General features: G+C 66.2%; 59 protein-coding genes and 3 pseudogenes (2 of these 62 only partly in view). 18 read left to right on the forward strand and 44 right to left on the reverse strand.

Annotated features, from left to right (window positions below; genetic code table 11):
- Positions 1-1,504 carry the 3' portion of a 4-alpha-glucanotransferase gene (malQ, locus tag AC5Y3Z_RS10585; protein WP_473138761.1) on the forward strand. The gene continues 491 nt to the left of window position 1, outside the view, so the window shows 1,504 of its 1,995 coding nt (coding positions 492-1,995); its start codon lies beyond the left edge, outside the window; its stop codon occupies positions 1,502-1,504.
- Here malQ and AC5Y3Z_RS10590 read toward each other — a convergent pair.
- The 7 genes from AC5Y3Z_RS10590 to AC5Y3Z_RS10620 form a co-directional block, all read right to left on the reverse strand.
- Positions 1,495-2,250: a class I SAM-dependent methyltransferase gene (locus AC5Y3Z_RS10590; RefSeq protein ID WP_473138760.1), complete on the reverse strand. Its 756-nt coding sequence runs from the start codon at positions 2,248-2,250 to the stop codon at positions 1,495-1,497. The genes malQ and AC5Y3Z_RS10590 overlap by 10 nt on opposite strands.
- Entirely contained in the window at positions 2,247-3,224 is a 978-nt protein-coding gene (locus AC5Y3Z_RS10595) for a methylenetetrahydrofolate reductase (RefSeq protein WP_473138759.1), read from the reverse strand. Before AC5Y3Z_RS10595 ends, AC5Y3Z_RS10590 begins: the two co-directional genes overlap by 4 nt.
- Positions 3,225-3,303: 79 nt before the next feature.
- On the reverse strand, positions 3,304-4,287 hold the full coding sequence (locus AC5Y3Z_RS10600; protein WP_473138758.1) for a 2-hydroxyacid dehydrogenase: 984 nt from the start codon (positions 4,285-4,287) through the stop codon (positions 3,304-3,306).
- Positions 4,288-4,290: 3 nt separating this feature from the next.
- Positions 4,291-4,740, reverse strand: coding sequence for a YiiD C-terminal domain-containing protein (locus AC5Y3Z_RS10605; protein WP_463826370.1), 450 nt, complete (start codon positions 4,738-4,740; stop codon positions 4,291-4,293).
- A gap of 35 nt (positions 4,741-4,775) precedes the next feature.
- Positions 4,776-5,783, reverse strand: a complete 1,008-nt coding sequence (locus AC5Y3Z_RS10610) for a GGDEF domain-containing protein (protein WP_463826369.1) — start codon at positions 5,781-5,783, stop codon at positions 4,776-4,778.
- Between the two features lie 195 nt (positions 5,784-5,978).
- Positions 5,979-6,389: an ATP-binding protein gene (locus AC5Y3Z_RS10615; protein WP_463826439.1), complete on the reverse strand. Its 411-nt coding sequence runs from the start codon at positions 6,387-6,389 to the stop codon at positions 5,979-5,981.
- A 110-nt stretch (positions 6,390-6,499) separates the two neighbouring features.
- A complete protein-coding gene (locus tag AC5Y3Z_RS10620) occupies positions 6,500-7,969 on the reverse strand; it encodes an amidase (protein ID WP_473138757.1) in 1,470 nt (489 codons plus the stop codon).
- Positions 7,970-8,075: 106 nt separating this feature from the next.
- On the opposite strand from AC5Y3Z_RS10620, the gene AC5Y3Z_RS10625 reads away from it, so the two are divergent.
- Complete coding sequence (locus AC5Y3Z_RS10625) at positions 8,076-8,243, forward strand: hypothetical protein (RefSeq protein WP_463826367.1); 168 nt, start codon at positions 8,076-8,078, stop codon at positions 8,241-8,243.
- Between the two features lie 18 nt (positions 8,244-8,261).
- Here AC5Y3Z_RS10625 and AC5Y3Z_RS10630 read toward each other — a convergent pair whose 3' ends face one another.
- From AC5Y3Z_RS10630 to AC5Y3Z_RS10645, 4 genes and pseudogenes are all read right to left on the reverse strand, one after another.
- Positions 8,262-9,386 (reverse strand): acyl-CoA dehydrogenase family protein, encoded by a 1,125-nt coding sequence (locus AC5Y3Z_RS10630; RefSeq protein WP_473138756.1) that lies wholly within the window; start codon positions 9,384-9,386, stop codon positions 8,262-8,264.
- Entirely contained in the window at positions 9,387-10,619 is a 1,233-nt protein-coding gene (locus tag AC5Y3Z_RS10635) for an acyl-CoA dehydrogenase family protein (protein WP_463826365.1), read from the reverse strand.
- A gap of 50 nt (positions 10,620-10,669) precedes the next feature.
- Positions 10,670-10,789, reverse strand: a pseudogene (locus AC5Y3Z_RS10640) (SDR family NAD(P)-dependent oxidoreductase); the annotation flags it as partial.
- Positions 10,790-10,816: 27 nt separating this feature from the next.
- Positions 10,817-11,392: a TetR/AcrR family transcriptional regulator gene (locus AC5Y3Z_RS10645; RefSeq protein WP_473138755.1), complete on the reverse strand. Its 576-nt coding sequence runs from the start codon at positions 11,390-11,392 to the stop codon at positions 10,817-10,819.
- A gap of 90 nt (positions 11,393-11,482) precedes the next feature.
- Between AC5Y3Z_RS10645 and AC5Y3Z_RS10650 the strand changes: the two genes are divergently transcribed.
- The gene (locus tag AC5Y3Z_RS10650) at positions 11,483-12,097 is read left to right on the forward strand and encodes a hypothetical protein (protein ID WP_473138935.1); all 615 of its coding nucleotides are present in this window, start codon (positions 11,483-11,485) and stop codon (positions 12,095-12,097) included.
- A gap of 40 nt (positions 12,098-12,137) precedes the next feature.
- On the opposite strand, the gene AC5Y3Z_RS10655 is transcribed toward AC5Y3Z_RS10650, so the two are convergent.
- The 4 genes from AC5Y3Z_RS10655 to AC5Y3Z_RS10670 all read right to left on the reverse strand — a co-directional run bounded on the left by AC5Y3Z_RS10655 (position 12,138) and on the right by AC5Y3Z_RS10670 (position 15,267).
- Positions 12,138-13,358 (reverse strand): cytochrome P450, encoded by a 1,221-nt coding sequence (locus AC5Y3Z_RS10655; protein WP_473138754.1) that lies wholly within the window; start codon positions 13,356-13,358, stop codon positions 12,138-12,140.
- Positions 13,330-14,331, reverse strand: a complete 1,002-nt coding sequence (locus AC5Y3Z_RS10660) for a glycoside hydrolase family 6 protein (protein ID WP_473138934.1) — start codon at positions 14,329-14,331, stop codon at positions 13,330-13,332. The genes AC5Y3Z_RS10655 and AC5Y3Z_RS10660 overlap by 29 nt, the downstream gene beginning before the upstream one ends.
- Positions 14,332-14,440: 109 nt before the next feature.
- Entirely contained in the window at positions 14,441-14,926 is a 486-nt protein-coding gene (locus tag AC5Y3Z_RS10665) for an SRPBCC family protein (protein WP_473138753.1), read from the reverse strand.
- A gap of 2 nt (positions 14,927-14,928) precedes the next feature.
- Positions 14,929-15,267: an ArsR/SmtB family transcription factor gene (locus tag AC5Y3Z_RS10670; protein ID WP_463826361.1), complete on the reverse strand. Its 339-nt coding sequence runs from the start codon at positions 15,265-15,267 to the stop codon at positions 14,929-14,931.
- Between the two features lie 121 nt (positions 15,268-15,388).
- On the opposite strand from AC5Y3Z_RS10670, the gene AC5Y3Z_RS10675 reads away from it, so the two are divergent.
- The gene (locus AC5Y3Z_RS10675; RefSeq protein WP_473138752.1) at positions 15,389-16,522 is read left to right on the forward strand and encodes a glycosyltransferase; all 1,134 of its coding nucleotides are present in this window, start codon (positions 15,389-15,391) and stop codon (positions 16,520-16,522) included.
- Positions 16,523-16,583: 61 nt separating this feature from the next.
- Positions 16,584-17,504: an SDR family NAD(P)-dependent oxidoreductase gene (locus AC5Y3Z_RS10680; RefSeq protein ID WP_473138751.1), complete on the forward strand. Its 921-nt coding sequence runs from the start codon at positions 16,584-16,586 to the stop codon at positions 17,502-17,504.
- 25 nt (positions 17,505-17,529) lie between these two features.
- On the opposite strand, the gene AC5Y3Z_RS10685 is transcribed toward AC5Y3Z_RS10680, so the two are convergent.
- Positions 17,530-18,345, reverse strand: a complete 816-nt coding sequence (locus tag AC5Y3Z_RS10685) for an SDR family oxidoreductase (protein WP_463826358.1) — start codon at positions 18,343-18,345, stop codon at positions 17,530-17,532.
- 179 nt (positions 18,346-18,524) lie between these two features.
- Here AC5Y3Z_RS10685 and AC5Y3Z_RS10690 point away from each other — a divergent pair, with 179 nt between their 5' ends.
- Together AC5Y3Z_RS10690 and AC5Y3Z_RS10695 are read left to right on the forward strand one after the other, a co-directional pair.
- A complete protein-coding gene (locus AC5Y3Z_RS10690; RefSeq protein ID WP_473138750.1) occupies positions 18,525-19,325 on the forward strand; it encodes a DNA-formamidopyrimidine glycosylase family protein in 801 nt (266 codons plus the stop codon).
- A gap of 51 nt (positions 19,326-19,376) precedes the next feature.
- A complete protein-coding gene (locus AC5Y3Z_RS10695; RefSeq protein WP_473138749.1) occupies positions 19,377-20,402 on the forward strand; it encodes a fused (3R)-hydroxyacyl-ACP dehydratase subunits HadA/HadB in 1,026 nt (341 codons plus the stop codon).
- A gap of 2 nt (positions 20,403-20,404) precedes the next feature.
- On the opposite strand, the gene AC5Y3Z_RS10700 is transcribed toward AC5Y3Z_RS10695, so the two are convergent.
- From AC5Y3Z_RS10700 to yaaA, 3 genes are all read right to left on the reverse strand, one after another.
- The gene (locus AC5Y3Z_RS10700) at positions 20,405-21,049 is read right to left on the reverse strand and encodes an ATPase (protein ID WP_473138748.1); all 645 of its coding nucleotides are present in this window, start codon (positions 21,047-21,049) and stop codon (positions 20,405-20,407) included.
- A 12-nt stretch (positions 21,050-21,061) separates the two neighbouring features.
- Entirely contained in the window at positions 21,062-21,418 is a 357-nt protein-coding gene (locus AC5Y3Z_RS10705; protein WP_463826354.1) for a type II toxin-antitoxin system prevent-host-death family antitoxin, read from the reverse strand.
- Between the two features lie 92 nt (positions 21,419-21,510).
- Complete coding sequence (yaaA, locus tag AC5Y3Z_RS10710; protein ID WP_473138747.1) at positions 21,511-22,263, reverse strand: peroxide stress protein YaaA; 753 nt, start codon at positions 22,261-22,263, stop codon at positions 21,511-21,513.
- 91 nt (positions 22,264-22,354) lie between these two features.
- Between yaaA and rnhA the strand changes: the two genes are divergently transcribed.
- A complete protein-coding gene (gene rnhA / locus AC5Y3Z_RS10715) occupies positions 22,355-22,804 on the forward strand; it encodes a ribonuclease HI (protein ID WP_463826353.1) in 450 nt (149 codons plus the stop codon).
- 27 nt (positions 22,805-22,831) lie between these two features.
- On the opposite strand, the gene AC5Y3Z_RS10720 is transcribed toward rnhA, so the two are convergent.
- From AC5Y3Z_RS10720 to AC5Y3Z_RS10735, 4 genes are all read right to left on the reverse strand, one after another.
- The gene (locus tag AC5Y3Z_RS10720; protein ID WP_473138746.1) at positions 22,832-23,602 is read right to left on the reverse strand and encodes a MerR family transcriptional regulator; all 771 of its coding nucleotides are present in this window, start codon (positions 23,600-23,602) and stop codon (positions 22,832-22,834) included.
- A gap of 9 nt (positions 23,603-23,611) precedes the next feature.
- A complete protein-coding gene (locus AC5Y3Z_RS10725) occupies positions 23,612-25,093 on the reverse strand; it encodes a flavin-containing monooxygenase (protein ID WP_473138745.1) in 1,482 nt (493 codons plus the stop codon).
- A gap of 14 nt (positions 25,094-25,107) precedes the next feature.
- Positions 25,108-26,028 (reverse strand): ferritin-like domain-containing protein, encoded by a 921-nt coding sequence (locus AC5Y3Z_RS10730; RefSeq protein WP_463826350.1) that lies wholly within the window; start codon positions 26,026-26,028, stop codon positions 25,108-25,110.
- 153 nt (positions 26,029-26,181) lie between these two features.
- Positions 26,182-27,264: an alpha/beta hydrolase gene (locus AC5Y3Z_RS10735; protein ID WP_473138744.1), complete on the reverse strand. Its 1,083-nt coding sequence runs from the start codon at positions 27,262-27,264 to the stop codon at positions 26,182-26,184.
- Between the two features lie 125 nt (positions 27,265-27,389).
- Between AC5Y3Z_RS10735 and AC5Y3Z_RS10740 the strand changes: the two genes are divergently transcribed.
- Both AC5Y3Z_RS10740 and AC5Y3Z_RS10745 read left to right on the forward strand, forming a co-directional pair.
- Positions 27,390-28,025 carry a TetR/AcrR family transcriptional regulator gene (locus AC5Y3Z_RS10740; protein WP_463826348.1) on the forward strand — a complete coding sequence of 212 codons (636 nt, stop codon included), beginning with the start codon at positions 27,390-27,392 and terminating at the stop codon, positions 28,023-28,025.
- 50 nt (positions 28,026-28,075) lie between these two features.
- Positions 28,076-29,218: an acyl-CoA dehydrogenase family protein gene (locus tag AC5Y3Z_RS10745; protein WP_463826347.1), complete on the forward strand. Its 1,143-nt coding sequence runs from the start codon at positions 28,076-28,078 to the stop codon at positions 29,216-29,218.
- Between the two features lie 221 nt (positions 29,219-29,439).
- Here AC5Y3Z_RS10745 and AC5Y3Z_RS10750 read toward each other — a convergent pair whose 3' ends face one another.
- From AC5Y3Z_RS10750 to AC5Y3Z_RS10765, 4 genes are all read right to left on the reverse strand, one after another.
- Entirely contained in the window at positions 29,440-30,588 is a 1,149-nt protein-coding gene (locus AC5Y3Z_RS10750; RefSeq protein WP_473138743.1) for a PucR family transcriptional regulator, read from the reverse strand.
- 124 nt (positions 30,589-30,712) lie between these two features.
- Positions 30,713-32,101 carry a flavin monoamine oxidase family protein gene (locus AC5Y3Z_RS10755; protein WP_473138742.1) on the reverse strand — a complete coding sequence of 463 codons (1,389 nt, stop codon included), beginning with the start codon at positions 32,099-32,101 and terminating at the stop codon, positions 30,713-30,715.
- Positions 32,085-33,002: an alpha/beta fold hydrolase gene (locus tag AC5Y3Z_RS10760; RefSeq protein ID WP_473138741.1), complete on the reverse strand. Its 918-nt coding sequence runs from the start codon at positions 33,000-33,002 to the stop codon at positions 32,085-32,087. The genes AC5Y3Z_RS10755 and AC5Y3Z_RS10760 overlap by 17 nt, the downstream gene beginning before the upstream one ends.
- Positions 32,995-34,506, reverse strand: coding sequence for a flavin-containing monooxygenase (locus AC5Y3Z_RS10765; RefSeq protein ID WP_473138740.1), 1,512 nt, complete (start codon positions 34,504-34,506; stop codon positions 32,995-32,997). Before AC5Y3Z_RS10765 ends, AC5Y3Z_RS10760 begins: the two co-directional genes overlap by 8 nt.
- 251 nt (positions 34,507-34,757) lie before the next feature.
- Here AC5Y3Z_RS10765 and AC5Y3Z_RS10770 point away from each other — a divergent pair, with 251 nt between their 5' ends.
- Entirely contained in the window at positions 34,758-35,447 is a 690-nt protein-coding gene (locus tag AC5Y3Z_RS10770) for a transporter (RefSeq protein ID WP_473138739.1), read from the forward strand.
- 109 nt (positions 35,448-35,556) lie between these two features.
- Here AC5Y3Z_RS10770 and AC5Y3Z_RS10775 read toward each other — a convergent pair whose 3' ends face one another.
- The 17 genes and pseudogenes from AC5Y3Z_RS10775 to AC5Y3Z_RS10855 form a co-directional block, all read right to left on the reverse strand.
- Entirely contained in the window at positions 35,557-35,739 is a 183-nt protein-coding gene (locus tag AC5Y3Z_RS10775) for a hypothetical protein (RefSeq protein ID WP_473138950.1), read from the reverse strand.
- Between the two features lie 28 nt (positions 35,740-35,767).
- Positions 35,768-35,893, reverse strand: a pseudogene (locus AC5Y3Z_RS10780) (aminotransferase class III-fold pyridoxal phosphate-dependent enzyme); the annotation flags it as partial.
- 161 nt (positions 35,894-36,054) lie between these two features.
- A complete protein-coding gene (locus tag AC5Y3Z_RS10785) occupies positions 36,055-36,192 on the reverse strand; it encodes a hypothetical protein (RefSeq protein ID WP_473138738.1) in 138 nt (45 codons plus the stop codon).
- A gap of 83 nt (positions 36,193-36,275) precedes the next feature.
- Positions 36,276-36,563, reverse strand: a pseudogene (locus AC5Y3Z_RS10790) (zinc-binding dehydrogenase); the annotation flags it as partial.
- The gene (locus AC5Y3Z_RS10795) at positions 36,460-36,684 is read right to left on the reverse strand and encodes a hypothetical protein (protein ID WP_473138933.1); all 225 of its coding nucleotides are present in this window, start codon (positions 36,682-36,684) and stop codon (positions 36,460-36,462) included. The pseudogene AC5Y3Z_RS10790 and the gene AC5Y3Z_RS10795, both read right to left, overlap by 104 nt.
- Positions 36,588-36,815, reverse strand: coding sequence for a hypothetical protein (locus AC5Y3Z_RS10800; RefSeq protein ID WP_473138737.1), 228 nt, complete (start codon positions 36,813-36,815; stop codon positions 36,588-36,590). Before AC5Y3Z_RS10800 ends, AC5Y3Z_RS10795 begins: the two co-directional genes overlap by 97 nt.
- Positions 36,816-36,991: 176 nt before the next feature.
- Entirely contained in the window at positions 36,992-37,270 is a 279-nt protein-coding gene (locus AC5Y3Z_RS10805) for a phytanoyl-CoA dioxygenase family protein (RefSeq protein ID WP_499930096.1), read from the reverse strand.
- A complete protein-coding gene (locus AC5Y3Z_RS10810) occupies positions 37,267-37,665 on the reverse strand; it encodes a phytanoyl-CoA dioxygenase family protein (protein ID WP_473138736.1) in 399 nt (132 codons plus the stop codon). Before AC5Y3Z_RS10810 ends, AC5Y3Z_RS10805 begins: the two co-directional genes overlap by 4 nt.
- A gap of 468 nt (positions 37,666-38,133) precedes the next feature.
- On the reverse strand, positions 38,134-41,211 hold the full coding sequence (locus AC5Y3Z_RS10815) for a replicative DNA helicase (RefSeq protein WP_473138735.1): 3,078 nt from the start codon (positions 41,209-41,211) through the stop codon (positions 38,134-38,136).
- A gap of 497 nt (positions 41,212-41,708) precedes the next feature.
- Positions 41,709-42,167, reverse strand: coding sequence for a 50S ribosomal protein L9 (gene rplI / locus AC5Y3Z_RS10820; RefSeq protein ID WP_463826338.1), 459 nt, complete (start codon positions 42,165-42,167; stop codon positions 41,709-41,711).
- 29 nt (positions 42,168-42,196) lie between these two features.
- Positions 42,197-42,451, reverse strand: coding sequence for a 30S ribosomal protein S18 (gene rpsR / locus AC5Y3Z_RS10825; protein ID WP_463826337.1), 255 nt, complete (start codon positions 42,449-42,451; stop codon positions 42,197-42,199).
- Between the two features lie 41 nt (positions 42,452-42,492).
- The gene (locus AC5Y3Z_RS10830; RefSeq protein ID WP_463826336.1) at positions 42,493-43,008 is read right to left on the reverse strand and encodes a single-stranded DNA-binding protein; all 516 of its coding nucleotides are present in this window, start codon (positions 43,006-43,008) and stop codon (positions 42,493-42,495) included.
- A 71-nt stretch (positions 43,009-43,079) separates the two neighbouring features.
- The gene (rpsF, locus tag AC5Y3Z_RS10835) at positions 43,080-43,370 is read right to left on the reverse strand and encodes a 30S ribosomal protein S6 (RefSeq protein ID WP_067415006.1); all 291 of its coding nucleotides are present in this window, start codon (positions 43,368-43,370) and stop codon (positions 43,080-43,082) included.
- A gap of 112 nt (positions 43,371-43,482) precedes the next feature.
- Positions 43,483-44,121, reverse strand: a complete 639-nt coding sequence (locus AC5Y3Z_RS10840; RefSeq protein ID WP_473138734.1) for a DJ-1/PfpI family protein — start codon at positions 44,119-44,121, stop codon at positions 43,483-43,485.
- Positions 44,121-45,773, reverse strand: a complete 1,653-nt coding sequence (locus AC5Y3Z_RS10845; protein WP_473138733.1) for a glycosyltransferase family 87 protein — start codon at positions 45,771-45,773, stop codon at positions 44,121-44,123. Before AC5Y3Z_RS10845 ends, AC5Y3Z_RS10840 begins: the two co-directional genes overlap by 1 nt.
- Entirely contained in the window at positions 45,770-48,229 is a 2,460-nt protein-coding gene (locus AC5Y3Z_RS10850; RefSeq protein ID WP_473138732.1) for a transglycosylase domain-containing protein, read from the reverse strand. The genes AC5Y3Z_RS10845 and AC5Y3Z_RS10850 overlap by 4 nt, the downstream gene beginning before the upstream one ends.
- A complete protein-coding gene (locus AC5Y3Z_RS10855; RefSeq protein WP_463826332.1) occupies positions 48,222-48,653 on the reverse strand; it encodes a DUF5318 family protein in 432 nt (143 codons plus the stop codon). The genes AC5Y3Z_RS10850 and AC5Y3Z_RS10855 overlap by 8 nt, the downstream gene beginning before the upstream one ends.
- 110 nt (positions 48,654-48,763) lie before the next feature.
- Here AC5Y3Z_RS10855 and AC5Y3Z_RS10860 point away from each other — a divergent pair, with 110 nt between their 5' ends.
- From AC5Y3Z_RS10860 to AC5Y3Z_RS10890, 7 genes are all read left to right on the forward strand, one after another.
- Complete coding sequence (locus AC5Y3Z_RS10860; protein ID WP_473138731.1) at positions 48,764-49,618, forward strand: DUF1707 SHOCT-like domain-containing protein; 855 nt, start codon at positions 48,764-48,766, stop codon at positions 49,616-49,618.
- Between the two features lie 124 nt (positions 49,619-49,742).
- Positions 49,743-50,285 carry a PadR family transcriptional regulator gene (locus AC5Y3Z_RS10865; RefSeq protein ID WP_463826330.1) on the forward strand — a complete coding sequence of 181 codons (543 nt, stop codon included), beginning with the start codon at positions 49,743-49,745 and terminating at the stop codon, positions 50,283-50,285.
- A gap of 81 nt (positions 50,286-50,366) precedes the next feature.
- On the forward strand, positions 50,367-51,461 hold the full coding sequence (locus tag AC5Y3Z_RS10870) for an inositol-3-phosphate synthase (RefSeq protein WP_463826329.1): 1,095 nt from the start codon (positions 50,367-50,369) through the stop codon (positions 51,459-51,461).
- 48 nt (positions 51,462-51,509) lie between these two features.
- Positions 51,510-52,403 (forward strand): Rv0045c family esterase, encoded by an 894-nt coding sequence (locus AC5Y3Z_RS10875; RefSeq protein WP_473138730.1) that lies wholly within the window; start codon positions 51,510-51,512, stop codon positions 52,401-52,403.
- A gap of 17 nt (positions 52,404-52,420) precedes the next feature.
- A complete protein-coding gene (locus tag AC5Y3Z_RS10880) occupies positions 52,421-53,221 on the forward strand; it encodes an LLM class F420-dependent oxidoreductase (RefSeq protein WP_463826327.1) in 801 nt (266 codons plus the stop codon).
- A gap of 52 nt (positions 53,222-53,273) precedes the next feature.
- Entirely contained in the window at positions 53,274-55,085 is a 1,812-nt protein-coding gene (locus AC5Y3Z_RS10885; RefSeq protein WP_473138729.1) for an ABC transporter substrate-binding protein/permease, read from the forward strand.
- Positions 55,085-55,227, forward strand: the 5' portion of a protein-coding gene (locus AC5Y3Z_RS10890; protein ID WP_473138931.1) for an amino acid ABC transporter ATP-binding protein. Its footprint extends 586 nt past the window's final position; the window shows 143 of its 729 coding nt (coding positions 1-143); its start codon is at positions 55,085-55,087; the stop codon falls past the right edge of the window. Before AC5Y3Z_RS10885 ends, AC5Y3Z_RS10890 begins: the two co-directional genes overlap by 1 nt.

The following is a 55,227-nucleotide window of genomic DNA, read 5'->3' on the forward strand; positions in this document are numbered from 1 at the left end:
GGACCTGCGGGAGTTCCTCCGGTGGACCGCCACCGAACACGGTGCCGGCGCCGTGCTGCTCAACCCGCTGCACGCGCCGGGCCCGACACACCCGGTGCAGCCCTCCCCGTACACCCCGTCGAGCCGCCGGTTCGCCAACCCGCTGGCGCTGTGCATCGAGGATCTCGGCGCGTACCGACGCGCTGACCCGGACACCCGTGCGGAGGTGGACGCGCTGCGGGTGTCGGCGAGCATCCCGCGGATCGACCACGATCTGGTGTGGGCGGCCAAACGGGCTGCGCTGGAGTTGTTGTGGCGTTCCGAAGGACGGCCGGCTCCGCGCCAGGACACACCGCCGGGCCTGATCGACTGGGCCACCTACTGTGCGTTGGCCGAACGGCACGGCGGCCGGTGGAGCCGGTGGCCCGCGCCGCTGCGGGACGTTCGAAGCCAGGCGGTCAGCGCGACGCGCCGGGAGCTGGCGCCGCGGGTCGCCTTTCACACCTGGGTGCAGCAGCGATGTGCGGAGCAACTGACCGCGGTGCGGCAGTCGGCCCGCGAGGCGGGCATGGCGCTGGGTGTGCTGCACGACCTCGCGGTGGGCGTCGACCCCGAAGGCGCCGATGCGTGGGCGCTGGCCAATGTCCTGGCCACCGGGGTGAGCGTCGGCGCGCCACCGGACAATTTCACCCCCCGCGGCCAGGACTGGGGGTTGCCCCCGTGGCGACCCGACCGGCTGGCCGCTACCGGTTACCAACCGATGCGGGAGATGGTGCGCGCTGTGCTCGCCCATGCTGACGGGCTGCGGATCGACCACGTGGCCGGGCTGTGGCGACTGTGGTGGATCCCGCCCGGCGACAGCCCCGACCGCGGCACCTACGTGCATTACGACGCCGACGTGATGCTGGCCGTGCTGGCTCTGGAAGCGCACCGCGCCGGGGCCACCGTGGTGGGCGAGGACCTGGGCACCGTCGAACCCGAGGTCACCGAAGCGCTGGCCGCCAACGGGATGTTGGGCTGTGCGGTGTCCTGGTTCACCCGTGACCAGTCCGCGCCGGACGAGCCGTTGCTGCCGGCGGCGCGCTGGCCGACGCGGGCGGCCGCCACCATCTCCACGCACGACCTGCCGACAGCGGCCGGTTTCCTCAGCGCCGAGCATGTGCGGGCGCGCGCTGATCTGGGTCTGCTCGACGACGTCCCCGCCGAGCAGGCCAACGCCGCGAAGGAACGCGCCGAATGGTTGGCGCTGCTGCGTTCCGAAGGGCTGCTCGACGACGCGACCGAGCCGGACGAGAACGCGATCATCGTGGCGATGCACCGCTTCCTGGCCTCGACCCCGAGCCGGTTGAAGTTGATCTCGCCCTACGACGTCCTGGGCGAGACCCGCCAGCCCAACCTGCCGGGCACTGTCGATGAGTATCCGAACTGGCGGCTACCGCTGCCGCAGACCTTGGAGCAGTTGCGTGACGACGGACGGGTCGCCGAAACGACGGCCCTGTTCGGCGCGGGCCGCACTCAGGCGTGACGTAACACCAGCAACTCGCCGGTCAGGGTCCCGTCGCCGAGCAGCCGGCCAATTCTGGAACTCTGGCGTTCGGCCAGTTCCCAGGCCTCGGTGTGGCCGTAGCGTTCGGCGAGCGTGTCGGTGACGATGTCCACCTGCTCGTTCCACGTCTCCGGGATCGGCGGCAACTCTGCGGTCCCCAGCCGTTGCTGCACGCGTAGCGCGGACCGGTGCACCAGGTCGTCGAGCTCGTCGACAGTCGGAAAATGGTTGCCGGCAAGGTAATCCGGCGGCAGCGTGTCGTGAGCGAGGAAGACGAGCAACCCGACGCGGCCGGGTGGCCGGACGATGCGACGCAGTTCGGTGAGCAACCCCAGCTGATCGGACATGGTGCACAACACCCCCAGCGACCAGGCGGCGTCGAAACTGGCGTCCACTATCGGCAACTTGTCGCCGGCGGCACACAGCACCGGGTGGCTGAACAACAGCTTCGCCGCGCGGCACGCGCCCGCCTCCGGCTCGACCAGAACGGGCTGCACCGAGCGTGCTTGTGCCGCATAGGCGGCGGGGCCTCCGACGCCGGCTCCCGAGTCCAGCAACCGAGTACCCGAGGTCAGCCCCATCTGCTCGATCAGCCAGTCCAGGGCCGCCGGACTGCCACTACCCCGACATCCCGCCGGCACGTAGTGGTCCGGTCCCAAGTCGAGGGCCACTTGTGCCGTCCACTCCGCGATCGTGTCGAATTCGGCCTCCATCGCCTCGGTCACCGGACACCCTCCCGAATCCGCCGTCCAACTTCGGCCTTGATCTGCGCACCGACGCGGGCCCCGGACGATGACGCCAGCCCCGACACGTTCACGCCCTCGACACCCTCGATAGCCAGCAGCGCGTGCGCTTCGTCGACCGCCGCGGAAATGCCCGCGGCCACCGGGTCCGGCGCGTCCAGCACCTGTCTGGCCACAACCGGGTCGAGTTCGAGGCCGGGCAACCCCTCCAGGACGGCCGCCGACACACTGTCGGTGAACACCGCGACGGCGGCAATGACCGGGATCGACAACCCCGCTGCCCGCGCCGCCGCCATGAACTCGGCGATCATGTCCGGGGCGGGCACATGGTTGAGCACCGCCAGGCTGGCTCCGGCACGTTGCTTCTCGACCAGCCGTCGGGGCCGGGCGGCCACCGGCGGGGCCGTCGGCGTTTCCGGCACTGCCGCGACCATTCCGACCGAGGCGGCCAGGGCGACCAGGCGCGGCCCGTCGAGATCGAAGGTCTGGGTGACGTCCGGGCGCACGTCGTAACCGCGTCCGTCACCGGTTACGCAGAGCACGGTGTCGACACCGACGCTGCGCAGCCCCCGGAGTTCCTGCTCGAGAACCACGCGGTTGCGATCCCGGCAGGACAGGGTGATCAGCGGCACGACGCCGGCGTCGAGCAGCATCGCCCCCATCAACGTGGGGGGGAAATCCGGTTTGTTCTGGTGCTCGCCGACCAGGACGGCGTCACAGGCGGGTCCCAGGATCGCGGCCGTGGCGGCGATGTCGTCGCGATCGAACGGTGTAGCGCTGAAATCGGTCAGCACCAGCGGAACGCGCGCAGCAACTGCGCTGGGCGAGGGCCCAGCCCAGGGCACCACATCGTCGAACGCGCAGGCTCCGGCGCGCATCTCGCACTGGCCGTCCGGCCGCACGCCCCCGCAGGGCCCGAACGTCATCCGTTTCGGACATCCGGCGAACGTCGACATCGTCGGCCCTTTCGGCGGCAAGCAGTGATCGGTGAACGCAGGGGCGGATACCCCGTGACCCGCCGGGGCAAGCACCGCGTCAGCCGCGGGCGGGCGGTCTCAATTGCGGCGTCAGTACCGGCGTCACCAGTTCGCCGGTGTCCAGGAAGCTCTCGAGGTTACGGATCGCCAGCAGCGCCATGGCCGTGCGGGTGCGCGCCGTGGCGCTGCCAATGTGGGGAAACAACACCACGTTGTCCAGGTCGAGCAACGCGGCGGGCACGGTGGGCTCGTCGGTGAAAACATCCAACCCGGCTCCGGCCACACCGCCGACGGTGATCAGCTCCACCAACGCATCCTGGTCGACCACGCTGCCCCGGGCGATGTTGACCAGGTACCCCTCGGGACCGAGCGCCTCGAGGACGTTGCGGTCCACCAGCTTTCGCGTATTGCGGCCACCTGTCGTGGCAACGACCAGGACATCGACCGACCGGGCCAGTTCCACCGGCGACTCGGCATATCGATACGGCGACCCCTCGATCCGGTGCCGGTTGTGATAGGCGATCACGCAGTCGAATCCGCGCAACCGGGCCGCGATGGCCGCACCGATGCGGCCCAGCCCCAGGATGCCGACCTGCAGCCCGGTGACATCCCTGGCATAGGGGAACTGACGTCCGTCGGCCCACCGGCCCGCCCGCACGAACCGGTCGGCGGCGCCGAACCGGCGCAGTGACATCAAAATCAGTCCCACCGCCGTATCGGCGACCGTATCGGACAGCACATCAGGGGTGTTGCTGACGCCGACACCCAGCCGCTGCGCCGCGTCCAGATCGATGGAGTCCACCCCTGCGCCGTTGTTCACGATGGCCTGCAGGCGAGGCAACGCCGCCATGGTGTCTGCGTCCACGCCCGGGGGCCCGGAGGTCACCACGACGCGGAACTCGGGGCCGTGCTCGGCCAGGTATGTGGCGCGGTGCGGTCCCGCCGGCAACCTGGACAGCTGGTAACGGCAATCCAACTCGTCCTGGAAGGTCGGCTCCAGTCCGCCGATCTGCAGGACCTCGCCCAACTTGCGCACTGTCACCGATCAGCGGTGTGCGCGCAACTGATACAACCCGCGGGTGGTGGCAACCACCGTGCCGGCGGCGTCGGTGACGACCGCTTCCAGCGTGTAGTCGGCCTTGCCCTGCGCGGCAGCCTCGGCTTCCACCCGCGCGATGGTCTCATCGTCCATGGTTGCCTCGGCGCGGAGCTCGCTGGTAGCCCGACCGACGAAAGCGATGTCGACGTTTTTCACCAGCGGGTAGAACCTGCCGGCATCGAACGTCGCCAACGCGATGATGCCGCCCAGGATTTCGGCGACAGTGAACTGGACACCGGCGTAGACGACACCGAAATGGTTTCCGTTGCCCTCGGCCGGCACCGCGGCCGCGGCAAAGCCGCGCCGGGCCTCCAGCACGCGCACCCCCATCCGGGCGGCGATCGGGATGGTCGATTCCATTCCGGCGTTCATCATTTCGACGACGGTGTCAGCCATGCCGTCGATCGTCGCACATCCTGCGGCTGGGCCGATCAACACAGCTGATGATGATGACACCGGTTGCCGCCGAGGCGCTTGGCCTGATACATCGCGGCGTCCGAGGCAGAGATCAGCCGCTCGAGCAGCGCTTGGTGGTCGCCCGGAGCGGTGTGGTCCAACAGGGCACACGCCGTGCCGATGCTGGCGGTGACCCCGGCCGTCGATCCACCGATGGCCTTGCACAGCTGGGCGGCCAGCGTCTCGGCGTTGCACTGGGCCGCAGTTCCGGCGACCAGGAATTCCTCGCCGCCGCTGCGCGCCACCACCGCCTGGTCTTCGGCGGCGGCCAGCAACACCTGGGCAACCTGGACCAGCGCATTGTCACCGGCGGCGTGACCGCGCCGGTCGTTGAGGCTCTTGAAGTTATCGAGGTCGATCAGCAGCACCACCAGATGTTCATCGATGCCCCGACGGGCCAACATCATGCCCAGGGCGTTGTGCTGGAACGCACGGCGGTTGAGCAGGCCGGTCAGCGGGTCACGGTCGGCGCGCAGCAAGTCACCCGCCAGAGCGCGCACCAGGATGCCGATGGCCAGCGGCAACGCGATATTGACCTCCAGCACCAGCCACAGATCGACCCCGGCCAGAGAAGGATGCCCCGACCCGGCCAGCCGCGCCGCTTCGTATACCCCCACCCCCGCCGCGACCACGAAGTTGTACAACACGAACGCCGTGGTGTGGAAGAACGCGATGTAGGCACCGAACGTGGCGAAGGCAATGCAGCCGATCAGCGCCGGCAGCGGATTGGGGTGGGCGAGGCATGCCAGCGCGACCGCGGTATTGCAGGTCACCGCAAACGCGATCGACAGGATCCGGGTCGGCCAACGCCAGATCCACAACAGTGCCCCGGCCACCCCACCGATCACCGCGATCCAGGTCATGGCGACCGGCCCGGCTCCGCGCGGACCGTCCGGGCCCCATAACAGGGCGAACAGGCACAGCACCATCGACGACGCGATGAACGCCATCAGGGCGCGGGTCGCACCACTGAGTCCGCGCACCGCCAAGTAGCCGGATAACCAGTCGAACTGATCGCCGCGACGCCATCTGCTGGACGTCGCAGTCCCCGTTGAACCCTTAATCGCTTCCACCGAAATCGAAGTTGATCCGCGGCCCCCAACTGACGCCGCCGAAAAGATTACCGCGATTCCCGCGGCGATCGGGTGAGTACGAATCGGACGCTGCGGCGGTAGGGACTACGCGTCGTGGTGCGGACGGGCGAGGTAATCCAGGCACACCGTGGTGCCTTCGGGACGAATCTTGATGGTGCACTGCTCGGTCAGGGCGTGCATCAAGATGATGCCGCGCGACGCCCGAGCGTCGTTGCGTGGCCGCAGCGTGGGCTTGCGCCACGTGCCGTGGTCGCTGACGCAAATGCGCAGGGAGCGTGCGGCTCGGTCGTAACTGACCTGCAGTTTCATCGGACCCACCGCATCATGGGCGCGGTAGGCGTGCTCGACGCAGTTGGCCAGGGCTTCGTTCACGCTCAGCACGATGTCGTCGACTTCTGCCGGTTCGTCAACCAGGTCCTGCAACCATCTCTGCAAATCGCGGCGCAGCCTGCCTGCGGTGGTCGCATCGGCGGCACCGGCAGAACTCATTTCAATGACCTGGCGGGGATCCGCCGCTACCAATGAGTTCATAAGGGGGACATACCCGCTCGGTCGCGAGCCTGAAACCCCGCGGCGAGTATCGCGTCGGCCACAAAAAGGTGTCCTTACAGCGGGGCGATGCGATCACACCACGGGTTCGCCTGCTCCAGCTGGGCGGCCAGCCTGATCAGCAGCGACTCCCCGCCCAGCGGCGCCACGAACTGCACCCCCAGCGGCAGGCCGCCGGAAGTCCAGTGCAGCGGCAGCGAAATAGCCGGTCGGCCAGTGAGATTCGCCAGCTGGGTGTAGGGGACCCAGCCGAGATTCTTGTCCACCATGTCGTCGACGATGTTGGTGTATCGAAGCAGACGTGCGACACGGGTCTTGATCAGGCCGTCGGCGGCGTGCTGCAACGCGACGGGCAGGTCGAACTCCCCGATCGTCGGGGGTGGGGTCGCCAGCGTGGGCGTCAGCAACAGGTCGTACGACTCGAAGTAGGTGCTCAGCCGGCGGGTGTGCTGGTGGCGGCGTTCGATCGCGTCGACGTAATCGACGCTTTTGGTGGCCCGGCCGAGCGCGGCCATGATCAGGGTGTCGCGCTCGAACGAGGCATCGCCGGCACCGGTGTGGCGCTTGGCCTGGTCGACGTCCCAGGCCAGGTGGACGAACCAGGCCAGCAGGAAGTCGCGGGCCAGGGCGGCGTCGTCGTACGGCGCTGCGGACAGTTCGTCGACATGGTGTCCGAGGTCGGTGAGGCTACGCACGGTGGCCTCCACCGCCGCGAAGGCTTCCCGGTGCGGTTCGGGATTGATCGCCGACGGCACCCGCACCCCGATCCGTAGTGCGCCGGGGTCCTGTCCCACGGCAGACAAGTACGGCGAATCGGGTACCGCGGGCAGATACGGACCCGACGATTCGCCCCCGCAGATGACGTCCAGCATGGCCGCGGTGTCGCGCACCGTCCGGGACACGACGCCTTGCACGGCGGCGCCGTGCTGGGCCTCACCCGTCGCCGGGCCCATCGGCGTCAACCCGCGGCCCGGTTTCAGGCCCACCAAGCCACAGCAGGCGGCCGGGATTCGCGTCGACCCGCCGCCGTCGTTGGCGCCTGCGCAGGGCACGATGCCCGCTGCGACCGCGGCGGCCGACCCGCCCGAGGAACCGCCCGGCGTGTGATGCAGGTTCCACGGGTTTCGCGCCGGCCCCCACGCCTGCGATTCGGTGATCGCCTTCGCGCCGAACTCCGGCAGGTTGGTCTTGCCGAAGATGACCAACCCCGCGTCGATCCAGCGCTGGACGACGGTTGCGTGTTCGGCCGCCGGCGTCGACATCCAGGCGCGGGATCCCTGGGACGTCGGCAACCCGGCGTAGTCCTGCGCGATGTCCTTGATCAGGAACGGGACGCCGGCGAACGCGCCCCCGGCATCGTCGACGGGTTGCGCCGGCACATCCCGCACGATCGCGTTGATCCGCGGGTTGACCGCGGCGGCGCGCTCCCTGGCCAGGGTCAACAGCTCGGAAGCGGTCACCTGTTTGTCGGCGACGAGCTTCGCCAGGCCGGTGGCGTCATAGCTGCGGTACTCGTCGAAGTTCATGGTTCGACCGTAAATGTGGCGCCCGTCGCTACTTCCTGCGGGTTTCGCCGAGTCGGTTTCGGGCGATCCTGCCGGCAAGCATGTGCCGGCACCTAGGAGGTTTCGCGTGGATCAGCACCCCGACGACCACTCAGCACCGGTGCCGAAGGACGCCAGGGAGTCCACCGAAGAACAACGTGAAGTGGAAGAGCAACTGGAGCATGCGGGCGACGACCCCGACGCCCCGGGTGCGCAGCAGTCCGCGGATCAGCTCGCTGACGAGAGCAGGCGCTGACCGGACTCGCCGGCGGAACTACGCCTGCGTCAGCTCCGCATACCGGGCGATGTGTTGGTCGGTGGTGCCGAATTCGTACTGAATTGCGGTGAGCCGCTTGAAGTAGTGGCCGATCGCCAGCTCTTCGGTCATCCCCATGCCGCCGTGCAGCTGCACGGCCTGCTGGCCGATGAACCGCGCAGCGCGGCCGATGGTCGCCTTGGCCGCCGATACCGCACGGGCGCGGATCGCCTCGTCTTCGTCGAGTTTGAGGATCGCCAGGTATACCGCGGCGACGGATTGCTCGAGTTCCATGTGCATGTCGACCATGCGGTGTTGCAGCACCTGGAAACTGCCGATCGGCTGACCGAACTGCTGACGTTGCTTGGAATATTCGACGGTGTCCGCCAACACTTTTCGCATACAGCCGACCGCCTCGGCGCAGATTGCCGCCGCTCCTTCATCGCGCGCCCGGCTCAGCGATGACCACGCCTGGCCCGGTTCGCCGAGCAGCGCCTCCGGCCCCAGCCGCACCTTGTCGAACGCGATGTCGGCGGCGCGGCGGTCGTCGATGGTGCGATAGGGATGCACTTCGATACCGGACGCGTCGACCTCGGTGACAAACAGCGAGAGCCCGTTGGCGTTTGGCGTGCCGGCGGTGACCAGCAGGTGCGTGGCCAGCGGCGCTCCCACGACCATCAGTTTGCGGCCGCTCAACACCCAGCCGTCGCCGTCGGGTTCGGCCGTGGTCGACACGTCCTGCCATCGATCGCCGGACGCCGGTTCGGCGGCCGCCAACGCCACCACGGCCTTGCCGTCGGAGATCTTTTCCAGCAGCGCACGGGCCAGCGGTCCGCCGGCGCGGTGCAACAGCCCGCCGGCCACGACGACGGTGTCGACGTAAGGTTCGACGACCAGCGCCTGACCGAGTTGCTCGGCGATGATCATGAGTTCCACTGGGCCGCCGCCGATCCCGCCGACGTCTTCGGGCAGCGTCGCGCCCAGGATGCCCAACTCTGTGGCGAAGCCTCGCCAGATGTCCGGCTGCCAGCCGACGCCGGTCTTGGCCGCGGCGCGACTCTTGTCGAGGTCGTAACGGACGGAAAGGAACTTCGCCAGGCCGTCGCGCAGCAGCTCTTGTTCTTCGGTCAAATTGAAGTCCATCTATAACCCCAATGCCGCTTTGGCCAGAATATTTCGCTGGATTTCGTTGCTGCCGGCGTAAATTGAGCCGGCCCGGTCATTGAAGTAACGCAACGGCGCCACCGCCTGCCACGGCTCGCCCGAGGCGTATCCGTCGGCGGGCGCCGTGAATTCCGCGACCCGCCCCCCGGGTGCGGTCACGTGTGGCTGATAGGCCCGTCCCCACGGCCCGGCCGCCTCCAACGCGAGTTCGGTCAGGGTCTGGCTGAGTTCGGTACCCAGGATCTTCAGCATCGACGACGCCGCGCCCGGATTGCGCCCCTGCGCCACCGCGGCGAGTACCCGATATTCGAGAATCTCCAGGACCTCAGCGCGGATTCGGGCGTCGGCCAACTTCCGGGTGAAACCCGGATCGCCGGCCAGCGTTCCGCCACCCGGACCGGGTTGGCTCTTGGCCGCCGCGCCGATCTCCTCGGCCATCACTTGCAGGCCCGGCGCCACCGCGCCGCCACCCCGCTCGAATTCCAGCAGATACTTGGCCACCGTCCAGCCCTGGTCGATCTCGCCGAGGACGTTGGCCTTGGGCACCCGCACCTCGTCGAAGAACACCTGGTTCTGCACTTCTTCACCCGAGGTCATCACCAGCGGCCGGATCTCGATGCCCGGTGCGGTCATCTCGATCAGCACAAACGTGATGCCCTGCTGCTTCTTCTGCGCACGCGAAGTGCGCACCAGGGCGAACATCCAATTCGCCTCGCTGGCATGGGTGGTCCAGATCTTGCTGCCGGTGCACACCAGGTCGTCACCGTCGGGCACGGCCGCCATCGACAGCGCCGCCAGGTCCGACCCGGCCTCCGGCTCGGAGTACCCCTGGCAGAAGAACACCTCGCCGGTCAGGATCCGCGGGAGGAAATAGTCTTTCTGCGCGTCGGTGCCGTACCGGATGATCGCGTGCGCCACCATCCGGATGCCCATCGGCGACAGCGAGGGCGCACCGGCCAGCATCGATTCCCGGGTGAAGATGTAGTGCTGGGTCAGGCTCCAATCACAGCCGCCGTACTGCACCGGCCAGGCCGGCGCCGCCCAGCCGCGTTCGTGCAGGATCGCCTGCCAGGCCATGCTGGCCTCGTGATCGGCATAGACGCTGGTCATGAGCTGCCCGGCGCGTCGCAATTCGGGAGTGAGCTTCTCGTGGAGGAACTGCCGGACCTCGTCCTGGAAGTCCAGCTCGTCCTGTGACCACTGCAAATCCATCAGTACCGGCCTCGGCGTCGTGTCGGCGAATCGTCGGCGCGAGTCTAGCCTCAGCCGGCGCCCTTACCGTTGTCGACCCGGTAGACCGCACCGTGGATGACCGCGGCGTCGTCGCTGGCCAGGAAGGCGATCACGGAGGCGACGTCGCGGGGTCCCCGAGGATCTTTCGTCGTTCGCGGCTGCGGCAAACCGTTTCGTCAGACCTGTCGTGGCGTGACGAACGGAACCAGCACCTCGTCGACCAGTTGGACGATCAACTGCTCGTCGATGGGATCGCCGGTAACCAGCAGCCGGTGCCACAGCACGCTCTGCCCGAGTTCGCGGGCGATCTCGATCGGCACATCAGCGCGCACGTCGCCGCGAGCGATCCCTCGGGCCAGCAGCTCGGCCATTTCCTGCTTGCGCCAACCGATCACGTCGGTGCGGAATGTTTCGGCGAGTACAGGATCGTGAGCTGCGGCAGCGATCCCGGCCCGGATGACGTCCGCCTGCGGCCCGGTGAACAGCTGCGCCCAGCCGCGCAGGACCGCCAGCATGTCCTGCCGGTAGCTGCCGGTGTCCCGGTGCGGAATCGCGGTGACGGCGACGCGCATCAAGGTGTCGCGCACCAACGCACGGCTGTCGGGCCAGCGCCGGTAGAGCACCGGTTTACTCGTTCCTGCGGCAGTGGCGACGGCCTCCATGGTGACGCCGGCGGCTCCGTGCAAACCGATGAGACGCAGGACTGCGTCCCTGATTGCCGCGTCGAGTTCTGCACCGTGCCGTCGACGCATCACACTCCCTCAGAAAGAAACGGTTGCGTTTCTCAGCATGGCCTCGTACCGTAATTTGAGAAACGATACCGTATCTTGGAGGCCGTCATGCTGAGTCGCCCCGTCCGCTACCCGTTGCGCCCGGTCGACACAGCGACGGTGCGCTGCACCACCGCCGCACACCATCGCCGCCGCGTCACCATCGACCATCGAGTGCTGACCGGCATCACCCCGGCGATGCTGCTCGATTGGTTCACCCACCTGGACGGGACGATGCGCTACGCAGGCGAAGTCATCGACCGCTACCTCGCCTGGCACCCGATTGACCACATCCGCTGGGAATTGGCGAAGCCCGCACCGGGTGGCGGCGCCGGCGAAGGCGCTCGCTTCCGGATCGTCGAAGCCTTCGGCGCGCGGCCGGAATACAAAGTAGACGTGACCGATCGGGTGGAGAAGCTGGACGAGACAGGTATCCGCCTGGTCACGCGCATCGCCGGCGTCATCGTCATCCAACTGGAGCACACCTGGTCGGCCGGTTCTGACGGTGCACACTACGTCACGGTCCTCGACCTCGGAGCGCGCAACGCGTTGTTCGCGCCGGTCAACCGCATGCTGCACCGGCGTTTTCCCGACCATATGGTCCAGGCCTGGATCAGACACAACATCGAAGAGGTCGGGCAGCTGGAATACCTGCTGCCGCAACTGGACTCGGTGCCGGCGGGATAGCCGCAGCCGTGGACGACGTGCTGTCCTGCGGCGACGACCGTCACCGCCGGCGCGGCGTCGGCGCGAAAGTGACCGGCATCGATTCCAGCCCGCTGACGAAATTGGCCGGCCGCAGCGGAAGTTCGGCGCCGTCGGCCAGGGTCAGGTCCGGGAGCCGGCGCAACACCGTGCCCACCATGGTGGTCAATTCCAGCCGCGCCAGCTGGTTGCCCAGGCAGAAGTGGGTACCGAAGCCGAATGCCAGGTGGTTGTTCGGATTTCGGCGAATGTCGAAGTCGTCAGGGTCGGCGAACACCGTCTCGTCGAAGTTGGCCGACTCGAACATCAGCAGGATCTTCTCCCCGGCATACAACTGCGTTCCGTGAAACACGTTGTCAGCGGTGACCAGGCGGCACATGTTCTTCACCGGCGAGGTCCAGCGCAGCATTTCTTCGATCGCTGTTCCGAGCAGACCCGGATCGGCGCGCAGCGCGTCCCACTGCCGTGGCCGCGCCACGAGCGCCGCGACTCCACCAGACAGGGTGTGCCGGGTGGTCTCGTCGCCGCCGATGAGAATGAGCAGGGTCTCGGCGGCGATCTCGTCGTCGGACAGGCGGCGCCCGTCGATCTCAGCCTCCACCAGAACGCTGACCAGGTCGTCACCCGGATCGCGGCGCCGCCGCCCGATCAACTCGTGCATGTGCGCGTGGTACGCAGTCAGCGACGCCACGGAGCGCGCGAGCAACTCCGGTGTGGCCGTCGAACTCAGCGCGACGACCATGTCGTCAGACCACGCCAGGAACATGTCGCGCTCGTGCGGCAGCACGCCCAGCATGTCGCCGATCACCGCCATCGGCAGAGGCGCGGCGATATCGGTCACGAAGTCGCATCCGCCGGTTTCGCAGACCGCGTCGATCAGGGCGTCGCACAGCGACTGAATCGAATCTGTATGGGCGGCAACGCGTTTGCGGGTGAAGCCGGTGTTGACGAGTTTGCGGCGCAGCAGGTGCGCCGGGTCGTCCATGTCGATCATGTGCAGCAGCGGCGGCGTCGCCGGTCGGATACCACCGGCATTGGAGAACAGGCCCGGATCGCGTTCGGCCTCGAGCACCGCGCGGTAACTCGCGGCGGCCGCAAGGCCATTGCGGTCCCGAAAGACCGGGCGATGGGTACGCATCCAGCGGTAAACGGCGCGAGCTTCACCACTCGCGTAGAACCGCCCGTCGGTGAGGTCGACGTCGGGGGCGGCGTCCTTATTGACCGGCGTTTTGGCCCAGCTCAATTGCGTACGAGCTGACGAACCGTCCGGCCGACGGCCCGCCGTTGCACGATCCGTCGGACTCCCCGGGCCGTTTGATCCATAGATAGGCGTCGGCGTGCCCACCGGCGGTGGCCGTCGTGGGCGGGGTGCCCAACGCCCGCCCGCTGGGGTTGCACCAGCTGAGCGCAGAATCCGGTGCAGGTCCCGCACCATTGCGGCCGGTGTCGATCACGTAGTGCGCTCCGCCCGTCATCCCGGAAATCGCCTCGCCGTAGCCGGTCTCCTCATCGGTGGTGAAGAAGTTCGACACGTTCAGACTGAACCCGCGCGCGTGGCCGACGCCGGCGGCATTGAGCCGGTTGGCCATTTCCTCCGCGCTCACCCAGCGCGAGTGTCCACCGTCGACGTACACCGCGGCGTTCGGATCGCGGGTCAAGGTGTCGACGGCGTACCGCACCAGGCTGTAACGCTCCTGACGCTGGTCGCCGGACAAGCAATCGGCCATGGCAAGCGCGTCGGGTTCGACGATGATCGCCACCGGCGAGGCGCCGAGCCCAGCGGAGATCGAATCGATCCACCCGCTGTAGTCCGCGCCAGATCCGAAGCCGCCGGACGCGTAGCTGCCGCAGTCGCGATGCGGGATGGCATAGAGGGTGATGATCGGCATGCTGCCGGCCGCCTGCGCCGCGCCGACGTAGCTGGCGACCCGGCCACCGACCGAACCGGCGGGAAAAGCCTGGTCGAGCCAGTACGACTGCGGCGTGTTGGCGATCGCGGTGAGCTGCGCGCTGGGCGGATTGGCGCCGCGCGCGGCGTTCATCGCGGCCGACGACGGGTCGACATAGAAGGGTTGTCCGGCCAGCGGGTTGCCCGAATCGGTCAGACGTATCGCCGGGGTGGACGTGACCGGCGCGGTCAGGCCTGCGGCGACAACGGCCACGGCTGCCAGGAAAGGGACCATCCATCGTGCGGCTGCGCGCGCAGCTGAGATCATCACGAAAGCAAAATAGTGCCGAATCGTGATAATCGCCAGCCGATGCGGGCGCGGACGCAGCGATGAGACCGGCCCAGCGCCGCAGCGCAGTGGTGAAGCTACGCCGGATTCAGGAAGCGACGAGGTCGTCGATCTGATTGATCGCCTCCGTGCTGCCCTCGACCACGCCCATGTCCAGCACCTGCTGCAGCGCCGCAGCGGATTCGTAGGTGCTGACGAACGTGGCGCGGGTGTGGCCGTCGTGCTCGGCGAAGGTGTAGACGTTCTTGGAAACCGGCATTTCGGCGTTCGGCGTGAAGTCCTCGTCCGCGAAGCCGTCGTCGAAGGAGAAGCTCGTCGGCTCCTCGACGGCGGTGATCTGCCAGTACCCGGCGTACTTCTCCCCGTGCGGGCCGGTCATGTAGTACGTCATGCGACCGCCGGGCGACAGATCGTGGTCGACGAAGGTCGCCGGGTACTCCGGTGGCCCCCACACCTTCTCCAGCTGACGCGGGTCGGCGTAGACCTGCCAGATCCGCTGCACCGGCGCGGCAAAGTCGGCGGTGATGGTCAGCGTCAGATTGTCGAGGTCCTGCTGGACGTCGGTCACGGGCATGTTCAGTCCTCCTTCGGGTCCGATGAGATGAGTTCGTCGATGCTCGCCACCCGGTGACGCCACAGGGATTCCAGCTCCGCGAGCATCGATGCCACCGATCGCACCGCTGCCACGTCGCCACTGGCCAACTGCTCGCGACCGGTACGTCGCTTGGTGAGCAGGCCGGCTCGTTCCAGCACCGCGACGTGCTTTTGCACCGCCGCGAAACTCATCTCGTATTTCACTGCGAGCGCGGAAACCGAATGCTCGCCCGTCAACACCCGACGCATGATGTCGCGCCGGGTCCGGTCGGCGAGCGCATGGAACAGAGCGTCAGCCCGGTCCTCGAGATCCACGGTCACCGCACTAACATACAACCAATTGGTTGTATGTTGTCAAGAGGTCGCCGAGCCGCTGCAGGAAGTCGTTCAGCGCGGGTACAGACACACCGGTGTCCTGTCCGTCGATCCGTCAGGAGTTCTGGTGTGCGCAGCCCTGCGTATCGCACTGCTCGCGCACAATCACTTCCCGATCCGCGAGCCGTTTGCCGGTGGGCTGGAGGCGCACATCGGGCACCTGGCCGGTGCCCTGGCCCGGCACGGGCACCAGGTGACCCTGTTCGCGGCGGCGGGTTCGGCCCCCGAAGTGTCACACCCCGGCCTGTCGCTCATCGACCTGACGTGCAGTCCCGCTGCCGCACAACCGTTTCCGCGGCCCGGAGCGGTGAAGGAATCTCATCACCGCGCGTTTGTCACCCTGATGGCCGAGCTGATCCGGGACGGCGGCGCCCGGTTCGACGTGGTGCACAATCACACCCTGCATTACGTCCCGATCATGATGGCGCCTCGGCTGGCCACCCCGATGCTGACCACCCTCCACACCCCGCCGTTGCCCCTGCTGGAGGCCGCGGTCGGTGCGGTCCGCGGTATGGCCTACGCAACGGTCAGCCGCCGGGCCGCTGCCGCGTGGGCAGATGCCGGCGCCAGCCGAATAGCGGTGGTGCCGAACGGGATCGACGTCGAGCGTTGGCCGGCGGGTACCGGTGGGGCGTATCTGGTGTGGTCGGGCCGGCTGGTCCCGGAGAAGGGTCCGCAGCTCGCGATCGAGGCGGCGCGACGGGCGGGGTACCGGCTTGTGCTCGCCGGGCCCGTGGTGGATCGTGACTTCTTCCGGCGGCGGATCGCGCCGCACCTCGGCGACGGCGTCAGCTACGCGGGCCACCTCGACCAGCGACACCTGGCGGCACTGGTGGGAGGTGCCGCCGCGGCACTGGCGACGCCGCTATGGGACGAACCGTACGGCTTGGTGGTTGCCGAAGCCATGGCGTGCGGGACTCCGGTGGTGGCTTTCGCGCGCGGCGGCATCCCCGAGCTGCTGGACGAATCCTGCGGTCGCCTGGTGGCCGGCGGCGATGTGACGGCCATGGCGGCGGCCATTCCCGCGGCCGTTGCCCTGTCCCGCGCGACAGTACGCAGGATCGCCGTCGAGCGTCACGGTCTCGACGCGATGGTCGCCAAATACATTGCGCTGTACCGCAGTTTGATCCTCCGGCGAAGGCGACCGGCGCGCACCTCGGTGCCGCGTCACACAGTCAGCGGACTCGCACACGCCGAGTAGTCCGTTGCATTGCGGGTATACGCGCATGCGTTATCCAGTGCTCCGAGCCGAAGGATCTGAGATGAGCGATTCCACTTCTGTCAAAGGCACCACGGTGGTGATCACCGGTGCCTCCAGTGGTTTCGGCCGCGGTGTGGCGCTGGAACTCGCCCGTCAGGGCGCGAATGTCGTGCTGGCGGCGCGCCGTCAGCACGTCCTCGATGAACTGGCCGCTGAAATCGACCGGACGGGTGGCACCGCGCTGGTGGTGCCCACTGACGTGAGCGACGCCAACCAGATCGCCAACCTCGCCGCGGTGACGATGGAACGGTTCGGCAACATCGACGTCTGGATCAACAACGTCGGAGTGGGAGCGCTCGGACTGTTCTGGGACATTCCCATCGAGGATCACGCCCGTCTCGTGGACGTGAACCTCAAGGGACTGATCTACGGCGCCCACGCCGCGTTGCGGCACTTTCGCGCACAGGGCAAGGGCACGCTGATCAATATCGGCTCGGTCGACAGCGAAGTTCCCCTGGCCCTGCAAAACACCTACGCCGCGACCAAGGCGGCGGTGCTGAGCCTGGGACGTTCGCTGACCGAAGAACTGCGACTGGCCGGCGACACCGACATCAAGGTCGGCACCATCATGCCGTGGGCGGTCGACACACCGTGGTGGACCCATGCGGCGAACTACACCGGTCACGCGCCGCGGATGGCGGCGATGGACGACCCGCAGATCGTGGTGGACGCCATCGTCAAAGCCTGCACCGACCCCAAGGAACAGCAACCCGTCGGCGCAAAAGCGCACGCCGCCAACATCTCCCACAACCTCTTCCCGGGTCTCACCGAGCGGCTGTCCGCCAAGACGGCTCAGTCAGAAGCCGAGAAAGCGGCCCCCCTTCCGCCCACCACCGGATCCATCTACGAACCGATGGCCGAAGGCACCACGGTGGGCGGCGGCATCCGGGAGCGGATGCAGGCCGAGGACAACGACGATTGACTTCGCCCGGTGTCGCTGAGCCGCGTCAGTGCCCGGAGAACTCGTCCATCGAGTTGTATACACCGACCCGGCGCAAGTAGAAGTCGCGCAGCCGGATCGGCAACACCGCGGTGAGTACCTTGTTCATCTTCGACGTCCACGGCATGACGACGAACGGGTCACCGGCGAGCATCGCCGTCCACGTGCGCGCTACCACGTCCTCCTGCTCGAGCATCGGGGTGAACAGGATGCCCTTGGCACCGTCGAACATTCCGGTGTTGATGTAGGTCGGGCAGACCGTGGTGACCTTGACCTGGTCGAAGCCCGCCTGTTCCAGCTCCAGGCGCACGGAGTCGGAGAAGCCGATCGCCGCCCACTTGGAGGCGGAATACGCGGCCATCCGGGGGATGGCGTTGAGCCCGGCCGACGAGGCGATGTTGACGATGCGGCATTGCCCCGTGGACTCGATCATCGCGGGCAGGAATTCGCGGGTCACCAACATCGGGCCGATGGAGTTGACTTCCATGGTCAGCGTGAAGTCTTTCGGCTCGTTCTCCCAGAAGTAGCCGTTGCCGCGCACGATGCCGGCGTTGTTGAACAGCACGTCGATCCGGCCGACCTCGCTGCGGGTCCGCTCGGCGGCCTCGGCCACCTTCTCCTGCGAGGTGACGTCGACGGTTTCGTAATGAACCGTGCCGCCAGCTGCTTCCAACTCGGCTGCAGTGTCCTTGAGCGCGGCTTCGTTGGCATCCCACAGCACCACCGCGGAAGCACCTTCCTGCACGGCCTGGGTGGCAAACAGCTTGCCCAGGCCCATGGCGGCCCCCGTGACCAGGACGTTGGTTCCCTTGACCGATTCCATAGCTTTGCTCCTCCTGTGGGGGCGTCGACGATTCTCCGGCACATATACCCGTTCCATGACCAATACCGTCCAATCGCGTCCAGGGATAGAGCTCCGGCCAGATTCGCCGGCCTCGAACACGGGTAAGTCCCCGAAGTGGCTGTCGGGAACCTGGTCCGGAAGGGCCGTGTGTAGGCCGCATGCCTGAAGGCGACACCGTGTACGCCCTGGCCCGCCGCCTCGACGCAGCCCTGGTCGATCGCGTCCTGACCCACGGCGAACTACGCGTGCCGTCCCATGCCACGGCGGACCTGGTCGGGCGAACGGTGCAGGCGCACGTCACACACGGCAAGCACCTACTGACCCGGCTGTCCGGCGACCTCACCCTGCACACCCACCTGAAGATGTCCGGCTCGTGGACCATCTCCCTGGCCGGTCGCCGGCTGCCGTCGGCGGTGATGCCCGATGTCCGGGTGGTGCTGCGCACGGACGGCCCCGCGGCCTACGGCATCCGGCTGCCGGTGGTCGAACTGCTGCGCACCAGGGACGAGACGTGCGTGGTCGGTCACCTCGGCCCCGACCCGCTACGTGCGGACTGGGATCCCGCCGAGGCGACTCGGCGACTCACCGCTGATCCCGGTCGGCCCCTGGTCGCCGCGCTACTCGACCAGCGGTGTGTTGCCGGGTTCGGCAACCTGTGGGCCAACGAACTGTGCTTCCTGCGCGGGCACAACCCGTGGACGCCGATCGGGGCGGTCGACGTCCCCGCGTTGCTGGAGGTGGGTTCGCGCGCATTGCGCCATTCGGCGACCTTCCCCGGTGCGATGCAGGTGACGACCGGCCGCCGGGGTAAGGGTGGGCAGCACTGGGTGGCCGGACGCGCGGGCCGGCCGTGCCTGCGCTGCGGCACCGAGGTGCAGGTGGTCGCCGAGGTGCCCAACGACCCGGAACGGCGTCGGACCTGGTGGTGTCCGAACTGCCAACCAGGCCCGGCACGTTAGTGTGCTTTGGTCGGCTTCCGTGAACAAGCCGACAGAAAAGTTGGGCATTTCATGACGACAGCAGAGGCGTCGGCGATCGAGGCACGAGTCGGCCACTACTACCGGATGGACAACACCTACCTGGTCGGCCGCGAGAAAGTGCGCGAATACGCACGCGCGGTGCAGGACTACCACCCCGCGCACTGGGACGTGGCTGCCGCGGGCGCGCTGGGCTATTCAGACCTGGTGGCGCCGCTGACGTTCACCTCGGTCCCGGGTATGGCGTGCAATCGCCGCATGTTCGAAACCGTGGTCGTCGGCTACGACACGTACGTGCAGACCGAAGAAGTCTTCGAGCAGCATCGGCCAATTGTGGCCGGCGACGAACTGCACGTCGACGTCGAGCTGACGGCGGTGCGCAAAGTCGCCGGCAGGGAGCTGATCACGGTCACCAACACCTTCACCGACCAGTCCGGCGAGCGGGTGCACACCCTGCACACCACGGTGGTGGGGGTGACCACCGAAGAGGTCGATCCGGCCATCAAAGCCGCTGTGCAGAACGCCATGATGCACGACGTGAAAGTGCTGGTGAGCGAGGAATCCGACACCGACTACCGCAAGACCGTGCGTCCCGACGGCGAGTTCCGCATCGCCGACGGGGGCAACCGGATGCCCGGCACACCGTCCTTCGACGACGTGCAGGTGGGTGATGAGCTACCGCTGCACAACGCGCACCTGTCCCGCGGTGACGTGGTGAATTATTCCGGCGTCGCCGGCGACGCGAACCCGATCCACTGGGACGAGAACCTGGCCAGGCTCGCCGGGCTGCCCGACGTCATCGCCCACGGCATGCTCACCATGGGTCTGGGTGCCGGCTACGCCTCCGCGTGGACGGGCGACCCCGGTGCGGTGACCCGATTCGCGGTCCGGTTGTCGGCGCCCGCTATCGTCTCTGCGATCGAGGGCGCCGACATCGAATTCAGCGGTCGGATCAAATCGCTGGACCCGGCGACCCGGTCCGGTGTTGTCCTGGTCGGCGCCAAATCTGCAGGCAAGAAGATCTTCGGGTTGGCGACGCTCAACGTGCGGTTCCGCTGACCTCACCCATTTCGAAGGGCCGCGGCGACAACGGGTTTCGCCCAGCGAGGGGTCGCAGCCAGATCGGGTGGTCCCACGATGCGACCTCGGTCCACGTGCAGCACCAGCCGCAGAAGTGGGGTGTGGCCGGTTGCGGGATCAGCATCCGCCGAGTTGTCGTACACCCGCAGCTCGGTCAGTACCGGCAGCACGTGCACCAGATTGAGCAGGCTGTGCCGGTAGCGGCGGCGGATCGCAGCTTCCGGGATATCGTGACCGCCGGCTCGGACCCGGTGCCGCACCCGCTCGATGTGGGCTTCGGCGCTTTCCAGCCCCACGTAGAAGACCCGAACCTCGATTCCCTCAGCGGCGGCCCGGGAAATCAGAGCCGGCATGGTGTTGCCGCCGAGGGTGGTCTCGAAGGTGAAATCGAGTCGTTCAGTTATCGCCCGTTCCAACAGTTTTCGGCCCTGCTGCCACGCCGCGGCGTTCGACTCGGTTTGGTCCCAGCTCGGATTGGACCGCCGTAGCGCACGGGCCGCCTCATCGGGGTTGTAGTACTCACCCCCGGCGGCGCGGATCGCGGCACCGCCGATGCTGCTTTTGCCGGCGCCGTTGACGCCCGCCAGAACATACAGTCGCGGCGCGACAGGTGCTTTGCGAGCCACGGGCCGGCCGGGCTACCGCCGTTTCGCGGGCTTGGCCGCCGCCACCGCCGCGGTGCCGAGCTCTTCGGGGGTGGCGTTGAACGCCGCTGCCACACCCGCTTTGGCCTGCGGCGTCTGCATCGCCGCCAGCAGCTCGTCGAACTGGCCACCGAGCGCGTTCAGGTCCGGGGTGACCGAGTTGACCAATGCTTCGAACTCTGCGAACGCCACCAGCACCGCTCTGGGAGTGTTGTGTTTGGTGATCACGACCGCGCCGTCCACTGCGGCCTGTTCGAAGACCGAGCCGAACTCATTCTTGAGCCGGCTGGCAGCCACCGTCGGCACATCGACCAGCCGGCCCTCGCGGTTGCGGAACGTGACGGTGGACATTGCGCCTCCTCTGCCGAGTTTGTGACTCTTGACCCTGATTCTAACCGAATTGTCTATTTTGGCTAAAAAAGCTCATTCGTCGGCCACCGCGGTCATCGGTCCGGGGTGACGACGACGGTCAGGTCATTTCCGTTGCGCTCCACGCACATACCCGCCCGGCGGGCGACGGCAGCTACCGCGGCCGCGTTGTCGGGCTCGGCGCGGCTGGCGGCCAGCGCGCGCGCCAACCGGCCCTTGTGGGCCTTGTTGAAATGGGAGACGACGGTGCGGCGACCGTCAGGGTGCTCGTTCAGTACCTCCACGCGGACCGCAGTCGGTGTCCTGCCCAGCGCTGCATAGGATCCGGAACGCAGATCCACGATCAGGTGTTCGCCGGCCAGTTCGGCAAGCAGCGGCTCCAGCAGGGGCCGCCACCGGGCGGCCAGCGTGGGTTTCGCGGGCAGTTTCGACGTCGCCGAAAGCCGGTAGGTGGGCACCTGATCGTCGGCGCGAAGCAGCCCGAACAACGCCGAGCCGATGGCCAGCCGGGCATGCGCGCGCGCTGCTTGGGCGCCGTTGAGCGAGTCGATATCCAAGGCGTCGTACAGGACGCCGGTGTAGCGGCGGATGGCCGGCAGCGTCGGCGCCGTACGCAGGGTGGCGTTGTGCGCGATCGCGGCGTCCTGTCCAGATGAGATCGCCAGTGCCGCTCTGCATGCCGCTGGGTCGGATGCGAGGTCGACGAGTTCGCCGATCAGCGCAGAACGCAGCTGGTTGAGACCAGGATTGCTGAGTTGTTCGAGGTGCAGTGGGGTTGGGGTGCCACCGTCCCGTTTGGTTTCCGACGGCGGCAGCAGCACGATCACGGGAGCCGACTCTAGGCCGTCGACCGCGGCTCGCGCGACACGTCCCAGGTGCGTCAGCGGGACCCATCGGTCGAGGTGCGAAACTGATCCGATGGATCCCGTTGTCATCCACACCGACGGAGGTTGCCGCCCCAATCCCGGCCCCGGCGGTTGGGGAGCGGTGCTGCGGCAACGACAGCACGTCCGCGAGATGTGTGGCGGTGAGCCCGGTCCGACAAGCAATAACCGGATGGAGTTGACCGCGCCGATCATGGCGCTCGAAGCCCTGACCAGACCCGTGCTGGTGCACCTCTACACCGACAGCACCTACGTCCGCAACGGCATCACCAAGTGGGTGCTCGGCTGGGAGCGCAACGGCTGGCAGACCGCGGCAAAGCAGCCGGTGAAGAATGTCGACCTGTGGCGCCGGCTCCAGATCGCTTGTGCCAGACATCAAGTCGAATGGTTCTGGGTGAAGGGCCACTCCGGCGTCGCGGACAACGAATTGGCTGACGTGTTGGCGACCCGGGGGTTGCGGGAAGCGGTCGCGGCGTCGGCGTGACGCATTCCCCGGGCCGAGGCTCCCCGATTACCGGGCAGCCGTCGACACGTCCGGGGCGCTGGTTTGTACTGCCGCCTGGCGGTATTCGCGCATTTCGGCGCGCACTGCTTCATCGAGTGCCCGGTCCAGGCTGGCCTGGGCGGAACGTCGTGCCACCCGCCGCATGACATCGATAATGTCTGCGGCCCAGGCCAATTCGGCATCGTTGGTGGGATACCAGCCGCTGCCGCGTTGCCGGACGATTTCGGTGTGTCCGTGCCGTGCCAGCGCACGCGCCGCGTCGTCGAGTTTCTTGTCCACCGCCCCGGACGTCGTCAAGATGGCGGCCAGCGGCATACCGCGAGACATCAGGGTCGCAAAGTCGTTGATGATCCGGCGGTCCGGCACCAGGTAGCCGTCACCGGAAGGTTCGATCACCCCGCTGCTGCACAGCCGGCGAAGCGTCTTTGCGTCCAGGGGACCGAGCTTGTCCTGCAACTGCTCCAACGACATGACCCGCGACTCCGGGTGTGACCACGGCGAGGTCACCAACTCGCCCAGGTCCGCGAGGTCCAGCACCTCGACCAGCTCCTGACCGCTCTGCAGACCGGTCACGAATTTCAGGATGTGCTTGACGGTGAAGCCTTCTTTGAGCAGTCGGGTGACCGCCTGCAGCTGGCTGAGGTGCCGGTCGGTGTAGATCGACACCCGGCCGCGCCGCTGGGGACGAGCCAGCAGGCCGTTCTCCTGGTAGACCCGCACGTTGCGGGTGGTGGTACCCGCTTCGCGCGCAAGGTCGTCGATGCGGTACTCGGTCACCGGGGGAGCCTATCCGGTGAGAACCGGATCGGCGGTGTTCAGTGCTGCGGTGATCTTGTAATCCTGCAGATCCAGTGCCTTCAGTTGTTTCACGTACTGGGTGGCAAAGCCGGGATACATGGTGGCGTTGAAGCCGTCCTCGGTCAGGTACCAGCTCTGGCAGCCGGAGTTCCAGGTGGTGGCTTGCAGGCGCCGCTGGATGTCCTCGTTGTACCGGTCCTGCACCTCGGGCCGGACGTCGAGCGACTTCCAACCGAATTCCAGCAGCTTGAAAATCGCCGCGACGATGTAGTCGATCTGGGCCTCCATGTACACCAGCGCCGAGCTGTGGCCCGGTCCGGAGTTCGGCCCGAAGGTGAAAAACAGGTTGGGATAACCGGATACGGCAACGCTGCGATAGGCGTATGCACCTTTGCTCCACTCCGAGGCCAGTTCCCTGCCCTCGATCCCGGTGACCGGGATCGGCGATCCGGTCGTGGACACGTCGAAGCCGGTAGCGAACACGATGGCGTCGAAGTGATGCTCGATGCCCTCGACCGTCCGAATTCCCTTGGGCGACAACCGGGCAATCGGCCAGGTCACCAGTTTGCAGTTCTCGGCTTGCAGCGCCGGATAGTAGTCACTGGTCATCAGCAGCCGTTTGCAACCGGCCGAGAAGTCCGGCTGCAGCTGGCGCCGCATCCACGGATCCCGTACCTGCACCCGCAGATTGGCCCGGCTCACGGCCTCCACCACCCGGGTGAACGGGGTATCCCACACCACGCCGAGCGCTACCGACTCGTGTCCCCAGTACCAGGCGGACCGGACCAGCTTGCCGGCCAGCGGCAGTTCCTTATGGACACGTTTGATCCACCCGCTGACCTCGCCGTTGAACTTCGGCAGCACCCACCCCGGCGTGCGTTGGAACACCTTGACCGATTCGGCGACCTTGACCAATTCCGGGATGATCTGCACGGCGCTGGCGCCGGTACCGATCACCGCGACCTTTTTACCGGTGAAGTCGTAGTCGTGATCCCAACGGGCGCTGTGGATTTTGCGTCCCGCATACGTGTCGATGCCTGGCAGGTTGGGCAAGCTCGCGTTCGACAGCGGGCCCGAGGCAACGATGACGGTGCGGGCGCGGACCGGTTCACGGTCGGCAAAACTGAGCGTCCACTGTCCCTGCGCCTCGTCGTAGACGACGCCGGTGACGTTGTGCGCGAAGCGGATGTGCGGTGCGATGCCGCGGGATTCGACCATGCCGTCGATGTACTGCAGGATCTCGGCACTGCCCGAATAGGTGCGCGACCAGTCCGGGTTCGGCGCGAAACTGTAGGAATACAAGCGAGACGGGATGTCGCACGCCGCACCGGGATACGTGTTGTCTCGCCAGGTGCCTCCCACCCGGGTATCCCGCTCGAAGATCGCAAAGTCGGTGATGCCGCGGTCTTTGAGGCGGATTGCGGCGCCGATGCCGGCGAACCCGGCACCGATGATTGCTACGGAAATCATGTCGTGGGGCTCCATCAGGCGACTGGTTCGTAGGTGAGTTCCTGCGACCAGGTGGGTGTGCGGTGCACCAGGGGCATCGGGATGACACTGGTGACCTTGACCAACGAATCGGCGAACCAGTGGTACTTGGAGGTGCGGTCGATCACCTTCTTGCCGTGCCAGGCGACAAGCCGATACATCGGCAGCTTGCGGGCGAAAGCGCTTCGCTCACCGACACTTTGGAATCGGCGTACCGCTGCGTTCAGGCGTTGTTCGTTGACGCCCATCGCAACGATGTTGTCGCGCATCTTGTTCAGCAGCGCGAAATAGCTGAAGATGCCGACCAGGATCTGGGGGTTGAGCCAGCCTGCGGCGGTGTCGATGAGCATCTTGCGCATGGTGGCGTGTCCCAGCAGATCGATCACCTCGAAGTCGACTGCCAAATGCCGGGACTCGTCCGAGTTGATCCGTTGAAACACCTCTTGGGCCACCGGGTCCTTGATCTCGTCGGTGATGAACTTGATCAGGGCCCCGTCCAGCGCCACCTCGAGCATCGGAATCACCGTGCCGAGAAAGGGCAGTTTCAGATCGTCGGCGTGCTTGTCCAGGAAGTTGATGATCAACTGCACGTTGACATTCGGCGCCGGGATCTCGTCGTCATCGAGCATCCCCCACCGACGCATCAGCGCGAGTTCGGCGTTGGCGTGCTTCTGCTCTTCGGCATGGAAATGCTGGTAGATGCTCTTCAGCGTCGGGTTGGGTGCCTTCTTGGCTAACGCGGCGAAACCACGGGCACCGACGTTCTCGATCCACATCAGGTCACTCATGAACGGCTTGAGCTTGGCCCACAACTCCGGATCGATCAGCTCGGCTCCCGGTGCGTCCCAGTCGATATCGACCAGGGCCCACTGCTTGTCTTTGATCTTTTGCAACATGCTGTCCAGATCCATCGCCACGATCAATCAGTCCTTTCGGGGATTCACTCGGAGATCGGCCTGCAGTGCCGAACCGGCCGCGAACAAGGACCGAGCGGCATTCGGACGGGAACCGTCATGTCCCGAGCCCACCACGGACTCTGCCATTTGTCAATGTGCCAACAGCTAATGGCACTATCGCTCGCGGACGGTCTGCGGAAGGGCCTCGTCCGCCGCCGCCGTGCGGATGACGTGCTGGAGCGTGCCTGAATCAGGCGTTGCGGCAACCCCTTTCGGATGCCGGAGAACATTGCGGCCGCGCAGGTTCTGCACGCCTCGTCGCAATCGCCCCCGGGCAGCAACTCTTTGGGCAGGCGGGACCGCCTGCGGCGGGTCGCAGCGCCCGGGCGCGAGGGCAGCGGCCAAGAAGTCGCCGCTGTGCCGCAGCGCGGTCCGCGCTTCGGGAATGGCGCGGAACATGGCAGGGAAGACATGTATTTGTCCCCGCGCGACGTGCAGGCTGACCGCCGCGCCGGCCGCCCCCAGCCGGGCAGCGAACGAACGGGCATCGTCAAGCAGCATTTCGGTGCCGCCGACATGGATCATCGTCGGCGGAAATCCGTCGACGTCGGCATTGAGCACATCCAGCAACTCGTGGCGAGGGTCCGCCTCGCCGATGTAGAACGCGAACGTCGCTCCCACCCGCCGCGCCGGGGCGAAGGCGTCACGTCGGCGGCGATCCCTGCTGACCGCGAGGCCACCGGTCAGATCCAGCGCGGGCGAGAACAACAGCACCGCGGTGGGAGCCGGCAGACCTTGCCGGCGCGCTGCCAGGGTGGTGGCCACGGCCAATTGGCCGCCGGCAGAATCGCCGGCCACCGCCACTGGCCGCCCCGATGCTGTCAACCACCGGTAGGCCCGTACGGCGTCGTCCACCGCGTGCGGGAAGGGGTACAGCGGTGCCTTGCGATATTCGACGGCGAAAACCGGACGGCCGGCCGCGGCGGACAACTCGCCGATCAGCCCGCGATGGGTCCGCGGGGAGCACGCCACGAAGGCGCCGCCGTGAATGTAGAGCACCGCAGGCCCGCCGGGATCGACTCCGGCCGCACAGACCCATTCGCCACGGATCCGGCCGTCCACGCCAGACATGTCGACAGGTTCGATGCGCAGCCCCCGCCGCGGCGCGGACGCCGCCGCCAGGAACACCCGCAGCGTCGCGTCCAGACCGGCCACGCCCATCGGGTTGCCGGGCAGCACGCCGGCCAACGGCCGCATCGTCGAACGGCTGAGCGCAAACAGAGCTCTACTCTGCCGACTCGGCCGATGCACTACATCGTTGTGTTGCATATGTATCGATGTAACATTATCGGTGTGTTTGTTTCAAATCGGGTGGTGCGGCGGTGAGGTACACCGGGCTACTCGCCAAGGCGGTGCAGAAAGTCGGATCGATACCGGCCGAAGGAACCACCGCTGAGCGCATTCTGGACTCCGCGCTGAGCCAGTTCGAGGTGTTCGGCATCAACCGGTCCACGGTGGAGGACATCACCCGTCGCTCCGGGCTGTCGCGGGTCACCCTCTACCGGTATTTCTCCAGCAAGGACGCGATCATCGAGGCGGTCCTGGTTCGCGAACTCGAGACGTTCCTGCGGGAGCTGAACAGTTACGCAGGCCAGCAGTCCACCGTCGAGGACAAGTTCGTCGAAGGGTTCGTCTTCGTCCTCAACACGTTGCGCGAACACACCCTGTTGCAGCGCCTGCTGGCGACCGAGCCCGAAGCGGTACTGCCCTTCCTGACCACTGAGGGGTCCAGCACCATGCAGACGGCGTCGGCGTTCCTGGCCCGCCAACTGTCCTCGGAACTGCCGCACGACGACCGCACGCAACTGGAACTCCTCGAGATCGCCGAAGTGACCGTGCGGATCTGTCTGTCGTTCGTGCTCACGCCCTCCCAGCACATCGCCCTCGGCGACGACGACGCGGCACGCAGCTTCGCCCGCCGCTATCTGTTACCGCCCCTGCTCGGGCTCAGCACCTAGCCCTGGCACCACCCATCCCGCATCAAACCTGTACGAGAATAGGAATTTTCATGGCGCACCGCTCGGCTTGGATGACCGAAGAACTCGACGGACTACGCGACCTGGTCCGTGACTTCCTCGCCAAGGAGGTCACACCCAACGTCGAGAAGTTCATCGACCAACACCACGTCGACCGGGACCTGTGGACCAAGGCCGGAGAGGTCGGCCTGCTGTGCATGTCGATCCCCGAGGAGTACGGCGGGGGCGGCGGAACCTTTGCCCACGAAGCGGTTCTCATCGAGGAACAGGCCCGCATTGCGGACACCTCCTGGGGAGTGAGCCTGCACAACACCATCGTCGCGCATTACCTGCTGGCCTACGGCACCGAAGAGCAGAAGCAGACGTGGCTGCCGCGGATGGCCTCCGGCGAAGTCGTCGGCGCCATCGCGATGACCGAGCCGGGCACCGGATCGGATCTGCAGAACGTCAAGACCCGGGCCATCCGCGACGGGGACGAGTACGTCGTCAACGGCTCGAAAACGTTCATCACCAACGGCTCTCAGGCCGACCTCATCATCACCGTCGTCAAAACCTCGGTCAACGAAGCCGCCAGCGGTATCTCGCTGGTGCTCGTCGAGGGCGACCGGCCCGGGTTCCGCCGCGGTCGCGTGCTGGACAAGATCGGCCAGAAAGGCCAGGACACCTCGGAGTTGTTCTTCGACGACGTGCGCATCCCCACCACCAACCTGCTGGGCGACACCGAAGGGCAGGGCTTCATCCAGCTGATGCAGCAGCTGCCCCAGGAACGCCTCATCATCGCCGTGGGATCGGTTGCTGGAATGGAATCGGCTGTCGCGCAGACCATTGCGTACACCAAGAGCCGACAAGCCTTCGGCAAGCCGATTTTTGGATTCCAGAACACCAAGTTCAAACTCGCCGAAGCTGCCACCGAGACCAAGATCGCGCGCGTCTTCCTCGACGACTGCATCACCAAACACCTACGCGGCGAACTCGACATCCCGACCGTCGCCATGGCCAAGTGGTGGACCACCGAACGAGCCATGAACGTCGCCGACCAGTGCCTGCAGCTGCACGGCGGCTACGGCTACATGACCGAATACCCGATCGCCCGTATGTGGGCGGACAACCGGGTGCAGATGATCTACGCCGGCACGAACGAAATCATGAAAGAGATCATCGCGCGGACGTTGTGAAGCGGCCGGTGCTTCCTACCTGATATTCGCCAGCTTTACGAAACCGCGACCGCGGGAGCCAAGCGGGTGGCAGCGCGACAGGCGTTGCGCTCACGATGGTGTCGTCTCTGGCGGAGTCTACACAGTAGCGGCCAGTGTTAGGTCGACCGCTCCCTACCTGCCGGTGGTATACGCCTGCGGATGCTGTTCGCGGTGTCATCTTGACGCCCCGTCTCGTGCAATCAGGAGGGCATGGTCGTCGCGATATTGGGCGCAATATCCAGCACCAAGAGTGCCGCGGCGACGTGTGTGGGGTTGTCTTCCACTTTGACCACGGAGAGTTCATTAGCACGCGACACCCGGCGCTCGACGGTGTTTCGGTGCGCATAGAGGTTGGCCGCCGCCCGAGTGGTGTTGAAGCCGCACTGCACGTAGGTCAGCAGCGCCAGCCGCAACGCTTCGTCTGCTTCGGCCAACGCGCCGAGAGTCTTGGTGACGAACCGTCGTGCGCTGGCGGGGTCCGTCGTAATGCTGTCGATGAGCTCGACGTCTGCGTACGCCGTAAAGCGCCGGTCGGATCCGAGCCGAACGATCAGCGCCTGAGCCGCGAGGGCGTCCTGGTGGCTGGACCTGAACCCGTCGAGTCCTTTTCCCGGCCTTCCGACGGCCGCTCGAATATCCGCTGCCTTCGCCACGATCTTCTCGACGTGGCGGACGTCAGGTGTCGCGGTCCCGGATAGCCAGATCCAACGCGACGCAGCACTTGCGCGGGCTATCAGGGCGCTTCCCCCCGCCGAAGCGGAACGCACGGCCGCGACCACGTCGTCCAACGCGTCGGCCCGCTGAAGATCGTCGGTCCATACGACGAGTCCCACGTGCGAGCGGGCCAACCGGTACCTCAGCCGCCCTTCCGCGAGGTCCTCGGTCATGGGGGCCCCACTGGCGATCAGCTGTATCAGCGCAATCGCGTCGGCACTCGCATTACCCATCGCGGCCGCAAGGCTGGCCTCACGCAGGGCAGAGACCGAGTCGAGGGCGTACTGCACCAACGACTTCGCCGACACGTCGAGAACCTCCACGAGGAGGTCAGGGTCTGTGCAATGCGACACGCATTCTTCGAGCCATCGGCGCCAGCCGACACCGAGCGCCACCCGCCATCCTCCCGCGAAATCCGGTGCGATGCCGCGGGAAACGAGGTCGCGGATGTACTCCGCTATCCTCGGGCCGATGTAAGGTTCGACCCTTCGCCCCGGTTGCTGGATGTTCGACGTCAGCCACTGGACGAGATCGGAGCGGTTGAGGTGGCGGTCCTCCTCGACCAGCGACGCATCCGGAAGCAGGGCAGGCTCGTACTGCGCCATGAGTGCGGCCCCCGCGATGACCTCAGTCATCGCATCCGTCTCCGTCAAGAGCCGCTGACACAGTGTTCGGATTGCGTCAGCGGCCTCGACGGTGGGCAGGGGCCACAAATCCTCCATACCGACAAGTCTCCCCTGACCGTGCGGGACGAGGCGCTTACACCGACGCCTTTTCCTCGACGCTGACCAGCCCGGCGACCCGTTCTGCGGCCCGCAGGCCAGCGAGAATGGCACCATTCATGGTTCCGGCCCACTCGCCTGCGGTTTCGGTGCCAGCCCAGTAAATCCGCCCGTGCGGGTCGGTGAGGGCGCTGCCGTAGCTCACGGACGCATAGGGAGGCGCGGCGGGGTGCGGTCCACCAGGGGCGAACGCATCTGTGCCCCAGCAGTGGTCGATGTAATCGATGGGGGTCATCGCCTGTGGGCCGTACAAGTCGGCCAGCTGTTGGATCACTCGGCTGCGCCGCATCTCGGGACTGAAGCCGTCGAACACGCGCGGGGAGCAGAACACCATCAGGATTCCGGGTCCACTGTCGTCCGGCGAGACATCGAAGGTGATGAACGCCGTTCCGGTGTCGGTAAGCCCTTCACCCGAAAGCCCGTCAGCCCGCCAGAATGGCTTTTCATAGGCAACGAACGCCTTGCTGAGCGCGCCCATGGGCCAGGTTCTCGTGAGTCCCGCAGCTTTCTCTGGAAGCGCAGGCTGGAACTCGATGTCGGCGCGGTGCGGCGGGGCGACCGTGACGATGGCGTACTTGGCTCTGATTGTTGCCGAGTCGGTCTGGACGGTTGCGCCGTTGTCGTCTTGAGTGATACGGCGAACCGGAGCATCTACGACAATTCGGTCACCGAGCCGCTCGGCGAGCCGCTTGGCGATCTCCTGAGTGGTTTCGGTGATTCGGTCCTGATTGGCCCCGTTCTCGACGTCGAGCATATGGCTGAGCCCCCCTGCGGCGCGGATGTAGCGCAGTACGTGAAGCAGCGAGACGTCTGCCGGGCTGCAGCCCCACTGCACCTTGCTGACAATCGCCATCAGCGCACGAGTACTGGACAGCGCCCTTTTGCGATCGAGCCATTCACCGAACGAGACGGCGTCGAGTTGGACGGCGTCCGGGGACTCCCAGGCGGCATCGACGTTGACGGTCCGTACCAACTTTTCCAGCGCCCGCTGGATGCGGGCCATGTCGACCAAGACTGCCGGGGAGACGGCAGGGATGGTGCCCTTGTACGTGCGACGGCGACCGGCCATCCACAGGACGTTGCGGCCTTCGTTGAACTGACCGGTCGTCGTGCATCCCATTCGCTTGGCGAGGTCGCGGATTGCGGTGTGCCGCGGCGAAACCCACGTTGCCCCGAGGTCCACCTCGACGCCAGCGACCTCACCGGAGAACGATCGACCCCCGACCCGGTCCCGACCTTCGACAACTATGACTGAAAGCCCCATGCTGACCAGGCGCTCTGCTGCACTCAAGCCGGCGAACCCCGCACCGACGATGACGACATCGACAGTCGGGGCGCCGGAACTGCTTTCACGAGATTTCGACATGATTCCCTCCTTGGTTCACGCGGTCTGCATGTTGTGAGACGTATTGGGCGATCGGATCGACGAGGGCCTCGGGAATGTGATGGCCCATCCCGGGAATGACGACATGCTGGGCCGAGCGGATTGCCTGCACGGTGGCTGCGCCGCCACTGGGGTTCACCAAGACGTCGCGATCACCGTTGATGACCACGGTCGGTGCAGTGATCCTGCGCAACTGTTCGGTCCGGTCGCCGGATGCCTGGATCGCCTGAATCTGGCGGGCGATTCCGGCGGCCTGGTCCCCGGCGCACCGATCCCAACCACGCGCTGCGACGGCTGCTTCCGCGGCGTCGTCGATGGGGTACGCCGTTCCGGCGATGTGCCGAGTGATCTGCAGGTGGTTGCGCACGGCTGCAGTTCTGGTCTTGGCCGGCGCAGCGAGGAGCAGTCGCATCGTCGACAGCGCAGGCCGGCCGACTTTGCGCGCGCCGGTGGTCGAGAAAATGGACGTCAGGGACAGCACCCGCTCCGGTTTCGTCGCCGCGATCGTCTGCGCGATCATGCCGCCCATCGATCGTCCGACGAGGTGAATTTGCGCGATCCCGAGATGGTCGAGCAATTCAACACAGTCAGTTGCCATGTCCGCCAGCGTGTAGGCGTCGCTGCGGGGGCGCGCGAACACCCGGCGCCAGATCGAGGGGGGCGGGCTGCTCGCGAACGTGGACTGGCCGATGTCCCGGTTATCCATGCGAAGGACCCGAAAACCCTGGCCGACAAGCGATCCGACGAATGACTCGGTCCAGAAGGTAAGGTCCTCCCCTAGCCCGGCGATGAGCAGGATCGCGGGGTCGGCCTTGTCTCCGGACTCACGGAAGCAGATCGTCACTCCGGATGAGAGGTTTGCGTACCGGTCTGAGTCAGACATAGGCCTGTGCCCTCTCGCTGACGCCGAACTCGAGGTGCTCGTCGGCGACCGGACCGCGCAGCGCCTTGGCGTCCTCCTGGTACGACATCGCCATCCGCCACGGGGCGACCGCGCCCTGCTTCGGTAGGAACTTCGCCCCGCGCTTGGCGTAGCCGGATTGAAGGTCCATCACAGGCCTGCGATCCATTCCGGGCAGCGGAACCGGGACCGCCCGGTCGTAGCCATGGGCATCCATGTGCTTGACGAGGTCGATGAAGTAGCGGCACATCAGGCTCACCTTGAGAGTCCAGGACGACGTCGTGTAGCCAATGGCCATCGCCCAGTTGGGGATTCCGCTCAGAAGCATCCCGCGATAGGCGAAGGAGTCGGCGAGGTCCACCTGCTGCCCGTCGACCACGATCGGCATTCCGTCGAACAGTTGCAGGTTCAGTCCGGTGGCGGTCACGATGATGTCGGCTTCGAGCTCTTCGCCCGACTTCACGACGATTCCGTGCTTGCTGAACCGCACGATGGAGTCAGTGACCACCGAGGCGCTGCCGTCCTTGATCGCGTCGAAGAAGTCGCCGTCGGGCGCTGCACACAGTCGCTGGTCCCATGGGTTGTAGGGCGGGTTGAAGTGCTTGTCGACGTCGAAACCCTCGGGGAGTCGCTTGATGTTCGCGCGGCGAATCAGCTTTCGCCCAGCGTGCGGGAACATCCGAAGCCCCTTGACGATCCCGCGTTCGATCCAGATGTTCTTGAACCGAGTCACGGCGTATCCACGTTTAGCGCCCAGGAGTTTCGTGAGCGCGACCGCGACGCTGTCGACCCGGGGAATCGGCATGATGTAGGTCGGAGTGCGCTGCAGCATCGTCACGTGTTGGGCCGCACCAGCGCCGGTCAACATCGCCGGCACCATCGTGACCGCGGTCGCGCCGCTGCCGATGATGACGACCTTCTTGCCGCGGTAGTCGAGGTTGTCCGGCCAGTGTTGGGGGTGCACCACCAGCCCTTCGAAGTCGTCGCGGCCGGCAAACTCCGGAGCGAACCCCTGGTCGTAGCGGTAGTAACCAGTGGCCGCGAAAACCCACCCAGTGCGGATCGTCTTCGTGGCAGTCCAGCCGGTGACGGGGTCTGTCGCTTCGACGGTGAGCGTCCACTTCGAGTCCGTCGAGGACCATTCGGACTGTGCGACGCGGTGCCGGAACTTGATGAGGCCCGCCAGGTTGTTCTCGTCGACCGTTTCCTGGAGGTACTCCCGGATCAGGTGTGCGTCGGCGATCGCCGACTCGTGGCGCCACGGCTTGAACTCGTACCCGAAGGTGTGCAGGTCGGAGTCGGAGCGGATGCCCGGGTAGCGGAAGAGATCCCATGTGCCGCCGATGTTGTCGCGGCCCTCCAACACGACGAGGGACTTGTCCGGAAGCTCGCGGGTGAAATACGTTGCCGCGCCGATTCCCGAGATTCCCGCTCCGATGATGACGACGTCGAACTCCTCGACCTCGCCCAATACCTCAGTTGTCATGGCTGCCAACTCCTCGTCGTTCTGGTGACTTCGTGACGTCCACAGTGGCTGAGGTATGGCGTTGCTCACTACGACGTTGCGCACCTCCTTTCGTCCGAGCGAGTGCATGGTGCACCGGGAGCGGTACCGGGGTGTCTGACGGGTGCACGGTGCCCTTGGTGCGCCCCTGAACAGGTGCGCAGTGTCGTTGTGACCGCAGTGACCAGCCGGCGACAGTAGAGGCACCTGAATCTTGAAAGGAACCCTGGCAAATGAAGGACATCGCGTTCCTCCTGTCCGATGTGCGGCTGATCGTCGTCGGCTTCTTGTGCGGCTGGAAGTTCCTCCGCAACTACGGCAACTGGCTGCTCGGCCTCGAATGCATGGTCGTCGGTGTATCGGCGACAAACTTCCTCGTTGGCTCGCTGCTCGGCCCCGAAGCCGGCAACGTCCCGTTTTCCGTCGCCTTCTTCCTCGACGCGTTCTCCCGGTCGTTCGGCTTCACACTCGTCCCGGTGTTAGGCCTGATGGTGGTGACCCACCGGTACAAGCCGACCCTGGCGGTCGAGGTCGGCGCGTTCGGGCTCGCCGTTGTGGGCGGACTCGTCCTGGGCGGGCTGGACCACTCGACGCTGCACGTCGGCCCCGCCAGCTTCTTCGTCGTGATGAACCTGCTCACCACGCTGTTCCTCGCGTACTTCGTGACGCGGCTGTGGGGCATCGGCGTCAAGCATCTTGCCGGCTGGGCGGCGTTGGTCACGGCTGCGGGGACCGCGATCGCGGTCACCTACGACTTCTTTCCGCTCCCCTTCGACGACGAACTTCGCACGATCTTCTACACCGCCGCGCTGACGACGTGGGGCGCTCAGGGCTTGGTCTACTACCTCGCCTACCGCGCAATGCACACCCACAACATTTCCGCCGATGCGAAGCCGGATCAGAAAGTGACTGCACTGTCATGAAGATCGGCAGCGTGGAGTACAGCATCTTTACCGGCTCTGACCAACGATCTCATTTCTTCAGTGGGGTTGTCGGAGTATGTGATTGAGAGTCTCGGCGGTCGCCTCGACATCAGCGGAGGGGTGCGCTCGGTGCGGCCGACGACGCCGCTCTGGGTGGATCCACCTGCCATCGCCTGGCCGAACACCGAAAGATCCGGCAGCACAACGTATTCTCGGCGGTGCCGCCACCGGCCAGCCGGAATCCGGCGATCACTTCGTCGAAGATGAGCACAACTCCGTGCCGATCGCACATGCCGGCAGACCACCTGCATCGCACCGACAACCTGTCGGACGGCATCCACGATGCGCGGATCACTGTGCCCGAGAAGTATTGGGCCACAAGTCATCAGGTAGTCGACGTAGCGGTCACCGTCCAAGTCCCAGACGTACGCGCCGCGCACCCGCACGAAAAGCGGGTGGGGCGCATGGCGGCGCGAAGACCGGACCCTACTCCCCCGCCGAGACTGCGACGAGCACGCTCGAAGGCAAGACGCGAACTATTGAACGCCACCGCGCGACTCCCTTGCTTGTTCTTCTGCAGGCTTCCGGCGGGCGGACGAGATGTTCATCAGTATTCGATCACTGAACGAATTCCGACGCCACGCTTCATCTCGTCGAACCCCTCGCTGATGTCTTCCAGGTCGATGACCCGAGTGATGAGTGAGTCGAGATCGATGCGTCTGTGCATGTAGTGCTCGACGAGCATGGGGAAATCGGCGTCGGCCTTGCTGAACCATAGTTCGAGCCGATGAGCGAAAGCTCCTGGCCGGACATGACAAACGGATCGATCGTGACCGTCACGCCGTCCGCCACTTGGCCGGCGACCACGGCAGTGCCGCCGCGGGCCAACACGGCGTAGGCGGCCTCGATGGTCTGCGGCAGCCCGATGGCCTCAATCGCGACTTCCACGCCCCGACCGTCAGTGAAGTGCGCGACCTTCGCCGCCAGATCGTGGCGGGCGCTGTTGATGACCTCAGTGACTCCGAAAATGCTTACGTGGTTGAGCTTTTCGTTGGAGATATCGGCAGCGATGATCTTCTGCGCGCCGACGAGACGAGCACCCTGAATCGCATTCAGCCCGACGCCGCCACAATGCCTGGCTCACCATGTCGCACAAGACGGGCCGGTCGCTGACGCAGTAGCGGCACCGGCGACACGAGGGCGTCCAGGAGAGGACAACATGATCGCCGGGCGCCAGCGTCGTGACTGCCCTCCCCGACGCTCTCGACGATCCCGGCGCCCTCGTGGCTGAGGATCAATGGGGGTGGGCGCGTCCCATTCACCGGCGATCACATGCAGGTCGCTGTGGCACAACCCACTCGCCTGCATCCGCACGAGTACGTCGCCAGGCGGCGGAGTCGAGGGGCCGAAACTTTTTCGATGGTGAGTGGCGCGTTCGCGGTCCGGAACACGGCGGCGTCGAATTCGATGGTCATGACATCTCCTAAACGAGGTTGGATTCCGACCGCAATACGGAGTCCCCGCCCGTCTGGCCGCACTATCGGTCAGAGGTCGAGGTAGTCCGCGAGCTCGCTGTAGTCGACCTGCCAAAGTCCCGGAGAGCCGGTCGGGTATTGCGAGCGGAATCCGATGAGGCTCTGAACGCGGGGCGGGAGTGATCGTGCAAGTTCGCGGTCGACTAGAAACGGGTAAGCCTCCTCGCCTACCAGGAAGCCCGGGTTGAGTGCGAAGCTGACCGCACGGCGGTACTCGTCGGAAGTTCGGTTCGCGCCGCCGCCGTGGGCGGTCTTGCCGCTGAAGAACAGCGCGTCGCCAGCGCTCATCTCGGCTGGAACGGTCTGCTCACGCGTGCCGCGGTCCTCGAAGTCATCCCACTTGTGGCTACCCGGGATTCTTCGAGAAACACCGCATCGGCAAGCGCATGAACGAGGTCGTGATCGATCACTTCGCGGCGGAACGTCTCGCTTCGGCTGACCAGGTTGGTGAGGCGCTTGGTGTTCCGGCCGTGGAACTCAGCGATGATTTCGTTGTCGTGCTTGGAACCGGGATTCAGCTCGTGCAGAGCCGGGTCGATCTCGGTATTGAATCGTGCGACTTGATCCGGTGTGAGAAGTCGTTGAATGATGACGCCGCCATCCTCGCGGACGATCGACAGAATCTCGTCGATCAGAGCGGTACTGGCGATCGTGCGTAATTTCGCGGTGGCAGTTGCAGACATGGCGGCGACATTCCTTGCTGTGGTCGGTGTGATCCGGGGACTCCACAATGGGCGAAGCTCGACCCACGGGACTACAGCATCCCGTCGCAGATTTCGGTGTCAGGGGTGCACATTGCACTACCCCGGGTGACGTATATCCGCTCCCAGTGGACGTGCCGCATCGAGGACGTCAGATGACCATGACCCCGGAACGCGGTCAGCGCATGCCGCCCATCACGACTGATGGCGCCAAACAACTCGATCAGATTGCCGGCTCAGTACTCTGGCGTGCTGGTGGGATCACCGGGCTACAGAGCACCGCACTACCTCGGAACCGTTGTCAGCTCTGAGGATTCGAGCACCCTCGGGCAGGGTCTTTGAATCACTGCTGCCACGGTCACCGCCCCCCGTCGCCAGTCGTCGCGTCTCATTCTCTCGGCTAAGAACGCAACCCGCGGGCACCATCTGCAACTGACCTCGGCTCGGCCCTTACCGCGCCATGTTGGCGAAGCGCGACAAGTGCAGCTGGTGCGCCACGGTCACCGTCCTGGTTGGGCCGTTACGGTGTTTGGCGAGAATGAAATCCGCTTCTCCCCCGCGCGGGTCATCCCGTTCGAATGCATCTGGACGGTTGAGCAATATGACCATGTCCGCATCTTGTTCCAAACTGTTGTGTGCTGTAATACCGTTCACAACGAAATTATGTGTGCCGCTTACTGTTCCGTCGTAAACATCTTGTCCGCCTAGGCTCGTAATTTCCACGACCGCATCCCAGTAGACGTCGCTGGTCGCCAATGCATGAATATTGCGATCCTCGAGTAGTGCCGCCGCGCGGTGCAACCGGGCCCGGCTCGGCGAGTGCCGCCACATGGTCGATCCGCAGAAGTGCGTGCCCATCGCGGTCGCGAACTGACGGTGCGTCATGCGCTTGTCGGACAACGCATTCCGGACCTGCGTCCATACTCCCGCCGGCACTGTGTCTAGGTTGGGATTACGGACTCTCCCGTCGAGGTGCGACAACACCTCTCGCGCCGCCGCTGCCTTTACGCCGTGCACACCGACATGATTCAGGAAACGCACCTGGTTCTGCGCGCCATAGATGTACAGGTGCCACGAGTCGCGGTAGCCCAGCTTTCTCGCGCGCTTGATCCGCGCGTAAACCCCTACCCGCAGCAGCAATTGCGCTACATCGTCGATGAGACGCCGGCTCGTCGACGCGTAATAAAGGCGCCCAATACCCGCCGTCGCATCCCAGCGCACCGAACCGTCCGTCGCCCACAGATGCCGCAGGAACAGCGCCACCTGATCGTTGGGAGCGCGGAAAACCGCTTCGGGAACGAACTTTTCGTAGCTGCGCTTTCCGAACAACCCGAGTCCGTCCAGCCACGCCGCGATCGGGTTGCGCCGCCCGCGCGCCAATCGCTGCGGTGCCGGCAACCGCAGGGTAGTCACTCGTGCCGCCGGATATTCGTCGCGGACGGCCCGCACGCCGAAGTGCGCGGCAGCCACCGTCACTGCGACAAGATTCGCCTCGTCGGTGGATGCATAGCGGATCGGTTGCCGCTTCACGCACGATCCGTCGCCGATCATGTGCGCGAGCAGCATTACCTCGGCATCGTCCATCCGCTGGGTGTCGACGGGTTCCGGCACCCGCCGCGGCGCCGCGATGCGATCACCAATCTTGAGCTTTTCCAACGCTGTCCAGCCTTCAAGCTTCAGGAAGGGGTGGTTGGCGGTGGCCTCGATTTCGCGCCCGGAGGCCAGCCGCAGCCGGAACACTTCCTTATGCCCGCTCGGGAACACGTTGGTCATCGGTCGCGCGACCATGCGGAAACGCTCGTCCAGTGACCAGACCAGCGGCCGTTCCCCGGTGCGCATCAACTCGCCGAACGTGACTTCGGCACCGGTGTCGGCGCGCAGCACTCGCGTCGCAGCGGTGACGCACCCCGACTCACGGAGGTCCGACAGCATGGGTTTCTTGTCGGTGCGCTGCTCGGGACCGCGGTTGAGCTGACTGATCGCGACCACCGGAACCTCGAGTTCCTTCGCCAACAGCTTGAGATGCCTGGAGAACTCGGACACTTCGATCTGACGGGACTCGACCTTCTTGCCGGAGGACATCAGCTGCAGATAGTCGACCACGACGAGTTTCAGGTTGGCTTTCTGCCGTAACCGGCGCGCCTTGGCACGGATCTCCATCATGGTCAGGTTCGGCGAGTCGTCGATGTACAGCGGTGCCTCGCTGATCTCACTCATCCGCCGTGCCAGCCGAGTCCAGTCGTCGTCGGTCATCCGGCCCGAACGCATGTCGGCGAGTTTGATCTTTGCCTCCGCTGACAGCAAACGCATCACAATCTCGGACTTGCTCATTTCCAGCGAGAAGATGACGCTGGCCATCCGGTTCTTGATCGAGCACGACCGCATGAAGTCCAACCCGAGGGTGGAGTTGTGTGTCGGCACCATCCCCTCGCCGGCCAGGTACAGGTGCTCCTCGTTGTCCACCTCGACGCAGCGCACCGCAACGCTGGGCACCCGGCGGACGGACACGATCTGCAACACCGGAGTCATGACCGCCACGTGCCGCCCGAGCAGTCCCGATCCCGCCGGCGCGATGGTGTCCAGGCCGCTGCGCAACTGGGCCGATGCCCGGACGCCATCACGGGTGGGCCACAGGTGCTGCGCATCGGCGACGATCGTTGTGCCGTCAGAAAACTCGATCTCAAAGCACGGCCGACCCAACAAAATCTGAGTCGCTGCCGTCACCTGGGTTGGAAGGCCGTCCGCATCCAGCAGCCAGTCACCGACCGAGACGTCACCCATGGTGGTCCAGCCGTCAGGTGCGGGCAGCGGCGTATCAAGTGCCAGTGCCTTCCCCACCCCCGGCCGCGCCGCCACAATGATCATCTGCCCCGGATGCAGTCCATTGGTGACCTCGTCGAGTTCGGTGAACCCGGTCGGCACACCACGCGAGATACCGCCGTTGGAGGCGATGGCATCGATCTCGTCCATCGTCGGCTGCAACAACTTTTCTAGCGGGACAAAGTCTTCCGAGGTCCGCCGGTCCGCGACATCGTAGATCTCGGCCTGGGCCCGGTCCACGATCTCGGCCACATCAGCGCCGTCGGCACCGGCGTAGCCGTACTGCACCACCCGGGTGCCGGCCTCGACCAGGCGGCGCAGCAGGGCCTTCTCGGCGACGATCCCCGCGTAGTAGCCCGCGTTGGCGGCCGTCGGCACGGTCGAGATCAAGGTGTGCAGATACGGCGCCCCGCCGATGCGGCGCAACAACCCGCGGCGGTCGAGTTCGGCGGCCACGGTCACCGCGTCGGCAGGTTCGCCGCGCCCGTACAGATCCAGGATGGCGTCGTAGACGTTTTGGTGGGCCGGACGGTAGAAGTCGCCGGGCCGCAACCGCTCCAGGACATCGGCGATGGCGTCCTTGCTCAGCAGCATCCCGCCCAGCACCGACTGCTCGGCCGCGAGATCTTGCGGCGGCTGCCGGCCGTAATCTTCGCTGGGTGGCGAAGCATCCATCCCCGGATGCGACAGGTCATCGACGACCGCCACAGGCCGTCACCTCCCTTTGACTACGGCACCGAACATACATTCGATCTCTGACGTTCAGAGCGTAAGTCAAAGCACCGACACCACCCCCTGCTCGACTGGCCTCGACGAACGTAAACGTTGCTGGGTCCCGGTCAAAGCGCACTTGTTCATGAAGCTGTGCATCGCGTGTGCATAGCCGTCGACACCCGTGTTGAGCGGACTGTGGACAACCTGTGTATCGAGATGGCTGAGGACGACATCACCGCTGCTAACCGGCATACACCGCCTGCGGCATGGTGTGGACAACAATCTCGTCGGCGTGTCGGGCCAGGTTATCGCGCCGGGCGTGTTGGTTTTCGGCCAGATTTTCGCGAAGTAAATGCCCGGTTACGGGGGCTGTCCGCAGAGCACTTCGGTTTTGTTCGCCAGGGGGACACGGCGCGAAGTCTGCGCCGCGAGATGTCGGGCATGCGAAACCCGGCACGGCCGATGACGACCGTGCCGGGGAAGGTCAGAAGTTAGCTCTCGGCGACGACGTCGAGCGACACCTCGACATCGATCTCCGGGTGTAGGTGCACCACCACCGGGTGCGTGCCGACGGCCTTGATGTGCGCCTTGGGCAGCCGGACGATCCGCTTGTCGAGGTTCGGGCCACCCGCCTTCTTGATGGCGGCCACCACATCGCCGGAGGTCACCGAACCGAACAGCTTGCCTCCGTCGGCGGCGGTCTTCACCGGCAACGAGACCGAACCCAGCGCCTCGATGGCGGTCTTGATCTCGTTGGCGTGCTCGCGGTCGCGGACCGCTTTGGTCTCCCGAGACCGGCGGATGTCGTCGGCCTGCCGCTGCGCGCCGCGCGAGGCGACGATCGCCAGACCGCGGGGCAGCAGGAAGTTGCGGCCGTAACCGTCCTTGACCTCGACTGTGTCACCGACGGAACCGAGGTGGTCGACGTCAGCCGTGAGAATCAGCTTCATCGTGAGTACTTTCGTTAGACGCGCGGCGCTCAGCGCGTTGCGGAGGTGAAGGGCAGCAGCGCGACCTCGCGGGCGTTCTTCACCGCGATCGCGATGTCGCGCTGGTGCTGCACGCAGTTACCGGTGACCCGGCGCGCCCGGATCTTGCCGCGCTCACTGATGTAGGTCCGCAGCAGGTTGGTGTCTTTGTAGTTGATCGCTTGGTCCTTCTTGGCGCAGAAGACGCATTTGCGCGCTTTGATCGGCTTTTCCGGAGCCGGACGCCTTTTGGTGGACTTGGCCATGAGTGTGTTTCTTCCGTTCTCGTTCTCTGAAGTTCTCTAAGTCAGAAGGGGGGTTCGTCGTCACCGCCGGCGAACGATCCCGACGCCGGGGCGCTGCCCCACGGGTCGTCACCGGAGCCGCCGGACTGGGCGGGCGCCGACTGCCGCGATCCCCCGCCGCCGCCGCCACCGCTATAGCCTCCACCGCCGCTGCGGCTGGCCTTGTTGACCTTGGCGGTGGCGTACTTGAGCGAAGGCCCGATCTCGTCGACCTCGACCTCGAACACGGTGCGCTTCTCCCCTTCGCGGGTTTCGAAGGACCGCTGCTTGAGCCGACCGGTGACGATCACGCGCGACCCCCGGGTCAGACTTTCGGCGACGTTCTCGGCAGCTTCCCGCCAGATGTTGCAGCGTAGGAACAGCGCCTCGCCGTCCTTCCACTCCCCGCTTTGCCGGTCATAGATCCGCGGTGTGGAGGCCACGGTGAAGTTGGCCACCGCAGCACCGGACGGCGTGAACCGAAGTTCGGGGTCCGCGGTGAGGTTTCCGACGACGGTTATGGTCGTGTCACCAGCCATGAGTGCCCTCCTTGTTCGGCCTGTGTCCGCCTGTGTGGGTCATGAGTGACTGTACGCAGCGACGCCGACAGTCAGTGCTTGTCGGTGCGCATCACCTTGGTGCGCAACACCGACTCGTTCAGGCTCAGCTGGCGGTCGAGCTCGGAGACCGTCGCGGGGGCGGCCTTCAGGTCGATCACGACATAGATGCCTTCGGCGTGCTTGGCGATCTCGTACGCCAACCGCCGACGGCCCCAGATGTCGACCTTCTCCACCGTGCCGCCGTCTTTGCGGACGACGTTCAGGAACGTCTCCAGCGACGGGGCAACGGTGCGCTCGTCAAGCGTGGGGTCGAGGATGACCATGATTTCGTATGGACGCATAGGGACCTCATCACCTCCTCTGGTCTGGTGCGGCCACGGCGTGTCCGTGGCAGGAGGGTCGCCTGCGTCGGCAACCGCCCTAGGCTACCGGATGACGGGCTGAGCTCGAAATTCACTTCCGGGACCGCAGGAACTCGACCACCCTGGCCCGGGTGCCCGCGTCGGCTTTGGCCGGCGCGCCCGAGTCGAACGGCGGCTGCGGGTCGTATTCGATGATCAACTGCGCGGCCTGCGCGGCTTCCCGGTCGACGAGCAGCTCGACCAGACGCAGGGCCATGTCGATGCCGCTGGACACCCCGGCGGCGGTGATGATGCGCTGCGGCAGATGTTCGACCACCCGCTCCGGGACATACCGCGCACCCAGCGCGTCCAGCTCCTTGGCCGCGGCCCAGTGCGTCGTTGCGGTCAGTCCGTCCAGCAGGCCCGCGCCGGCCAGCAGCAGCGCGCCGGTGCACACCGACGTGGTGAACCGGGCACCCGGGTGCACCGATTGCAACCAACCACGGATGGTTTCATCGTCGACGAGCACGCGCGTTCCGATGCCCCCGGGTACCACCACCACGTCGGGCGCGGTCACTTCGTCGAAGGTGGCGTCGCAGCTGACGCCGAGCATGCCGTTCTCGGTGCGGACCACCCCGCGCCGATGCCCGAGGAACACCACCTCGATCGACGGAATGCGTTGCAGCACTTCATAAGGTCCGACCGCGTCCAGCGCCGTGAACCGCGGGAAGACCGGAATCGCAACCTGCATCAGGTTTTTCCGAGCACCAGGCCGGGGACAGCATCAGCGGGCGAGGTCGCGGCCGGCGGCCGGCGGCCGGCACGCGGACGCAACCATTGCGGCAACCAGCCGGGCGACGCATCGGGCGCCAGGTCGTAAATCCCCCCGACCGGGTCGTCGACCCGGCCCTGCCAGCGCACCAGGTCCTCGTCGGGTCGGTAAATCTGACGAATCACCAACGCACACAACACCATTACTGCGATATCACGCACCAGCACCGTCGTGGTGAACCACTGCTCGGGCAACGAACGACCCGGGTTGCCGTACAGGTAGTACATCCGCGGCACCCAGACCAGCGCATCGATCGTCATCCACGCCAGCAGCACCCGACGGTGCGGGAGGGCCAGCACCGCCAACGGCACCAACCACAGCGAGAACTGCGGACTCCACACCTTATTGGTCAGCAGGAACGCCGCCACCACTAGAAATGCGAGCTGAGCCACCCGCGGACGCTGCGGGGCGGTCAGAGCGATGTAAGTGATTGCCGCGCAGGACAACGCGAAGAGTACGGCGACGACGGCGTTGAGTATCGTCGGCGGCTCCCAGAAGCCCAGGGTGGAGTCGAAGCCACGCCAGCCGGTGAATGACTTCACCACGTTGAACAGCGAATCCATGTCGTCGCCGCGACGGGTGTTGAGCCGGAAGAATTCTGACCACCCTCGGGGGTAGAGCACCATCACCGGCAGGTTCACCACCAACCAGGTCGCCGCCGCGCCCACCGCGGCGCGCCACACGCCGCCGAGCCGGCCGGACCGGATCCCCAGCACCAGCAGCGGACCCAACAGCAGCAGCGGATACAGCTTGGCCGCGGCACCGAGGCCGATCAGCAGACCGGCCAGCCACGGTCTTCGCCGCGCCCACGCCAACAACCCACCCATCGCCAAAGCCGTTGCCAGTGCGTCGAAATTGGTGAAGATCTGGAAGATCAGCAAGGGGGAGGCGCCCACCAACGCGGCGTCCCAGACCCGGCGCCCCGCGAGACGCGCACTGGCCCAGACGGTGACCAACCAGGCCAGCGCCAGCCCGATCGCCGCGAAGTTGAAGAACATCACCACCTCGGCGACCACCGGAACCACACCCAGTTTGCCCAGCGCGGTATAGGTTTTCGCCAGCGCCATCGACACGTATTGGTACAGACCGGTCAGCACCGGATATTCCATGTAGCGGACGGCGATCTTGCCGTCGTACCGGATCTGCGGCGCCCCCGCGGCGTCGGTCTCGATCCAGCTGGACTTGTACGGAAACTTGCCCTGGCTCAACAACTCTGCGCCGTAGAGCGGCACCGTGTCGGAGTAGCACAACTCGTAGTAGGCGCGTTGGTTGCCCCAATTGGCCACCCGCTGATCACCGCTACCGGTACCGGTGCTCTGCAGGCAGGCCGCTTTCGTCGACCAACCCAGCGCCAGGAACACCAATGCGATCGCGATCATCACCCGCAGCGGCGTCATGAACCGGGTGCGACCGATCAACGCGTGTCGCCCAACCGGCCCGCCGGCCAGGTTCGCCAGCGCGGCACCCAGAACGTCGTTGCGACTGGGGCAATCGCGGCTGTCAGCACTTCGGCGGTCGGCAGCCAGCGGCTGCGGCGAAATTTTCACCCGCTCGGTGCCGGCCCCGGTCACGGCGGCGGTTGCGGCACGTCGGAGGGCGGCGGTGCGACAGGCCCGGGCGGCGCGACGGTCACCGTCTGCGGCGGACCCACCGGCACGGTGATTCCCGGCGCCACCTCGATCGTGGGCTGAATCACCGTCTCGGAGGGTGGCGCTGGACGTGGTGGGGGCGGCGGTGGTGCGGGGACGCCGGCGTAGCCGCCGATCTCGGTGGGCTTGGGGAAGGTCTCGTTCTGGGTGCCCTTGAGGGCACCGTCCATGGTCGACTTCCAGATGTCCGACGGCAGGCCCGATCCGTAGACCGCGCCGCCGGAGGCGGTGACCAACGGCTGGTCACCCTTGACGGTGCCCACCCAGACCGCGGTGGACAGCGACGGTGTGTACCCGACCATCCAGGCGTCCTTGTTCGATGTGGTGTCGCCCAACTGAGTGGTACCGGTCTTGGCCGCCGACGGCCGCCCACCGGACAGGCTGTGGCCGCGGGAGTATCCGGCGATCGGTTGCATGGCCGCGGTGACGTTGTCGGCCACCGCCTTCGGGATGCGCTGGTTGCCGCTGTTGTCGGTGGAGCCGGCATCGAAGAGGACCTGGCCCTCGGCGTTGACCACCTTCTGCACGAAATGCGGCCGGTAATAGATGCCCGAGTTGGCCAGTGTGGCGTAGGCCGAGGCCATGTCGATGACCCGGGTCTGGTACTGGCCCAACACGATTCCGTTGTTGGGCGGGCCACCCTGGCCGTCTTCGGACAGCGTGTGTGCGACCCCGGGAAAGCTTTCGGCGACGCCCGCCTGGTGCGCCGCATCGGCCACCGCCTGCGGCCCGCCCTTGAGCTTGAGCATCAGCCGGTAGTACGAGGTGTTCAGCGACATCTTCAACGCCTCGGCCAGGTTGCAGGTGCCGCAGCTCTCGCCTTCGACATTGGTGATCTTGATGCCGTCGACGGTCAACGGGGAGCTGTCCACCTGGTACCCGAGCCCGATGCCCTGTTCCAACGCAGCGACCAGGGCGAACACCTTGAACGACGACCCGGTCTGCAACCCGGCCTGGGCGAAGTCGAAACCCTGCGCGTTGGAGCCGCCGTAGTACGCCTTCACCGCGCCGCTGTGCGGGTCGATCGACACCACCGCGGACCGCATCTCCGGGTCCTGGCCATCGAGATACTTGGCGACCGCCTTCTCCGCGGCCTGCTGGGCTTGGGGGTCGATCGTGGTGGTGACCTGCAAGCCCTGAGTGTTGAGCGTCTGCTCGTCGATATTGAACAGCTCCATCAGTTCCCGGGTGACCTGCCGCTCGATGAGTCCGTTGGGTCCGGAGGGCTGGTTGGCCGCACGCGCCTGCTCCGGCGGCACGGTAGCGGGGAACACCTGCGTCGCACGGTCGCCGCTGGCTAAGGCTTTGGTCTCCACCATGCCGTCGAGCACCCAGTTCCAGCGCGTCAGGGCACCGTCGGGGTCGACGGCGGGGTCCAGGGTGGACGGTCGCCGGATCAGCGCGGCCAGCAGTGCGCCCTCGGACACGGTGAGCTGTTCGACGGGTTTACCGAAATAGGCCTTGGCGGCCGCCGAGATTCCGTAGGCCCCGCGCCCGAAGTAGATGATGTTCAGATACGCCTGCAGCACATCGTCTTTGGACCACTCCCCCGACATCTTCGTCGCGATGACCAGTTCCTTGGCCTTGCGCATCATGCCGCTCAGCCCGTGTTGGGCCGAACCGACCAGCGCGTTCTTGACGTACTGCTGGGTGATCGTCGATCCGCCCTGCAGGTCGCCGCCGAACAGGTTGTTCTTGGCCGCCCGAGCGAAGCCGCTGAAGGAGAAACCCGGATTGGAGTAGAAGCCCCGGTCTTCGGCGGCGATCACCGCCTGGCGCACATGCACCGGCACCTGGTTCAGGTTGACGTCCACCCGGTTGCCTTCGGGCGGAACGATTTTCGCGATCTCGGTGCCGTCGCTGGCCAGGATGGTGGACACCTGGTTGGTGCGGATGTCGCCGGGTCGCGGCACATCGACAATGAAATACGCCATCGTGAAGGTGACGATCGGCAGCAGGATCAGGGCCGCCGCACTCAGGTACGCCGCGCGTTTGACCCAGCGCCAGTTGATCTGCTCGGTCCAGGTGGGCCGCGGTCGGCGTGGGCGTCCACCCATCGTCGGCCCCGACGGCGGCGGTCCGTCCGGGGGGCTCGGGCCCCCGGCCGGCCGGTCTCGCGCAGGTCGGCGCACCGGGGCGTCCAACGCAGCTTTGACCTGGTCGAGGTGATCGCCTTCGGGCGGCGGGTTGTCGAGTGCGGCCTTGACTTCGTCGACGGGGTCAACGTGCCGAGACGGGCGGCTGTCGGGCACCGCCGGGATGATCGTCGTCATCCGGTCGTCAGGGGGCACCGCACCGCGCGAGTGCCGCCCGCCGGCAGCTGTCGCCTCGTCCGGGGTGTCGCTCGACGACTGGTGATGGCGCCCTTCGTTATTCACTGGCCGTCCGGGCGCCGTTGCGCGCCGTCCGGGTCTTCGACCCGTTGGGCGGCTGCGCCGGACGCGGCGCACCGAGCACGTACGACTTGACCAGGTGATTCCAGCTACACGTCCGGCACACCTCGACCACGTGCACAGCAAACTCGGAGAACCTGGTAGCCAACAGCACCAGCTCCTCGGCGGTACGCGCAGAGCCGGACACCGCGCCTAAATGCTCGCCAAACACCCAGGACACCAGCGTGAGCTGCTCCTTGCGGCAGATCGGACACATCACCTGGCTTTGTTTCCCGTGAAACTTCGCCGCACGCAGCAAATATGGGTTGGCGTCGCAGACTTCGGACACGCCGGTGCGTCCCGAGTACACCTCGGCCAGCAGTGAGCGCCGTCGAAGCGCGTAGTCCACCACCTGTCGCTGCAGTCGCACGCTGACCAGAGTACGTCGCCATCCCCGGCGCCGATATGCAACTAACACTCTCGTGGCGGCCGGGCCGGTACGGATGATTACGTCGCTGCCCGAACTTCTACGATCTCCTCGTGGCGAAATGGGCAGGGTCGGGGTCGACGCGGGCGAAAGACAGCGACCGGCAGGACACGTGCCGGATTCTGGACAATGCTTTCAACGACGGTGAGATCTCTTCGGAGGAACACCGTGAGCGCATCCGCTCGGCCACCAATGCGGTGACACTGGGCGAACTGCAGCGCCTGGTCGCAGACCTACAGTCGCAAGGCGCCGCCGAGAAGACGCCGGGGCCCGGGACCAGGGTGCGCTGGCCCAACGGCCTGGGCCTGACCGTGGCGGCCCTCGTCGTGACGGTGCTGCTGGGCATCGCCATCGGTTGGGGGCTCTACGGCAACACCACCTCGCCACTGGACTTCACCTCGGATCCGGGCGCCAAATCCGACGGCATCGCGCCCGTGGTGCTGACGCCGCCCAAACGACTGCAATCCCTCGGCGGCCTGACCGGTCTGCTGGAACAGACCCGCAAGCGGTTCGGCGACACCATGGGCTACCGCCTGCTGGTCTACCCGGAGTACGCCTCGATGGACCGGAGTGATCCCACCGACGAGCGGCGGGTCCTCAGTTACACCTACCGCGGCGGTTGGGGTGATCCGAGCAGCTCGGCCAAGAACGCCAGCACCCAGACCACGCTCGTCGATCTGAGCAAGTTCGACGTCAAGACGGTGGTGGGAGTGCTGCGCGGTGCGCCGGAGACCGTCGGCATCAAACAGCAGGACGTCAAGTCCAGCTACCTGATCGTCGACCCGGCCAAGGACCCGACCACGCCGGGCGCGCTGTCGTTGTCCATCTACATTTCCAGTGACTACGGCAGCGGCAGTATCGAGTTGGCGCCCGACGGTACCCCCAAGCAGGTCCGTTACGTGAGCTGACCGAACCGGCGGTGTGACTAACAGCGCATAAACACCCGGTGGTGTTGTCGCTAATATATCGGGACGATACGATGACGCGAGGCGTCGTACCGTCGTAATCAGTCCGTCAAAAGGAGGTGACTCGATGCTGGAATTGGCCATCCTGGGCCTGCTGATCGAGTCACCGATGCACGGCTACGAGTTGCGCAAGCGGCTGACCGGCCTGCTCGGCGCCTTCCGCGCCTTCTCCTATGGGTCGCTGTATCCCGCTCTGCGCCGCATGCAGACCGAGGGTCTGATCGCTGAGAACGCCGCGCCTGCCGGAACACCGGTGCGTCGGGCCCGCCGCGTGTACCAGCTCACTGAGGAGGGCCGGCGTCGTTTCGGCGAGTTGGTCGCCGACACCGGGCCGCACAACTACACCGACGACGGATTCGGTGTGCACCTGGCGTTCTTCAACCGCACCCCGGCGGAGGCGCGGATGCGCATCCTGGAGGGTCGGCGGCGCCAGGTCGAAGAGCGTCGGGAAGGTCTGCGCGACGCGGTGGCGCGGGCCAGTAGCTCGTTCGATCGCTACACCCGTCAACTGCACCAACTCGGGCTCGAGTCCAGCGAGCGGGAAGTCAAATGGCTCAACGAGCTCATCGCCGCCGAACGAGCAGCCCCCAACCACGTCGAACAGACGTGACCCGCTCGCAGCACGTCAGAACCCCTTGCACGACACGAATTGCCAAGACACCAGAGAGTTACGAGGTTAGGAGAACGCCCCATGAGTGAGCAGAACGCGTCACAGGCGTCCGAGGTACGAGTCGCCATTGTCGGAGTCGGCAACTGCGCGTCCTCGCTGGTCCAGGGCGTTGAGTACTACTACAACGCCGACGACACGTCGACGGTCCCCGGCCTGATGCACGTGCGCTTCGGCCCGTACCACGTCCGCGACGTGAAGTTCGTGGCGGCGTTCGACGTCGACGCCAAGAAGGTCGGCTTCGATCTGTCCGACGCGATCTTCGCCTCGGAGAACAACACCATCAAGATCGCCGACGTCGCGCCGACCAACGTGCTGGTGCAGCGCGGCCCGACCCTGGACGGCATCGGCAAGTACTACGCCGACACCATCGAGCTGTCCGACTCCGAGCCGGTGGACGTGGTCCAGGTGCTCAAGGACGCCGAGGTCGACGTGCTGGTCTCCTATCTGCCTGTCGGTTCGGAAGAGGCCGACAAGTTCTACGCCCAGTGCGCCATCGACGCCGGCGTTGCGTTCGTCAACGCGTTGCCGGTGTTCATCGCCTCTGACCCCGTGTGGGCCAAGAAGTTCGCCGACGCCGGGGTGCCGATCGTCGGTGACGACATCAAGAGCCAGGTCGGCGCCACCATCACCCACCGGGTCATGGCCAAACTGTTCGAGGACCGCGGTGTGCAGCTGGACCGCACCATGCAGCTCAACGTGGGCGGCAACATGGACTTCCTGAACATGCTCGAGCGGGAGCGCCTGGAGTCCAAGAAGATCTCCAAGACCCAGGCCGTGACCTCCAATGTTCAGCGTGAATTCAACTCCAAGGACGTCCACATCGGCCCGTCCGATCACGTCGGCTGGCTCGACGACCGCAAGTGGGCCTACGTGCGCCTGGAAGGCCGCGCCTTCGGCGACGTGCCGCTGAACCTGGAGTACAAGCTCGAGGTGTGGGACTCCCCGAACTCCGCGGGCGTCATCATCGACGCGGTGCGGGCGGCCAAGATCGCCAAGGACCGCGGCATCGGTGGACCGGTGATCCCGGCGTCGGCCTACCTGATGAAGAGCCCGCCCGAGCAGCTGCCCGACGACGTCGCGCGCACCCAGCTCGAAGAGTTCATCAGCGAGGGCTGACCGCCTGACCCAAACGGCACGCCGGCGTGACTCGTAGAGTCACTAGGCGTGACCGACGACGATCTGACCGGGCTTTCTGAGTTCGACCTGCTGGCTGAGAACGCCGAACAGGCCGGTGTCACCGGACCGCTGCCCCGCGCCGAGCGCGTGACGGTAGGCGAAATCAGCGCGTTGCGCTGGGGTGACTCTGACCCGCGGGTGATCTTCCTGCACGGCGGCGGGCAGAACGCGCACACCTGGGACACCGTGATTGTCGGTCTCGGGGAACCGGCGCTGGCCGTTGACCTGCCCGGTCACGGTCACTCCGCCTGGCGCGCGGACGGCGATTACTCCCCGCAGCACAACGCCGACACCCTGGCGCCGGTGTTACGCGAGCTGGCACCGGATGCGGAGTTCGTGGTCGGCATGTCGCTGGGCGGACTGACCGCCATCCGGCTGAGTGCGCTGGCACCGGAGTTGGTCGACCAACTCGTGCTCGTCGACGTCACCCCGTCGGCGCTGGCGCGGCACTCGGAGATGACCAAGGAGCAGCGCGGCACGGTGGAACTGATGGCCGGGGAGCGGGAATTCCCCAGCTTCCAGGCGATGCTGGAGCTCACGGTCGCCGCCGCTCCCCACCGCGAGGTGAAAGCCTTGCGCCGCGGCGTGTTCCACAACTCCCGGCAGCTGGACAACGGCAACTGGACGTGGCGGTACGACACCATCCGCAAATTCCCCGACTTCGACAGCCTGTGGGAGGACGTCGATGCGTTGGCCGCGCCGGTGACCCTGGTGCGCGGCGGCACCTCGGGCTTCGTCAACGACCACGATGTCGCTGAATTGCAAAGGCGCGCACCAAATTTCCGTGGTGTTCACGTCGTCGAGAACTCGGGCCACTCGGTGCAGAGCGATCAGCCCCGCACTCTGATCGACCTCCTGCGCGCGGTGATCGACGGCCGCTGAGGCCTACGGTGGTCTCTATGACCTCCCCCGTGCTTCCCGACTTCCCCGTCCGCATCGGCGTGCAGCTGCAGCCCCAGCACGCACCGCAGTACCGCGACATTCGCGACGCGGTGCGCCGCTGCGAGGACATCGGCGTCGACGTCGCGTTCAACTGGGACCATTTCTTCCCGCTGTACGGCGACCCGGACGGCGCGCACTTCGAATGCTGGACCATGCTCGCAGCCTGGGCCGAACAGACCGCACGCATCGAGATCGGCGCGCTGGTGACGTGCAACTCCTACCGCAACCCGGAACTGCTGGCCGACATGGCCCGCACGGTCGATCACATCTCCGACGGGCGGCTCATCCTGGGCATCGGCTCCGGTTGGAAGCAGAAGGACTATGACGAGTACGGCTACGAGTTCGGTACCGCCGGCAGCCGGCTCGACGACCTGGCCGGCGCACTCCCCCGAATCACGTCGCGGCTGGCCAAACTCAACCCGGCGCCCACCCGCGATATCCCGGTGCTGATCGGCGGCGGTGGCGAACGCAAGACCCTGCGCCTGGTCGCCGAGCATGCCGACGTGTGGCACAGCTTCAGCGACGCCGAAGAATTTCCCGGCAAAGCCGCCGTACTTGCTGAGCATTGCGACGCCGTCGGGCGCGACCCGGCCACCATCGAGCGCTCGGCGTCCGCCGGCAGTGGCAAAGACGTGGTCCCCAATGCCGAAGCTCTCACCGCCCTCGGCGTCACGCTGCTGACCGTAGGTGTCAACGGACCCGACTACGACCTGAGCGATGCCGAAGCGCTGTGCCGGTGGCGCGACAGCGCACGCTGAGCTCAACCGCGTTGCCGCTCTGACCGATGTACCGCTCGCTACGGTGGCGGTGATGAGTGCCCGCTTCGCCCCCACCGCCGGACGCGGCGCCAAGCTGTTCAGATTCGTTGCGACGATCCTGCTGGTGGCCGGTCTGGCCGGGGCCGCTCCCGCCCTGGCCGACCAGAACCAGTGCGCACCGCCGGGCGTGGAAAGCGCGACGGTGCTGCCGACAGACCTGATCTCCGCGCGCGGTGGTGCCGGCGACGACGACTCCGACACCACTGCCACCGTGGTGCCGTTGAGCTCGGTGAACATCGCAGAGTTGGGGCTGGGCACCCCCGGCATGCTGCTGGTCGGCACCCTGTCCGACGCACCGCCCAGCACCTGCATCAACGCCACCGGCCGCTTCACCGGCTTCGACAACGAGTTGCTGCGCGCGGTCGCGGCCAAGCTGGGCTTGCAGGTGCGTTTCGTCGGAACGGATTTCTCCGGCCTGCTGGCCCAGGTGGCGTCACGACGCTTCGACGTCGGCTCATCGTCGGTCAAGGCCACCGACGCACGTCGCCACACCGTCGCCTTCACCAACGGTTACGACTTCGGTTACCACTCGCTGGTGGTTCCGTTGGGATCGCCGATCAAGCATTTCACTGATCTGGCCGCAGGCCAGCGCATCGGCGTCGTCCAGGGCACCGTCGCAGACTCCTACGTGGTGGACGTCCTGCACCTGCAGCCGGTGAAGTACCCGGACTTCGCCACCGTGTACGCCAGCATCAAGACCCACCAGCTCGACGCGTGGGTGGCACCGGCAGGTCAGGCATCGAGCGCGATCCGGCCGGGTGACCCGGCCATCGTGGTGGCCGACACCTTCGGCGCGGACGACTTCGTCGCATACGCCGTCGCCAAGGACAACCAACCGCTGGTGGACGCGTTGAACTCGGGCCTGGATGCCGTGATCGCCGATGGCACCTGGGCCGACCTCTACAGCAAGTGGAAGCCGCGCAATCTGCCGCCGGGCTGGAAACCGGGCTCCCGCGCCGCACCGGCGCCGAAACTGCCCGACTTCGCCGCCATCGCCGCCCACCACCACCGCAAACCGGCGGACCCGGCCGCCCCCAAGTCGACGTTGACCCAGCTGCGCGAATCGTTCCTGGACTGGGAGATGTATCGCCAGGCCATCCCCACGCTGCTCACCACCGGACTGCCCAACACGCTGATCCTCACCGGCAGTGCCAGCGTGATCGGGTTGGCGATCGGCATTGTCCTGGCCGTCGCGGGGATTTCCCACAGCCGCTGGCTGCGCTGGCCGGCCCGCGTCTACACCGACATCTTCCGTGGATTGCCCGAGGTGGTGATCATCCTGATCATCGGGCTGGGGGTGGGACCGCTGCTCAGCGGAATGACCAACAGCAATCCCTATCCGCTGGGCATCGCCGCGCTCGGTCTGATGACCGGCGCCTACGTTGGGGAGATCCTGCGGTCCGGCATCCAGAGCGTCGACCCCGGCCAATTGGAAGCCGCCCGAGCGCTCGGCTTCAGCTACCCGGCCGCGATGCGTCTGGTGGTGATGCCGCAGGGGATCCGGCGCGTCCTGCCGGCCTTGGTCAACCAGTTCATCGCCCTGCTCAAAGCATCCGCGCTGGTCTACTTCCTCGGTCTGATCGCCAACCAGCGCGAGCTGTTCCAGGTGGGCCGGGATCTCAACGCGCAGACCGGCAACCTGTCCCCGCTGGTGGCTGCCGGCATCTGCTACCTGATCCTGACCGTGCCGCTGACGCACCTGGTGAACTTCATCGACGCCCGGTTGCGCCGCGGCCGCGCCAAACTCGATCCGGCGGATCCCGCCGAAGTCGTCACCTCGACCATCGGCACGGAGATGACGTGATCCGGCAAGTTTCGTTGGCCGCCAACGACATTCACCAGAACTTGGGTGGCACCACCGTATTGCGCGGGGTCAGCCTGGAAGCCCCCGCCGGTACCACGACCGCGGTGATCGGCCCGTCCGGCTCCGGCAAGTCGACGTTGCT

The sequence above is a fragment of the Mycobacterium sp. NGS61 genome, assembly GCF_059812325.1.

Excerpts from the sequence above, each read along its gene's own strand:
- AC5Y3Z_RS10595 (WP_473138759.1), bottom strand. The coding sequence starts at position 3,224 with ATGTCGACGTTCGCCGGATGTCCGAAACGGATGACGTTCGGGCCCTGC.
- AC5Y3Z_RS10605 (WP_463826370.1), bottom strand. The coding sequence starts at position 4,740 with ATGGCTGACACCGTCGTCGAAATGATGAACGCCGGAATGGAATCGACC.
- AC5Y3Z_RS10620 (WP_473138757.1), bottom strand. The coding sequence starts at position 7,969 with ATGAACTTCGACGAGTACCGCAGCTATGACGCCACCGGCCTGGCGAAG.
- AC5Y3Z_RS10630 (WP_473138756.1), bottom strand. The coding sequence starts at position 9,386 with ATGGACTTCAATTTGACCGAAGAACAAGAGCTGCTGCGCGACGGCCTG.
- AC5Y3Z_RS10635 (WP_463826365.1), bottom strand. The coding sequence starts at position 10,619 with ATGGATTTGCAGTGGTCACAGGACGAGCTGGACTTCCAGGACGAGGTC.
- AC5Y3Z_RS10645 (WP_473138755.1), bottom strand. The coding sequence starts at position 11,392 with ATGCGTCGACGGCACGGTGCAGAACTCGACGCGGCAATCAGGGACGCA.
- AC5Y3Z_RS10660 (WP_473138934.1), bottom strand. The coding sequence starts at position 14,331 with ATGATCTCAGCTGCGCGCGCAGCCGCACGATGGATGGTCCCTTTCCTG.
- AC5Y3Z_RS10665 (WP_473138753.1), bottom strand. The coding sequence starts at position 14,926 with ATGCCCGTGACCGACGTCCAGCAGGACCTCGACAATCTGACGCTGACC.
- AC5Y3Z_RS10680 (WP_473138751.1), top strand. The coding sequence starts at position 16,584 with ATGAGCGATTCCACTTCTGTCAAAGGCACCACGGTGGTGATCACCGGT.
- AC5Y3Z_RS10685 (WP_463826358.1), bottom strand. The coding sequence starts at position 18,345 with ATGGAATCGGTCAAGGGAACCAACGTCCTGGTCACGGGGGCCGCCATG.
- AC5Y3Z_RS10690 (WP_473138750.1), top strand. The coding sequence starts at position 18,525 with ATGCCTGAAGGCGACACCGTGTACGCCCTGGCCCGCCGCCTCGACGCA.
- AC5Y3Z_RS10695 (WP_473138749.1), top strand. The coding sequence starts at position 19,377 with ATGACGACAGCAGAGGCGTCGGCGATCGAGGCACGAGTCGGCCACTAC.
- AC5Y3Z_RS10705 (WP_463826354.1), bottom strand. The coding sequence starts at position 21,418 with ATGTCCACCGTCACGTTCCGCAACCGCGAGGGCCGGCTGGTCGATGTG.
- rnhA (WP_463826353.1), top strand. The coding sequence starts at position 22,355 with ATGGATCCCGTTGTCATCCACACCGACGGAGGTTGCCGCCCCAATCCC.
- AC5Y3Z_RS10725 (WP_473138745.1), bottom strand. The coding sequence starts at position 25,093 with ATGATTTCCGTAGCAATCATCGGTGCCGGGTTCGCCGGCATCGGCGCC.
- AC5Y3Z_RS10735 (WP_473138744.1), bottom strand. The coding sequence starts at position 27,264 with ATGCGGCCGTTGGCCGGCGTGCTGCCCGGCAACCCGATGGGCGTGGCC.
- AC5Y3Z_RS10745 (WP_463826347.1), top strand. The coding sequence starts at position 28,076 with ATGGCGCACCGCTCGGCTTGGATGACCGAAGAACTCGACGGACTACGC.
- AC5Y3Z_RS10750 (WP_473138743.1), bottom strand. The coding sequence starts at position 30,588 with ATGACTGAGGTCATCGCGGGGGCCGCACTCATGGCGCAGTACGAGCCT.
- AC5Y3Z_RS10755 (WP_473138742.1), bottom strand. The coding sequence starts at position 32,101 with ATGTCGAAATCTCGTGAAAGCAGTTCCGGCGCCCCGACTGTCGATGTC.
- AC5Y3Z_RS10760 (WP_473138741.1), bottom strand. The coding sequence starts at position 33,002 with ATGTCTGACTCAGACCGGTACGCAAACCTCTCATCCGGAGTGACGATC.
- AC5Y3Z_RS10765 (WP_473138740.1), bottom strand. The coding sequence starts at position 34,506 with ATGACAACTGAGGTATTGGGCGAGGTCGAGGAGTTCGACGTCGTCATC.
- AC5Y3Z_RS10770 (WP_473138739.1), top strand. The coding sequence starts at position 34,758 with ATGAAGGACATCGCGTTCCTCCTGTCCGATGTGCGGCTGATCGTCGTC.
- AC5Y3Z_RS10775 (WP_473138950.1), bottom strand. The coding sequence starts at position 35,739 with ATGTGCGATCGGCACGGAGTTGTGCTCATCTTCGACGAAGTGATCGCC.
- AC5Y3Z_RS10785 (WP_473138738.1), bottom strand. The coding sequence starts at position 36,192 with ATGCTCGTCGAGCACTACATGCACAGACGCATCGATCTCGACTCACTC.
- AC5Y3Z_RS10800 (WP_473138737.1), bottom strand. The coding sequence starts at position 36,815 with ATGCAGGCGAGTGGGTTGTGCCACAGCGACCTGCATGTGATCGCCGGT.
- AC5Y3Z_RS10805 (WP_499930096.1), bottom strand. The coding sequence starts at position 37,270 with ATGAGCGCTGGCGACGCGCTGTTCTTCAGCGGCAAGACCGCCCACGGC.
- AC5Y3Z_RS10810 (WP_473138736.1), bottom strand. The coding sequence starts at position 37,665 with ATGTCTGCAACTGCCACCGCGAAATTACGCACGATCGCCAGTACCGCT.
- rplI (WP_463826338.1), bottom strand. The coding sequence starts at position 42,167 with ATGAAGCTGATTCTCACGGCTGACGTCGACCACCTCGGTTCCGTCGGT.
- rpsR (WP_463826337.1), bottom strand. The coding sequence starts at position 42,451 with ATGGCCAAGTCCACCAAAAGGCGTCCGGCTCCGGAAAAGCCGATCAAA.
- AC5Y3Z_RS10830 (WP_463826336.1), bottom strand. The coding sequence starts at position 43,008 with ATGGCTGGTGACACGACCATAACCGTCGTCGGAAACCTCACCGCGGAC.
- rpsF (WP_067415006.1), bottom strand. The coding sequence starts at position 43,370 with ATGCGTCCATACGAAATCATGGTCATCCTCGACCCCACGCTTGACGAG.
- AC5Y3Z_RS10840 (WP_473138734.1), bottom strand. The coding sequence starts at position 44,121 with ATGCAGGTTGCGATTCCGGTCTTCCCGCGGTTCACGGCGCTGGACGCG.
- AC5Y3Z_RS10865 (WP_463826330.1), top strand. The coding sequence starts at position 49,743 with ATGCTGGAATTGGCCATCCTGGGCCTGCTGATCGAGTCACCGATGCAC.
- AC5Y3Z_RS10870 (WP_463826329.1), top strand. The coding sequence starts at position 50,367 with ATGAGTGAGCAGAACGCGTCACAGGCGTCCGAGGTACGAGTCGCCATT.
- AC5Y3Z_RS10880 (WP_463826327.1), top strand. The coding sequence starts at position 52,421 with ATGACCTCCCCCGTGCTTCCCGACTTCCCCGTCCGCATCGGCGTGCAG.
- AC5Y3Z_RS10885 (WP_473138729.1), top strand. The coding sequence starts at position 53,274 with ATGAGTGCCCGCTTCGCCCCCACCGCCGGACGCGGCGCCAAGCTGTTC.